We start from the raw sequence: 56,071 nt of genomic DNA, 5'->3' as shown, positions 1-56,071 counted from the left end.
CAAACCCGGCGCGTTCTTCTACGAGTACTGCCCGTTCTGTGGCCGGGCCACGGACGACGGCGACGGCCACGAAATCTCGGTTTCGGTGCCGGGCTGAATCGGCCCGGGCGCTGGACGGGACCGGTCGACGTCAGCCGCCGCTCGGCTCCGGCCACGCCGGCCGCGCGACTGCCGGTCGCTCGACAGCGGTACAGCCGGCGTCGCTCCCCCAGCAGTCTGACCGCTGGGTTGCGGCGTCGTCCAGCGCCCCCGGTGCCAGCGCCCTCGTCTCGGCGTCCGACGACACCTGCGCCTCGATGAAGCCGACGCGGACGACGACGTCGCGGCCCAGTTCCTCCGTCAGGCCGTCGTCGAACCGCTGTGCGAGGTCGGGGGGGACGTCGAGGTCGCGTGGCACGCCGACGAGGACGTCCACCCGTGGCTGGTTGCCCAACAGCACGTCGAGCGGCGCGTAGTCGACCGTCACCGAGACGAGTTCGACGCCCTCGACGTCTGCCTCGTCGAACACCTGCTGGAACTCGGCCTGCGTCTTCCGCTCGAACGACTGGGTCTGGAAGGTGAGCCACGTGACGCCGGCGAGCACGACCGCGAGGACGGCGATGGCGATGGCGATGACGACGACCCGCGAGACGAACGACGCCCGGACCGTCTCGTAAGCGCCGGTGTCGAGCGGTTTGAAGCCGGCCCAGTAGAGCAGGATGAGCGCCGAGAGGTTGATGGCGAGCAGGTTCACCACGACGAGGACGGCGCCGGCGATGGCGACCGCTGGGAGGCCGAAGGCGATGCCGAGCCCCGAGGTGGCCGCCGGCGGGACGAGCGCGACCGCGATGGCCACGCCGACGAGCGTCGACCCCGCTCCCCTGATGATGCTGATGGCACCGGCGAACCCGGAGCCGAGCGCCAGGAACAGCGACAGCAGATTGGGGCTCGTCCGCTCGGCGATCTGCGGAATCTCCTGTAATGCGAGCCCCGGGGCGATGAGGATGCTCTGTTTGAGCAGCCAACCCAGGACGGCGCCGGTCGCGATGGCGGCGAGGAGCCCGGTCACCTGTAGTCTGACGCCGCGGGCGGCCATCTCACGGTCGTCGAGGATGGTGCCGACGCTCGCCGAGATGGCGGGGCCCATCAGGGGGGCGACGACCATCGCGCCGATGATGGTCGCCGCGGAGTCGAGCAGCAGTCCGGTGGTGGCGATGACCGTACTCAAAAGCAGCAGCGCGAAGAACGTGGAGTTCGCGGGCGCGAGGTCCTGGGCCCGAGCGTGGAGTTCCTCGCGAGAGATTCGGAGCCCCGGGAACCGCTCAACGAGGGCGGCGAGTCGCTGTGAGACGACGGTCTCGGTCGGCATGACGATGGTGTACGCGTCCTCGCGGAGGCCGGCGTCGGTCAGTTCCTCCAACACCGGTTCCACGCCGCTCGGGGGGACGGGAAACTGGACCATCGCCTCGAAGTCGCCGCGTCCGACCTCCTCGAACACGGCGTAGTCGATGCCCTGCTCGTCGAGCGACTCGAGGACGCTCGACCGCTTTCCCTCCGGAATCAGAACCTGGACGAGGCGCATGGTGGGTGGCAACGGGGGCAGTGGGTCGGGGTCGGACCGCGGATTGTCGGTCGGCCGCCAGTCGACCGACGGCGAGCGGCGGGGAGCACACGCCGGCCGAACGGAGCGGGCCGAGCGGTCACGTCGAACCCATCGATGCCGCTCATGTCGGGTCCATCGATGCCGCGTACGTCACCGGCCAGTCTGAAAAGTACTCAGTCGGTATTCGCCAACAGTCCGGGCAGAGACCGTCCGTCCTGCCGGTAAGGTCGGTACAACGTCGGCCACCCATCGAGCACGAACGGGCGCGCAGTCGGGCGTAATCCCTATCATTCGGGGCGGTTCGGCGCCGGCCACCGACAGCCAGCGTGGGACATCCCGACTACCGCGCCACGCCGTCCGCCAGCCGGGCCACGACCCCGCGGAGCGAGCCGCCGGAGCGGTCCGGCGCCAGCACTCGGCGAACGACGCCGGGACGAACCAGCGTCTCGGGCGGCCGTTCCAGCCGCGTGACGCGGGCGAACGCCTCGCTGACGACCGGGTCCGTGTGGGCACGCCGGAGGAGCCGCCGGACGTACCAGTTCGCGAGGTCGGTGCCGGCGGGTTTCGGCCCCGTCGTCGCCGGGAACGCGAAGTCGCCACCGACGACGAGCCGCCAGACCGTGTCGACCAATTCGGCCGCACGGTCGAAGAAGCGGGGGCCGAGGCGCTCGCGGCCACCGTCGGCCAGCGCGTGATGCAGGTGGACGGCCTCCAGAGCCGCGACCGACATCCCCTGGCCGTAGACGGGGTTGAAACTGGTGAGCGCGTCGCCGGTGACGACCAGCCCCTCCGGGAACACGTCGAGCGTCTCGTAGCGGCGGCGCCGGCTGGCCGGATACGGGTACTGCTGGACGTCGGAGCACCACCGCTGTGACTCCACGAGGTCGCCAATCTCGGGCAGGGGCAACGACTCCGCGAACGTGGTGAACGCCTCGCGGTCGGCCGGGGCCTGTTCGTCGTGGACGGCCTGCACGACGAGTTCCCACCGGCCGCCCTCGACCGGGATGAGCGCCGCCCCCCGGTTCTCCGGCGGCGACGGCGAGACGAGCCGCAACCGCCGGTCGTCGGCCGGCCGCTCGAGGTGGACGGTGCCGTACCCGACGTCGACCTGGACCTCGTCGGTCGGCGGCGCCGCGTAGCCGTTGTGTTCGAGCCACCGACCCGTCCGGCTCGTCCGGCCGGTCGCGTCCACGACGAGGTCCGCGTCGATGTGGCGCTCGGTCCCGTCGGCGGCGCGGACGGCGACCCCTGTCACCGTGGCCCCGGTGGCGTTCGTCAGGTAGTCGGTGAACCGGGTTTCGTCCTGGAACCGAACGTGCTCGACGTCGCGTACCCGCTCGCGTATCTCGTGTTCCAGCAGGGCGCGGCTCGCACAGTAGGTGGGGAGCCGCGACGGCGGCCGGGCCAGCACGCCCCCCTCGTTGTACTCCTTCATGTCCGTGCCGGCGTCGACGACGAGGCCGCCGGCCGCGAGCACGCCCTCGGTGAACCCGGGGAACAGGTCCTCGAGCGTCGCGCGGCCGGCCTCCAGCAGGACGTGCGGGTGGCTCGTCTGCGGCGCGCCGTCTCGGGGGGCCGGCTCCGCAGGCACCGCGTCGCGCTCGACTATCACCACCTCCTCGAACCCGTCGGCCAGCACCCGGGCCGCACAGAGGCCGGCCACGCTCCCGCCGAGCACGACGGCACGGCCACCGACCGCGCTCACCCGGCCGGAGTCGTACCGCGGGGTCTCCGCGAGCGTCATCGGCTCACCTCCCGGCCGCCGGGGGAACCCGTGCCGGCCGCTGTCGGCCGTTCGCTCGGTTGCTCGCTACGATTCGACTCGACCGGTCGCCGTCGCCGGCGGACGTCGTCGCGTTGCACACCGACGCGTAGGGGTGCGACGAGGGTGCGTTGCCCGTCGTGTATCCACGATTCTTTAAGTGCTCGCCGGGCGAGGAGCGTTCGATGCGGTATCTCACCGTTCGGCTCGACGCTGGCGAACGCGGGGGGTTCCACCCCGTGGGGAAGCGCCTCGCGGACGCCGAGTCGATAACGCGCGAGCGCATCCACCACGTCGAACTGCTCGCCGACGGGACGGTGCTGACGCTGGCCGAGGGGAGCGGCGACCGGTCCCGCTACGAGCGGCTCATGGCCGACTCCCCGCACGTCGAGCGGTTCCTCGTCTCCGGCGACGAGCGCTGGCTGGCGACCAGCCAGTTCGCGGCCCGCGGGCCGGCGCGCCGCCTGCTCGAACGCCACCGCGAGTCCGACCTCGTGCTGGAGACGCCCATCGACGTCACCGAGGACGGGGCGCTCGAACTCACGTTCCTCGGAACTGACGCGGAGTTCCGGTCGTACTACGACGACGTGGTCACGGCGTCGGACCTCGACGTCGAGGTGGTCGGAACCGGCCCGTACCACCCCGATTCCGCTTCGGTCCTGCGGCCGCTGACCACCCGCCAGCAGGAGGTGCTCCGGGTGGCCGTCGAACTGGGCTACTACGCGAACCCACGGGAGGCGACCCACGACGACATCGCGGCCGAACTCGACGTCGCGGCCACCACCGTCGGCGACCACCTCCGGAACGTCGAAGCGCGGGTGTTCGAGACGCTCGCCCGGTGACCGGCCGGGCCGGCACGCATGTTTATGGAACTGTGGGGGAATGGACCGCGTGGACGGTCGCTCACCCGATGATATCATTCGCCGCGCTGGCGCTCGGACTGCTCGCTTCGCTGTGGTTCGCCGGCATCCCGCTTCATGTCGGCGGCCTGAGCGGCAGTATCGAGGGCGGCACCGTACCCTCGTGGCTCTCCATCGGCACCGGCGGCCTGCTGGTGGGCGTCTCCTTCCTGTTCACCAGCTTCATGACCGACCACGAGCGCATCCGGCGCATCAACGACGTCGGGACACGGCTCCCGTCGCTCCCCGCGGTCCGCGACGCCAGCGTCCGGGCGGGCCGTCTCGCCGGCGTCGTCGTCCTCCTGCTCGTCGTCGCCACGGGCTACGTCGGCCCCCAGGAGCCGCTGTCGAACCTCGCCATCCTCGTCGTCTGGAGCGGCTGGTGGGCCGGCTACACGATGTCGGTGTATCTGGTCGGCAACAGCTGGCCGGTCGTGAACCCGTGGCGGACGCTCGCCGCCCTGGTGCCGACGCCCGGGACGCGGGCGTACCCCGAGCGGCTGGGCGCCTGGCCCGCCGTCGTCGGCCTGCTCGGTCTCGTGCTGGTCGAGGTGGTCACGCCGCTGGCGGAGGACCCGCAACTGCTGGCGACGCTGATCGTCGCGTACACGCTGGTCACGGTCGTCGGCGCGGCCACCTTCGGCGTCGACGCGTGGTTCGAGCAGGTCGACCCCGTCGCCCGCGTGTTCCACCTGTACGGTCAACTGGCTCCGGTCCAGCGGACCGACGACGGGCTGGCGCTCCGGCTCCCGGTGGCGGCGCTGAGCGACGTGCGGCTCCCGGACCGCCCCGGCGAGGTGCCGTTCGTCGTCGCCCTGCTGTGGGCGACGACGTTCGACGGGCTCGTCACCACGACGGCGTGGGCCGACGCCGTCCGCGTCGTCGTCGGCGTCGGCGTGCCGCCGCTCGCGGCGTACGTCACCGCGATGGCCGGCGGGTTCGGGCTGTTCCTCGGCGGCTACCGGCTCGCCGCCGGCAAGGCACGCGACACCGCCGACACGTACGTCACCGGCGGGTTCATCGGCCGCTGGTTCGCGCCATCGCTTCTGCCCATCGCCGCCGGCTACCACCTCGCCCACTATCTGGACTACCTGCTCACGCTGTTGCCGGTGCTCGGGGCGGCGCTGGCGAGTCCGTTCACGCCGACGGCGAACCCCGTCGTGCTCGTCCTGCCCGGCTGGTTCGGCCTGCTCGCGCTGGCGTTCGTCCTGCTGGGCCACCTGCTGGCGCTGTGGGTCGCCCACTCGTTCGGGTTCCGGCTGTTCCCCGGCGTGCTCGCACCCATCCGGAGCCAGTACCCGTTCGTCGTCGTGATGATGGCCTACACGACGGTCAGCCTCTGGGTCGTCGCCCAGCCGTTCACCCAACCCCCCTACACATGAGTATCCAGCCCGACACCCACGTCCCGACCGACGAGACGCCACACGTCTGTCCGTACTGCGAGCGCCCGTTCCGCGGCGAGCGGGCCCACGCGCTCCACGTCGGCGAACGGCACGGCGACCGCATGACCGACGCCGAACGGGACGCCTACGAGGCGGCGAAAGACGACGAGGAACACGACCTGTTCGGGTTCCACATCGCCGTGTTCGTCGTCATCGCCATCACGCAGGGGCTCGTCGTGTTGCTGTACATGATAGCGTTCGGCGGCGGCATCTGAGCGCGACGACTGGACGGGCCGCGCCGGAGAGTCCGCGGAGGCTCCGACGACTGGCAAAGCCACCCTCGCTCCAGAGACGTGAGCGTGGCCGCCGGCGCTCGGCGTCAGTCGGCGGTCGACCAGCGGCGGGCGAACGCGTCCATCTCGGCGGCGACCCGTTCGGGCGCCTCGCCCGGGCCGCTGTGGCTCACGCCGTCGAACTCGACGAGGCGGCTGTGGGGCAGTGCCGCGTGCACGTCGCGGGCGCTCTCGCGGAGGAACCACGGACCGTCGGTGCCGGTCATCACGAGCGCGGGAACGTCGACGTCCAAACGGTCGGGCAGTCGGTACGCTTCGACCGCGCGGTTCATGCGGACGACCTCCTCCGCGAGGTCGACGCAGTCGGGCCAGACCGGCCACTCGGCCAGCCACGCGTCGAGGTCCTCGATGCCGTCGGGGTGGAGCACCTGCTCGACGTAGCGTTTCACCGCCGTCTCGCGGTCGCCCGCCTCGACGAGCCGCGCCATCCGGTCGGCGAGGTCCGCCTCCTCTCGGTAGGGCTCCGGCAGGACTGCCGGCTCGTAGGCGACGACGGCCGCGACGTCGGCGTCGGTCGCGGCCTCGATGGCGGTCAACCCGCCGAACGAGTGGCCGAACAGCACCGGGTCGCCGTCGACGGCGTCGGAAAGCGCCGCGACGTACGCACACTCGCGGGCCAGTATCTCCTCGTGGCTCGTCTCAGCCGGGTCGTCGAGACAGGTGCCGAACCCCGGCCGCTGGGGGACGACCGCCGCGTACTCGTCGAGGTGCGGGACGACCGGCGTCCAGTACGCCCGGGGGGCCATCCCGCCGTGGAGCAACACGAGCGGCTGACCCTCCCCGTGGCGTTCGTACGTGACGTCGATACCGTCGGTCGACTGTGTCGTCTGCATGCACCTACGGTTCGGGCCGGAGACGGCAAAGCCACACTCTCAGTCGTGGGGCCGTTTAAGTGAATCTCGTCCGATGACGGCGGTCACCGGGCCCACGGTTTCTCGGACCCGGTCGTCGCTCACTCCACGGGAAGCCGCGCGACCCGCCCGCCGTCGCGGGCGGTCGCGAACAGCGCGTCGCCGGCCGCCCGGACGTGGAGGCGGCCCTCGGGGTCGTAGCGCCAGCGGCGCTCCCCACTGGCGGAGTCGAGCGCCGTCACGGCGCGGTCGCTTGCGGCGAACACGACGTCGCCCACCCGGCCGAACGACGCGACCGTCCCGCCAATCTGGAGGTCGGTCGTCGTCCGCCACCGGCGGTCGCCGTCCGGGCCGAACGCGTCGACGCGGACGAGGATACCGCCGTCGGGGTCGTTGACCGAACTCGCGACGTAGACGGCCTCGTCGGTCGCGGCCACGTCTTCGAGTTCGTAGCCGGCCGACCGCGACCACCGGACGGTGCCGTCCGCGCGGTCGAGCGCGACCAGTTCGTCCGGCTCGTCGTCGCGGTCGGTCTGGAGATAGACGTCACGCCCGAACCAGATGGGGCGACCGAAGTACGAGTAGACGTCTCTGTCGAGCGTCGTCTCCCAGCGGACCGAGCCGTCGTCGAGGTGTCGGGCACGCACGCCCGCCTCGGAGACCGTCACGACGAGCTCGCCGGTGACCGCGTAGTACGGCGGCGTCGAATCCGGGTCGGTCGCCCACCGGACCGTGCCGTCGGCCGCGTCGAACGCCGTCAGCCGGTACCGTTCGTCGCCGGTCGAGACGGGGAACAGCGCCGTCGACTCGGTCAGCGCCGGGAACGGGTACACCCGGGCGGTCCGCTCGAACCGCGTCGCGCCCGAGGCGGCGTCCAGCCCGCGGACCGTCTCCGTGTGCCAGTCCACGTCGACCAGAAGCGAGCCGGTCCGGCCGATGCTCGCCCGGCGGTGTGTCCCCTCCTCGTGCCAGAGGCGCTCGCCGGCCGCCGACACCGCATAGAGGTCGCCGTCGGTGCTGTGGACGTGGTACGGGCCGCCCGACTCCGGCACCGCGGGCCGGGTCTCTATCGGCCCGCCGGTCGTCACGTCGAACGCGCGCTCACCGCTCTCGACGTCCAGGGCGTACGCCGAGCGGTCCTGCGTGCCGACGAGGACGTGGCTGTCGGTCGCCGCCGGCGGCGCCGTCCCGCTGGCGTCCGACAGCGTCTGCTCCCACAGGGGGTCGACGCCACCGCCCAGCGGCCCGACGTTACAGCCCGCGACGGCGACGGTGCCGGCCGACGCCAGCGCCCCGAGCGCCTGCCGGCGCGTGAGTCCGCCGTCGGTCGCGTTCGAACGCCGGTCACGCATCCGCGACCACCTCCGAGGCGAGGCGGACGACCTCGAACGTCCCCCCGAGATACAGGCCCCCGTTCGCGGTGCTCGCCCAGCGGACGTTCACGTCCTCCAGGCTCTCTCGGAGCGAAATCGACCGCAGGCGCGTCCCGTCGAGCGCGTGGACGTACAGTTCCGTCGGGCTGAACGGGACGGTGCCGCTCGCCCCGCGGACGCGGACGTCGCCGCCCACGAGCGTCACCAGCCGGTCGCCGACGCGCATCGGCCCGTGGGTGACGGCGTTGTCGAGGCCGTCCTGCCACATCTGCTCGCCGCTCGCGCGGTCGAACGCCCGGAGGACGTAGTCGGCGCCGCCGACGTACACCCGGTCGTCGGTCACCAGCGGCGGCGCGAACCCGGTGTTGCGGAGCCGACCGCGCCACACCACCTCGCCGGTCGCGGCGTCGACCGCGAGCAGGCGCTCGGTGCCGCTGGTCGCGTACGCCGTCCCCGACCGGCCGGCGACGGCGGGCATCGCCGCGCCCACTTCGCGGCTCCAGTCGGCGGTCGCCTCGCGGTCGACCCCGTGCAGGCGGCCGTCGAGCGTCGGCGTGACGAGTCGGTCGCCGGCCACGGCGGGCGCTCCGGCGAGCGACGCATCGAGTTCGTGAGTCGCGAGCCGCTCGCCGCCCTCGCGGCCGAGGAACTCCAGGCGGTCGGGCACGTCGTCCTCGGTCCCCGAAATCGGCAGGACGACCCGGTCGCCGAAGGGGACGGGCGCGAACTGGACGACGCCCGGGTCCGCGGCGTCGATACGGTCGAGCGACCGCTCCCAGACGGTCTCGCCCGTCTCGGCGTCGACTGCGAGAGCCGTCTCCGCTTTCGAGAAGGCGTACGCGCGCCCGTCGCCGACGCCGATGGGGGATTTCCGTCCCTTCGAGACGCTGATAGACCACGTCACGTCGCCGGTCGCGGCGTCGAGGCCGGCGACGAGCGGCCGGTCGTCGAACGGGCTCCGGGAGCCGACCAGCGGGCCGGCCGCCGTCCCGACGACCGGCGTCGACTCCGAGATTCCCGTCTGCCAGCGGTACTCGAGCGAGTTCGAGCGGTCGCCGAGGGCCGAACAGCCGGCCAGGCTGGCGGCTGTCCCGGCCAGCGCCCCGAGGGCGCCACGTCGCGTGAAGGAGGGCATCACCCGTCGGTTGTCAGCACCGCCCCAAGAACCTTCTTGCTCGCCGGCAGGCGCGGTTTGACGGCCTCAGACAACGAGACCATGGCGACGACGGGGGGAGCCGTGAGTACGTGCTCGGCCCATCGGACATGGGTACCAGGGGTACCGAGGAGCGGCGACCCGCTGGTCGACCCGGATGCACCCCACGGCCTGAGGACACCACGTCGTCTCCACCTGCTCCAGCCTCGGACGGAGTACACACGGCCGCGTCAGGCGGCCACGTTGATAGAATTCATTGTAAATAGACAGATAGTGAAAATTGCACTATTGGCCGCGGTAAGCCGACGAGTGGTATGGTAGAGCGAGAGCTCACAAGCAGGGCATTCTTGGCTTTTTACGGACTGTATGGCTAATTTCGTCCGAATATTCACGATAGCTCGCGGACGAATCGGTGGCGGTGGACCGGAGCGGCTGTTACAAGATGTGTGTTTTACCGGCGTTGCGGGTGTGCGACGTGTCGAGTGGCTGGAAGCCCGTGACCGACACCGGGGTCGAAGGCCGAATTGACCGAATAAACGTGATTTATGGACTCTCTATCGATTGGTTTGCGTAACGCCGATACTCGGATGCACGCACGACTGGCGGACGCAGTCGGCCATCAGTCGCGAGTTCCACCGGGAACGTTATTTTACAACTATATCTATCCCTCAGACACGTCAGCCGGGGCGCGGGGCCCAGTTACGTCTCGGGGGAGATGTTCGCACAGACGTTCTTGACCTGTGTGTAGGCGTCGACGGCGGCGAGTCCCTTCTCGCGACCGAAGCCGGACTGCTTGTAGCCGCCGAACGGCGTCTCCTCGCCGCCGGCGAACCACTCGTTGATGTACACCTGGCCCGCCTGCACGTCGCGAGCGAAGCGGTGAGCGCGGCCCATGTTCTGGGTGTGGATACCCGCGACCAGCCCGTAGTCGGTGTCGTTGGCTATCTCGATGGCCTCCTGCTCGTCGCTGAACTCGATGACCGAGAGGACGGGGCCGAATATCTCCTCTCGAGCGATGCGCATGTCGTTGTCGACGCCGGTGAAGACGGTCGGCTCGACGAAGTAGCCGTCCCGGTCGAGGACGTCCCCACCGATGAACGGTTCGCCGGCCTCCGCACGGCCGACGTCGAGGTAGTTCGTCACCTTCTCGAACTGCTCCTCGGAGACGAGCGGGCCCATGTCCGCGTCCCCCTCGCCGGGGCCGACGCTCATCGCCTCGACCTGCGTAGCGAGTTCGTCGAGGAACTCGTCGCTGATCGCCTCGTGCAACAGGAGCCGCGACCCGGCCGAGCAGACCTGGCCCGCGTTGGCGAAGATGCCGGTCATCGTGCTCTCGACCGCGGATTCGATGTCGGCGTCGGGGTAGACGACGTTGGGGCTCTTGCCCCCGAGTTCGAGGTGGACGTTGGTGACGTTCTCGACGGCCGTCTTGCCGACCTCGATACCGGTCGGCACCGACCCGGTGAAGCTCACGCCGTCGACGTCCGGGTGAGCAGAGAGGCGAGCGCCGGCCTCGCCGCCGAACCCCGGCACGACGTTGAGCACGCCGTCGGGAATGCCGACCTCCGAGGCAATCCGGGCGATTTCGACGGCAGTCAACGGCGTCTGCTCGGCGGGTTTGACGACCGCGACGTTGCCCGTCGCCAGCGCCGGCGCGACGCTCCGCCCGAAGATGTTGGTCGGGAGGTTCCAGGGGATGATCTGGGCGGTGACGCCCAGCGGTTCCCGCACCGTGTAGTCGACGTACTCGTCGGTCAGCGGGATGCTGTCGCCGTGGACCTTGTCCGCGACGCCGGCGTAGTACTCGAAGTAGCGGGCACAGGTCTCCACGTCCGCCTCTGCGTGCGAAATCGGCTTCCCGTTGTCCGCCGTTTCGAGGTGTGCAAGCAGGTCCGACTGGTCGCGAATCGCCTCCGCGAGCGCGTTCAGGCGACGCCCGCGCTCCTGGGGCGCCATCGACCGCCAGTCGTCGAGCGCGGCGTCGGCCGCGGCAACCGCGCTGTCGACGTCGGGGGCGTCCCCCCTGGCGACGGTAGCGATGGGCCGCTCGGTCGCTGGGTCGACGGTCTCGAACCGCTCGCCCGACTCGGCCGGAACCGTCTCGCCGTCGATGAAGAGGTCGTAGGTCGACGCTATCGAGGGTGCCATGGGAGAACAGCAGGCCCAAAACCCCCATCGGGGTTGTGGTGAACATGGTGAGCCATTTATATATTGCGCGCCGCCGCTCGGCGGGCACCAGGATGCCATCGCAGGGAGTTGACGCCGACGGAGCTGAGCCGACGAGCGGGTCAGTCCGAGGCGGCGACGCCGTGGCGGACGTAGGTGACCGGACACGGCGCGTTCATCAGGACGTCCTGGCTGGTGCTTCCGAACAGCGCTTTCCCGGCCGGCGACCGCTCGCGGCCGCCGATGTACACCCGGTCGACGTCGAGGTCGGTCGCCATCGAGACGACCTTCTCGGCGTAGTCGCCGACGACGCCGTGGGTGTCGTACGCGACCTCGGCCCCGTCGAGCACGTCGACGGCGTCGCGCAACCCGCGGTGCCGGTCGGCCAGGTCGTCGGGCGAGGGCGGCGTCTCGGTGTCGTAGTTCAGTTCCTCGGTCACCGTCTCGTACTCCTCGCGGGAGTAGACGTGGACCAACTCGACCGCCGCGTCCGCCGGGGCGGCGACGGCGACCGCCGCCTCCGCCAGCGCCGCTTGTCGTGAAACGTCTGTGCCAACTGCGATCAGGATGGATTCGACTGGCATGGTCGTGTCGTGTGGGGGTGTTCGGTGTGTGGGTGGGGTCGACAGGGAGTTCTGGAGCCGCGTCAGGCGGTCGCCGCGTCCGCCTGCACGCCCATGTTCTCGCTGAGTCGTTTCTCGATGGCGCCGAACAGCCGGTCGGCCGTGATGGCGAGCAGGGCGCCCGGAATCGCCCCCGCCAGTATCTTCGGGTTGTCGAACTGCGTGATGCCGCTCACCACCCAGACGCCGAGGCCGCCGCCCCCGATGAAGAACGCGAGGTAGGCGGTGCCGACGTTGAGCACCGAACTGGTCCGGATGCCGCCGAAGATGACCGGCAGGGCAAGCGGGAGTTCGACCTTCTGTAGCTGTTCGCGCTTCGTCATCCCCATCCCCTTGGCGGCCTCGAGGATGTCGTCGTCGACGTCCTCGATGCCGGTGATGGTGTTCGTGATGATGGGGAACAGCGCGTACAGCCAGATGCCGAACACCGAGGGTGCAAAGCCGATGCCCAGAAGCGGGAACACGATGGCGATGACGCCCAGCGTCGGAATCGTCTGGGCGAGGTTCCCGAACCCCATCACGAGCCGTTTCGCCTGTGGGTGCTGGGTCGCAGCTATCGCCAGCGGGATGGCGACCAGGATGGCCGCCAGTTCGGCGACGACCACCATGACCAGATGTTCACGCAGGAGCGTGATGAAGTCTCCCTGGTGGGAAAGCAGGTAGTTGATGGACTCGGCGAACAGTCCCATCAGTTCGTCACCCCGTCGTCCATCTGGGTCGCGCGGTGGATGCCCTCGCGGGTGATCCAGCCGTCGACCTGGCCGGCGTCACCGACCGGCAACACGTCGACGTCGTGCTGTATCATCTGCGAGAGCGCGACCTGGGTCGACACCGACGCCGATATCGGCTCGATGCCCTGCCCGTTCGTCGACGGCAGGTCGACGCGCCCGTCGTCGCGCACCGTGGCCTCCGCGGGCCCCGACTCCTCCATGACGTCCTCGACGTGGAGCACCTGGAGTTGTTTGAGTGCGCGGTCGGCGCCGATGAAGTCCTCGACGAACTCGTTTGCGGGCGACTGCAGTATCTCCTCGGGCGTGCCGTACTGGACGATCTCGCCGACGTTGTAGATGGCGATCTTGTCGCCCATCTTCAGCGCCTCGTTGATGTCGTGGGTGACGAAGATTATCGTCGTGTTGATGTGCTCCTGAATCTCCAGGAACTCGTCTTGCAGGCTCTCGCGTGTGATGGGGTCGAGCGCACCGAACGGCTCGTCCATCAGCATCACGTCCGGTTCGGCCGCCAGCGCCCGGGCGATACCGACGCGCTGGCGCTGGCCGCCCGACAGCTCGCTGGGGTACTGCGACCGGTACGTCTCCGGGGGGAGGTCCATCAGTTCGAGCAGTTCGTCGACGCGCTCGTCGATCCGGTCGTCGTCCCAGCCCCGCAGGTCGGGGACGGTGGCGACGTTGTCGCGGACCGTCATGTGGTTGAACAGGCCGATCTCCTGGATGACGTAGCCGATGTCGCGTCGGAGTTCGATCTCGTCCTGCTGTTCGATGTCGGTGCCGTCGTAGTAGACGGTCCCCTCGGTCGGGTCTTCCAGTCGGTTGACGAGCTTCATCGTCGTCGTCTTCCCGCAACCGGAGGGACCGACCAACACGGTCGTCGTCCCGGCCTCGACCTCGAAGGAGATGCCTTCGATTGCGACCGTTCCGTCGGGATACTGTTTCGTGACGTTGTCGAATTCTATCATGCTAACACCTTCTGAAGGAACTTGGTCGGTCGTCCGGGTTCTATCTCCTCACCGTTCCGGATGCGGAGCAACTGCTCGCTCACGGCGAACCCGTAGTCGATGGCGAGGGCCAGAGCCGAGAGCACAGCCGTCGTCACGACGATCATCTCCACGTCGCGCTTCCGGATTCCCTGGAAGAGGAAGTCACCGAGGCCGCCGGCACCGATGAACGCACCGATAGCCGCGATGCCGATGAGCATGACGACGGCGTTGCGGACCCCGGCCATGATGACCGGCATCGCCATCGGAAGCTGGATGCGTCGCATCCGCTGGACGGTCGACATCCCGAGTCCCTCGCCGGCCTCGACCGCCGAGGGGTCGATTTCGGTGATGCCGATGTACGTGTTCCGGATGATGGGCAACTGCGAGTAGAGGACGAGCGCCACGACCACGGGGGGCGTCCCGATCCCCAGGAAGGGGATGAGAATGCCGAACAGCGCGATGCTCGGCACCGTCTGCATGATGCTTGCCACCCAGAGCACCGGCGGGGCCAGTCGCTCGAAGAACGTGATGAACACGCCGACCAGTACGCCCAGCGGGACGGCGATTGCTATCGTGTACGCGGTGATCTGCAGGTGTTCGACCGTCAGCTTGACCAGGTCGCTCCCGTACCTGTTCAGGAACTGCAGATAGCCGTCGATGACCATCGGTGACAGGTCGGCCGTCGCTTGGAGAGCGGTGCTCGGGGGCATCGGTTCAGATGATTCCCTGCTCTTTCAGGTAGTCACGCGCGACCTGCTGGGGTGCGCCGTCGTTGATGGACACCTCCCGGTTCAGCCCGCGAATGGTCTCGGTGTCGAGCGTCGGGCCGATCTCGTTGAGCGGCTCGGCGATGGTCTCGCCGTGCGACTCGAACGTGTTCTGGTTCACCAGCGGCGCGGGGTTGTAGATGGGGAAGAACTGCTCGTCGTCGTCCAGCACCCGGAGGTCCCACTTGAGGATCTGCGGGTTGGTGTTGTAGCCGAGTCCGACGTCGGCCTCGCCCTTCCCGAGGATCTGGTAGGTGAGCCCGATGCCCGTCTGCTTGATGTTGTCCTCGAGGTCGCCGAGTTTGTCCTTGAACCCGTAATGTTTGGCCGTCCCCTCCCAGCCGTCGGGCCGGTCGAGGTACTCCGTGGTGAGGACGATCTGGAAGTCCGTGTTCCCGGAGTTGATGTACTCCGCGAGCCCCGAGAGCGTCTTCACGCCCGTCTCCTTTGCCCACTCCGGGTTCGCCATCAGAACGAACGTGTTGTTGAACGGCGCCCGGTTGAGGTAGTTCATGCCGTACTCGCTGTCGAACTCGGATTTCACCTCCTGATACAGCTCCTTCGGGTTGCCGACCGGCTCATCGTGTTGCGGGGGGATGGTGTACCAGGCCGTCCCCGTATACTCCCAGTACATGTCGACCTCGTCGGCCTTGAGCGCCTGGAAGTTCTGCTGGGAGCCACCCAGCCCCGTCTCGTCGACGATAGTGAGGTCGGTGTTCTCCCGGAGCGCCTCGATGGCCATGTAGCCGAGGATCTTCTGTTCCGTGTACCGCTTCGAACTGACCTTGACCTTCCCACCGCCGCCGCCGGTGAGACCTGTGCATCCTGCGACCGACGCGAGTGCTCCCCCTCCGAGGAGGGTGCCGCCCTTCTTGAGCAGGTCGCGTCGCGTGCCATTATCTACCATGACGAACCACAAGTAGCCTCATACTGACGTAATAAAAAGGTGTCGAGAAACATGGTCGTCGGTTGAAGTAGGGGTGGTGACGAAACGACAAATAGGGAACGTATCGGGCCGAAAAAACCACGAGTTCCGCGGGGACGACGGTGACCCGGTGTGACAACTGTGCGGTTGGCCGGTGAGGGCGAAGCGCCCGCCCCGCGTCCGGGAGACCGGGCACCACTCGGGGGCTTCGGCGGGACGCCAGCTATTAGGGCCGGTGCACGGTCGACTCCGTATGGCCTCCGAAACGATGGCGGCGGTCCTGCTCACCGAGCACGGCGACGTCGACGCGCTCGACTACCGGACGGACGTCCCGGTTCCGGAGCCGGCTCCGAACGAACTGCTCGTGGACGTAGCCGCGTGTGGACTGAACAACACCGACGTCTGGACGCGAGAGGCCGCCTACGACGGCGGGGACGGCGGCTGGAGCGGCGACGTCCAGTTCCCGCTCGTGCAGGGGGCGGACGTCTGTGGAACCGTCGTCGAGGTCGGCGACCGCGTCGACGCGGAGCGTCTCGGCGACCGCGTCGTGGTCGACCCCGCGCTCCCCGGCGACGGCGACGACGAGTTCCGGGCGCTGTCCGACGCCGCGTTCCTGGGGAGCGAACGCGACGGCGGGTTCGCGGAGTACGTGACGGTCCCCGCCGCGAACGCCCACCGGGTCGAGAGCGACCGCACGGACGCCGAACTCGCCGCCGTCCCGACCGCGTACGCGACCGCCGAGCGGATGTTGAACCGCGGCGGCGTCGCAACCGGCGACACGCTACTCGTCACCGGCGCGTCCGGCGGCGTCGGGACCGGCCTCGTCCAACTGGCCCGGCGGCGGGACGCGACGGTCGTCGCCGTCACGAGCAGTCCCCACGCCGACGGCGTCCGCGAGTTGGGCGCCGACCACGTCGTTCGCCGCGACGAGGAGCCGGTCGTCGACGGTGTCGAGTCGCGAGTCGGCGCCGTCGACGCCGTGGCCGACGTCGTCGGCGGCGACCTGTTCCGGCCGCTACTGGAACGTCTCCGACCGGGCGGCCGCCACGTCGTCGCGGGTGCCGTCGCCGGGCCCGTCGTGGACATCGACCTCAGGCCGCTGTATCTGGAGCACCGCTCCGTCGTCGGGTCGTCGATGTGGACCCGAAGCGAGTTCCGGGACGTACTCGGATACGTCGAAACCGGAGCGCTCGACCCCGTGCTGGCCGAGACGTTCGACCTCGCCGAACTGCCCGCCGCCCAGCGGCGGTTCACGGACGGCGAGTTCCTCGGCAAACTCGTGGTCGAACCGTGAGCGTGCCCGCGGAGGGGGTCGCGCGGCCCGGACCGCCGGGCTACGAGTGGCCGGCGACCGGGAGCGGTTCGTACGGCTCCTCCAGCCACGCCACGTCGCTGTCCGAGAGGTCGATGTCGAGCGCGGCGACGGCCTGTTCGAGGTGTTCGATGGAGTCGACGCCGATGATGGGGACGGTCACGACCTCCTGGGAGAGTAACCACGCCAGCGAAATCTGTGCCATCGTCGCGTCCTTCTCGTCGGCCAGTTCCTCGACGCGGCGGACGATGGTCTCGCCGCCGCCCTCCCGATACGGGTACTGGTGGGCCCAGTCGTCGGTCGCGCCCCGCTGTGTGGTCTCGTACTCGTCGAACGGCACCGCGAGGTTCCCGCGGGCGAGCGGACTGTACGTCATCACCGCCACGTCCTTGCGGTCACACAGCGGGAGCATCTCGCGTTCCTCCTCCCGGTACAGGAGGTTGTAGTGGTTCTGCATCACCTCGAACCGGTCGTAGCCGTTCCGCTCGCTGGTGTGGAGCGCCTCGGCGAACTGGTGGGCCCACATCGAGGAGGCGCCGAGATACCGGGCCTTCCCGCGCCGGACGGCGTCGTCCATCGCGTTGAGTGCCACCTCGATGGGCGTGTCGTCGTCCCACCGATGGGCGAAAAAGAGGTCGACCGTGTCCATCCCCAGGCGGTCGAGCGAGGCGTCGAGTTCCTGCTCGATGGTCTTCCGTGAGAGCCCCTGCGAGTGGGGGTTCTCCGGGTCCATCTCGTAGTAACATTTCGTCGACACCACGCTCCGGTCGCGGTACCCCTCGAGCGCGTTCCCGAGCACGCGCTCGCTCTCGCCGAGCGAGTACATGTTCGCGTTGTCGAAGAAGTTGATGCCCAGGTCGATGGCCCGCTCGATGATCTCGATGCTCTCGGCCTCGTCGAGCACCCACTCGCGCCAGTCGCTCGACCCGAAACTCATACAGCCGAGACAGAGGCGGCTGACCTCCATCCCCGTCTCGCCCAGCGTCGTATACTCCATGCCAGTGAACCTCTGACGAGACGAAGCTATCAAGCTACGGTTGAATATGTGCAACCATATATAAGACGCGGCGAACCGTCGGTTACCCCGGCGGCGTCGACTCGAAAGCGGGGGCCGCGGGACTCGGGGCGTGCCGAGAGGCTCCTCCCTGTCGTCGAGTCTCGAACCCATCTCGCACGTCCACGTGTGTCGACGCTGGCGGCACGTTCCGTGAGACCCGTACGCCAGCCGTCCGCGCTGGCGCGTCTGCGGTCCGTTCGGAATCGGGCACGGTCGGCTACGGACGCCGAGAGAAACCGCGAACGCCGTACAGTAGCCACCGGCCGACGACACCGGGTACCGACCGGCCTCAGCAACGCGCTGGTCGGTCGAAGGAACGCCACGGGCGTGGTGTCATCCGCGACCAGCGTACGGATTCTCGAACAGTTCCGGAACGTCTCAGGTCCGCCAGATATCGCCACGGGGTCGCCGAACGGGCGACCGGTGGAGACGCCGGCGGAACCGACGTTCGTACCGTGCGGTGTCGCGCCCGGTTACGGGTTCGGCACGAGCGAGGCCCGCGTGACGTCGCGGCTCGCGGAGTGTTCCAGCGCCGACTCGGCGTCCGTGAGGTCGTACTCCGCGTCGAGCAGGTCGGTGTACGGGTACGTGTCGATGGTCTCCGCGAGGAAGCCGAGCGCCTTCTCCAGATAGTGGGGGTCGTACTGGACGAGCGCGTGCACCTCGATGGAGTTGCGGGTGATGATACCGGGGTCGAACTCGATGTCGCTCCCCGGGTTGATGTTGCCCATCTCCACGTAGCGGCCGCCGTCACGGAGCAGTTGGACGCCCTCGCTGAACGCCTCCGGCACGCCCGCGACTTCGACGCCGACGTCGGCGCCGCGGCCGTCGGTCAACGCCTCGACGCGGTCGATACGCTCCGCGACGCTCGTGTGCTCGGTCATGTCGACGAGGTGGTCGGCACCGAACTGTTCGGCGCGAGCGAGGCGGCTCTCGGCCCCCTCGATGGCGATGGTCTCGGCACCCCGTTCGTTGGCGTACGCGAGCGCGTTCAGCCCCAGGCCGCCCGCCCCCTGCACGACCACCGTGTCGCCGTACTCGATTCCCGCCTTGTCGAGTCCAAACATCACCTGTGAGAGCGCGCAGTTCGCGGCCGCCGCCACCTCCGGGACGGACTCGAGTTCCTCGGGCACCGTGTAGAAGTGCTGGTCCGGGTGGATGTAGTAGTGGGTGCCGTACGTGCCGTGGAAGTGGGGGAACTCCTCGAGCGCCTTCGTCTTGTGCGAGTAGGAGTTCAGGCAGTTGTAGTGTTCCCCCTGCGCGCAGGTGTAGCAACTGTTGCAGGTGCGGTAGTAGACGGGCGCCACCAGGTCCCCGGGTTCGACCGGGTTGCCGGCGTTGTCGGTCGTGACCCCCTCGCCGAGGTCGGTGATGCGGCAGACGGCCTCGTGGCCGAGCACCATGTCGAGGAACGGGTCGCCGAGCCGCCCCTCCGCGATGTGGATGTCGGAGCCACAGACGTTCGTCGTCTCTATCTCGGCGACGACGGCACCCGGTTCCGGCTCCGGAACCGGATGTTCGCGGAGTTCGAGGTCGTCGGGGCCGTGGAGATACACGACCTGTCCGGTCTCGTCGCTCGTCCCCTCCGCCACCCCGACCTCGTTCGTCGGGTCCATCGCTACTCGCCTCTGTAGGCGGGTGCTTCGTCGTACACGTCGGTCAGGATTGCGGCGTAATCGAGGTACGCGCGGAACTCCTCGATGTTCCCCTCGTCGTCGAACTGCATGATGTCGACGAGACCGACGTCCTCGAACGACTTGCCCGCCGCCGTTCCACCCCACAGCGTCCCCTCACAGACGACGGTGTCGCCGTCCTCGTGGAACTCGCGCATCTCGTGGGCGCCGCCCTCGAAGAACTCGCCGTTCGCCTCGTAGAACGCCTCGAGGTCGTCCTTCCCGCGGATGATGCCCTTCCGGGGGGACCGGAACACGGCGTCGTCGGCGAACAACTCGAGCACCTCGTCGGTGCCGGCGTCCGGGTCATCCATCAGTTCGAAGTACCGTTGTGCTACGTCCACGCTCATGCTGACGGCCGCCAGTTGGCGGAGGTAGGGAAATACGGTTCGCCCGAATATGGTACAGCATTTATGACAAATCGTGCGGCGGACCCGCACGGCGTCGGCGCGGGACGGCGTCAGTCGGCGAACTCCTGGAGGCGCCGCACCGTCTCTTCTTCCTCGTAGAGGGCAATCTGGTAGTGGACGCTCTGCTCCATCGCGCGGTCGAGGTTCGGCGGTCTGACCGAGTGGACCTGCCGTTTGGCGAGCCCCACGGCGTACGTCGGCCGGTCAGCGAGGTCCGCCTCGATGCCGGCGACCAGCTCCTCGAACGGCTCGCCGGGCTCCGCGAGTTCGTGGACGAGCCCCAGTTCGTGGGCCCGCTCGCCGTCGATGAACCGCCCGGTCATCACGAGATACTTCGTCATCCCCTCGCCGATGATGCCCGGGAGCTTCAGCGGCCCCCCGATGTCCGGAATCAGCCCGTGGTCGGTCTCGGGGTGGCCCAGTTGCGCCTCCCTCGTGGCGACGATGACGTCACACGCCAGCGCGAGTTCCAGCCCGCCGCCGAGACAGTACCCCTCGAGTGCGGCGACTATCGGCGCGTCCAGCGACTCCAGCGCCTCGAGACACGCGTGGTACGCCTCGTACAGCTCCACGATTTCGAGCGGCTTCGACTCGACCAACTCGGACACCTCGCCCATCGCCCCGCCGGCCGAGAAGTGGCCTCCTTCACCCCGTATCGTGACCACCGAGGGCGGGTCGTCCGCGAGCCCCTCGATGGTCCGGGTTATCGTCTCGTATCCTGCAAGCGGAATCGCGTTGTACGTCTCAGGGTCGTCGAACGTGATGCGAACGCGGTCGTCATCGACGCTGACGCTGACTACGTCGTCGCCCATGCGTTCGCCTGCACGCACTGTCGCTTAAACCTACTGCCGGGGGTTACGGCTCGTCGGCGAGCGTGACGCTCGCGTCGACGGCGCTGACGCCCGACTCGGTGGCGACCACGGGGTTCAAATCGAGTTCGTCGATTCCCGGCGTCGCCGCCACGAGATCGGAGACGCCACACAGCAGGTCGACGACGGCGTCGCGGTCGACCGCCGGGCGGCCGCGCATCCCGTCGAGCACGTCGCTGGCCGCGAGGTCGTCGAGCATCTCGCGAGCCTCGAACTCGGTCACCGGGAGCGACCGGAAGCTCACGTCCTCCAGCGCCTCGACGAAGATGCCGCCGAGTCCGACCATGATAGCCGGCCCCGTCTCCTCGTCGTCGACGACGCCGACGATGAGTTCCACCCCGTCGTCGAGCATCGGCGAGACGAGCACGCCCGGAATCTCCGCGTCGGGCCGGTGGCTCGCCGCCGTCTCGACTAGCTCCTCGTACGTCGCGCGGGCGTCCACGGGGTCGACGTCGAGCGCGACGCCGCCGACGTCCGTCTTGTGGACGATCTCCGGCGACGCGACCTTCATCGCCACGCGGTCGTCGAACGAGTCGGCGGCGGCGGCGGCCTCGTCCGGCGACGCCGCCAGTTCGGTCGGGACGACCGGCAGGTCATGGGACTCCAGCAGGCGCTTTGACTCCCACTCCGAAAGCTGGGTGCGGCCCGCCTCGCGTGCCGCCGCGACCACCTCGTGGCGCTGGTCGCCACCGCGGTCGAACGTGAAGTCGGTCTTCTCGTCGGCAGTCCGGAGATGCCGCCCGTAGGCGGCAAGCGAGGCGAGACACTCCACGGCCGTGTCGACCGACCCGAGCGCCGGCACGCCCTCCTCCTCGACGGCATCCAGCGCCGCGGAGCCCTGCTTCCCGTACATGCTCTGGACGACCAGCGGCGTGTCGTACTCCTCGTCGAGGCGGGCGACCCGTCGGGCGACATCGACCTCGTTGTTGTCGCCGAGTTCCGGCCCGTACTCGTCGTAGCCGCCGAGCGTCCCGGCAACGAGCAACAGGTCGACGTTCGGGTCCTCGACGAGGATTTCGGCGGTGGTGTGGTAGATAGAGAGGTCGCCGCTGTCGCCCTGGATACCGACGATGTCGACCGGGTTGGCGACGTTCGGCGCGACCGGCACCGCCTCCTGCAGGCGGGTCTCCGTCTCGGACGAGAGGTCCGCAAGCTCGAGTTCGTCGGTCCGGGCGATGGCGTCGGCAGCAAGCGTCGCGTGGCCGCCGCTGTCGGACAGCACCGCGACGCGGTTGCCGTCCGGCGGCGAGAGGTTCGCCAGCGTCGTCGCCACGGGCACCACGTGCTCGGTGCTGTCGACGCTCACGACGCCCGCCTGCCGGTAGGCCGCCTCCACGACGTCGGCGTTGCCCGCTATCGACCCCGTGTGGGAGGCGGCCGACTGCTTGCCGGCGTCCGTCCGGCCGCCCTTGAGCAACACGACCGGCGTCTCGGGAACGATGTCGCGGGCCGTCCGGAGGAACTGCCGGCCGTCGGCCATCCCCTCGGCGTACAGCGCGATGGCGTCGGTCCCCTCGTGAGCGTCGAGCATCGGGAGATACTGGTGGAACTGGAGGTTCGCCTCGTTACCGATGTCGACGTTGAAACTGAACCCGTTCGACCCGGTGGCCGCCGCCTCCGAGGAGAGCATCAGCGCCACGTCGCCGCTCTGGGTGACGTGGGCGACGGTCCCGTCGGGGACGTGGTAGCCGCCCATGAGGTTGAGGTCGGCGCCGTTGGCGAACCCCTGCGAGTTCGGCCCCAGCACGTACACGTCGTTGTCGACGGCCGTCTCGACCACCTCCCGTTCGAGGTCGGCCTCGTCGGCCTCGCTGAACCCCGACGCGAGGACGACCGCGCCCGGCACGTCGGCGTCGCCACACTCCTCCAAGATGGGCGGAATCGTCGACGCGGGCGTGACGATGAACGCGAGGTCGAGGTCCGCCGGAACGTCGGTCACGGACGGGTAGACGTCGAGCCCCAGTATCTGCTCGTCGTACTTCGGGTTCACCGGGTAGACGTCGCCCTCGAACTCGCCGTGCTCGAGGTCGCGGACGGTGTCGTACCCCCGTTTTCCTTCGGTGTTCGATGCGCCGATGACGGCAATCGACTCCGGTTCGAGTACGCGTGCGATCTTCTCTGTCATGTGTTCGTGAACTGCTCCGCCGACATCGCTCGTTCGTTCCGTGCTGTGTGGCATAAATCTTCACTCCGTCCGGTAATCGGTGCTGGGGTGGGAATCATCTGTCGTGGACGTTCTCGCGGACGAACTCGATGGTCTCGCCCATCGACGCGCCGGGGCCGAATATCTCCGCGACGCCCAGCTCGCGGAGCTCCTCGCGGTCCTCCTCGGGGACGATACCGCCGACGATGACCAGCGTGTCGTCAAGGGCGTCGTACTCCTCGAGGCCGTCGATGACCTTCGGGACGAGGGTGTTGTGTGCCCCCGAGAGGATGGAGACGCCGACGACGTCGACGTCTTCCTGGACGGCCGCGGTGACGATTTCGTCGGGCGACTTGTGGAGCCCCGAGTAGACGACCTCGAAGCCGGCGTCGCGGAACGCGCGGGCGATGACGTGTGCGCCGCGGTCGTGGCCGTCGAGTCCCACCTTGGCGACGAGACAGCGGACGGTCGAACCCCCGCTCATCAGTTCGCCAGCGCGGCGGCGTTGCGGTACCGCCCGTGCTGGTCCTCGAACACGTTCATTATCTCGCCCATCGTCGCGTAGGCTTTCACCGCGTCGACGACGGCCGGCATCACGTTCTCGCCGGCCTCGATGGTCGCCTCCAGGTCGTCGAGCGCGGCCTCGACGGCGTCGTCGTCGCGCTCCGCTTTGACCTGCTGGAGACGCTCGCGCTGGCGCTGTTCGACCTCCTCGTCGACCTCGAGGATGTCGACGGAGGTGTCCTCGTCCATCGCGTACTCGTTGACGCCGACGACGGTCTCCTCGCCCGCGTCGACGCGTTGCTGGTACTCGTAGGCGGCGTCCTGAATCTCGCGGTGGAAGTAGCCCTGGTCGATGCCTTCGAGGACGCCGTCGCGGACCGAGCCGTCACCGAGTTCCCGTATCTCCTCGATGTACTCCATTATCTCGGCTTCCATCTCGTCGGTGAGCGTCTCGACGGCGAAGGAGCCGCCGAGCGGGTCGACGATGTCGGCGGCACCCGACTCCTCGGCGATGATCTGCTGGGTTCGAAGCGCGACACGCACCGCCTCCTTGCTGGGGAGCGCCAGCGCCTCGTCGTAGCTGTTCGTGTGCAGGCTCTGCGTGCCGCCCAGCACGCCCGCAAGCGCCTGAATCGTCACGCGGACGACGTTGTTGAGCGGCTGCTGTGCGGTCAGCGACTGGCCCGCCGTCTGCGTGTGGAACTTCAGCCGCTTTGCCGCGTCCGAGTCGGCGTCGTACCACTCGTCCATGATGCGCGAGTAGACGCGCCGGGAGGCGCGGAACTTCGCCACCTCCTCGAACAGCGAGTTGTGGGAGTTGAAGAAGAACGACAACAGGGGACCGAACTCGTCGATATCGAGCCCGCGGTCGAGACAGTCCTCGACGTAGGCGAACCCGTCGGCGAGCGTGAACGCCGCCTCCTGGGCGGCCGTCGACCCGGCCTCGCGGATGTGGTACCCCGAGATGGAGACGGGATACACCTGTGGCGTCTCCTCGACGGCGAACTCGATGGTGTCCGTGACGATATCGAGCGACGGCTCCGGCGGGACGACCCACTCCTTCTGTGCGATGAACTCCTTGAGCATGTCGTTCTGGAGGGTTCCCTTTATCTCGTCGCGTGGAACGCCCTGCCTGTCCGCGAGCGCGACGTACATCGCGTAGACGACTGGCGCCGAGGGGTTGATTGTGAAACTCGTCGACACGTCGGCGAGGTCGATGCCGTCGAACAGTATCTCCATGTCGCGTAAGGTGTCGACGGCCACGCCCTCCTTGCCGACCTCGCCTTCCGCCATCGGGTGGTCCGAGTCGATGCCCATCAGCGACGGCATGTCGAACGCCGTCGACAGCCCCGTCTGGCCCTCGTCGATGAGATAGTGGAACCGCTCGTTCGTCTCCTCGGCGGTGCCGAACCCCGCGAACTGCCGCATCGTCCACGTCCGCCCGCGGTGCATCGTCGGGTACGGACCGCGGGTGTAGGGCGGTTCGCCCGGCAGACCGAGGTCCTCCTCGTAGTCGAGGTCGGCGACGTCTTCCGGCGTGTACAGCCGGTCGACCTCGTGGTTCGAGACGGTGGCGAATCGCTCCTTCCGCTCGCCGTGCGACTCCAACACCGGGTCGAGCGTCTCCGAGGCCCACTCCTCGCGGGACTCGCGTATCTCCTCGAGTTCGTCCGCATCGTACATCAGGCCAGCAATCGACACCGATTGCCAAAATCCTTGCCCCTAACCGACCCGGCGTCGACGCGCGGCCAGTCGACCGTCCACAACGACTATGCCAGTCGCTGGCAATCTCGGCGTATGGTCGAAGCGAACTCGATACTGCTGGCGCTGTTCGCGATGGTGCTGTACGGGCTCTGGTCCGTCTTCTCGAAACTGGCGACCCAGTCGCTCGCGCCCGAGGTGACGCTGATTCTCTCGTACGGCTCCGCGGGTGCGCTGGTGCTCGGCTACGTGGTCGCATTCGGCGACTCGCCGGATCTCGCGGCCAACGGGGTCGGCTACGCGCTACTGTCGGGGGTCGTCGTCAGCGTCGGGACGCTCGCGTACTACCACGGTCTCCGTGTGGGCAACACCGCGGTCGTCACCACCATCACGGCCCTCTTTTTCGTCGTCGCATCGCTCATCGGCATCGCCTTCCTCGGGGAGTCGCTCGGGCTCTACGACGCCATCGGGTTCGGCCTCGCCTCGCTCGCAATCGTCTTCATCGCGGTGTAGCCGAGCCTGGGGGCTATCCCCGATCGGCTGGTCTCACAGTTCGCTGTCCGGCCGGGTGACGACCTTGCCGAACCCCTCCCGGTTCTCTATCATCTCGTGGGCGCGTGCCGTCTCGCTCATCGGCAGTTCCGCCCGGATGCGGGGTTCGAGGTCGCCCGACCACACCAGTTCGAGGACGTCGTCCACCTCGCCGGGGTCGCCCATCGACGAGCCGATGACCGAAAGCTGGTTCCAGAAGATGCGGTCGAGGTCGGTCTTCGGTCGCCCGCCGGTCGTCGCCCCGCAGGTGACGACCCGGCCGCCGTTCGCGAGGCTCTTGATGGAGTCGTGCCACGTCGCCGCGCCGATGTGGTCGACGACCATGTCGACGCCCCGCTTCCCGGTCTGCTCGCGGATGGCCGACGCGAAGTTCTCCGCCTCGTAGTTGATGACGTGGTCGGCGCCGACCTCCTCGGCGTACGCGAGTTTCTCGTCGGTGCTGGCGGTCGCGTACACCTCCGCGCCGACGTAGTCGGCTATCTGGACGGCGGCGTGGCCGACGCCGCCGCTCGCGCCCAACACCAGCACCGACTCGGTCGGCTGGAGGTCGCCGCGCCCGAGCAACATCCGCCAGGCCGTCTGGAACACCAGCGGCGCCGCCGCGGCCGTCGCCCAGTCGACGTGGTCGGGCACCGGCACCAGCCCCTGCTCGGGGACGGCCGCACGCTCGGAGTGGACGCCGGGGACGTGCTCGCCAAGCAGGTGGTAGTCGACGCACATCGTCGGCTCGCCGTCCCGGCAGAACTCGCAGTCACCACACGAGATGCCCGCGGAGACGGCGACGTGGTCGCCCGGCTCGAACCGGGTGACGTCTTCGCCCACCTCGCGGACGACGCCCGCGCCGTCACAGCCGGGGACGTGTGGGAACGCCAGGTCGATGATGGGCATCCCCTTCCGGGTCCAGATGTCGACGTGGTTCAGCGACCCCGCCTTGATGTCGACGAGCACCTCGTTTCTGTCGGGGTCCGGCTCCGGGTGCTCGCCGTACTCGATGACGTCTCTACCGCCGTGCTCGCGGTACTGAACGGCCTGCATCGACCGGAACGATACGCGACGCCTACAAAAAAGTTAGGCGAACAGTCGGTCGAACCGACGCGAACTATCCGTGGAGACGGTCTCAGTCCCGGCTCCGGTCGACCGGTGTCAAGTTCATATACTTCACGAGAAACTCCATGAGGTGGCGCTCGGCCTTCCGGAGATGCTGTGACGCGGTGGGTTTGGCGATGCCCGCCTCGTCAGCGAGTTCCTGAAGGGTGGCCTCCCGGGGAAGTTCGTAGTAGCCCATCTCGAGTGCGAGATTGAGCAGTTGCCGCTGTCGCTCGGGGATGTTCTCGAAGAGGTCGTGCCACTCGGTGATGCTCGGGACGATCTGCTGGCTGAAGTTCTGGGAGATGCGCTCGATCTCGACGTGGCCGAACTCCTCGAGAAGCGAGACCATGTTCCGGATGTCCTCGCGCGACTCGATAAGCAGGTCGTAGCTCACCTCGCCGTGTCGGAGTTCGCCGAACCCGCCGTACGGGATGTACCCCTCGTACAGGAGAAGCTGTAGCGGCGTGTACTCGAGATACTGGGCCCGAATCAGCACGGTCGCCGAGGTGCGGTCCGGCTGTGACCCCTCGTACCGCTCGATCAGCGTGACCTCGTCGGTGTTCTCGTGGCTCTCTATCACCTCCAGGACCGCCTCGTAGTCGTCGTCGCTACAGTCCAGCGTGACCATCCCGATGTAGCGGCGGTTCCGGAACGTGGTCGCGACGAACTTGCCGAACACGTCGAAGTCCCCGAGTTCGTGCGTCCAGTCGCCCTCGTACCGCACCCGGACTTTGACGTTCAGCATACCACCACCTCCAGCCACCGGCACTTAGTTCATTCCCCGCGAGCACTTAACTCCCGAACCACGTTTGCACCTGAAACTATCCCGGCGGGGCCTGTCAGCGGGGCTCGACCCTCACCGGTCGGGCCACCGCTCGATGTAGACGGCCTTGTCGGAGTAGAACTGGATCATGTCCTCGCCCTGCGCGTGCAGGTCACCGAAGAACGAGTCGTCCCAGCCGCCGAAGTGGAAGAACGCCATCGGCGCGGCGGTGCCGGCGTTCACCGCGAGGTTGCCGGCTTCGACGTCGTGGCGGAACCGGCGTGCGTCGCCGCCGCGGTCGGTGAACAGGCTGGCGGCGTTGCCGTAGTCGCTCCGGTTGACGAGGTCGATGGCGTGGTCGAAATCGTCCGCACGAAGCAGTGCCAGCACGGGACCGAATATCTCCTCGCGGGCCACCGTCGCGTCCGGGTCGACGTCGCCGAACACCGTCGGGCCGAGGAACGTCCCCTCGTCGGGCACGTCGATTTCGCGGCCGTCGACGAGGAGGTCGCCTCCCTCCGCGACGCCGGTTTCGATGTACTCGAGGACGCGCTCGCGGTGGTCGGGCGTGATGAGCGGCCCCATGTCGACGCCGCCGGTCAGCCCTTCAGCGACCGTCAGCCCCTCGGCCCGGTCGGCGACCCGCTCGGCGAACTCGTCGTAGACGGCGTCCTCGACGACGGCGACGGGGTTGGCAAGACAGCGCTGGCCGGCGTTGGCGAACGCCGAACTGATGGTCTGGTCGGCGGCAAACGCCAGGTCGGCCGACTCGGCGACGACGATGTGGTTCTTCGCACCACCCTGCGCCTGCACGCGCTTGCCGTGCTCGGCGGCCGTCTCGTAGATATGCTGGGCGACGGGCGTGCTCCCGACGAAGGAGATACCCTCGATGCCGTCGTGGGTGAGGAGCGCGTTCACCGTGTCGGCGCCGCCGTGGACCATCTGGACGACGCCGTCCGGGAACCCAGCCTCGTCGACGAGTTCCATGATGTACTGGGCAGTGTGGGGCGTCTTCTCGCTGGGCTTGAGTACGAACGCGTTGCCGGTGGCGACGGCAAAGGGGAGGAACCACAGCGTGATCATCCCGGGGAAGTTGAACGGGGTGACGGCGGCGAACACGCCGAGCGGCTTGCGGACGGCCGTCTCGTCGATCTCCGGGGCGGCGTTCGGGAGATGGCCGGCCTGCATCATCGAGGGGATGCCACACGCCACCTCGACGTTCTCGATGCCGCGGCGGAGTTCGCCCATCGCCTCGTCGAACGTCTTCCCGTGCTCGCGCACGAGCGTCTCCGCTATCTCCTCCTGATGCTCCTCGAGGAGCTGTTTCAGTTCGAACAGCGGCTGGATGCGCTGTTCGACCGGCGTCTCGCGCCACGTCTCGAACGCCGACTGGCCGGTCTGGACGGCCGCGTCGACATCCTCGGTGGTGCTGAACGTGACCTCCGCAAGCGTCTCGTTCGTCGCCGTGTTCACGACGCGCTGGCCCTCCTCTCCGGAGGGAGCACGCCAGTCGCCGTCGACGTAGTTGTGCAGGTCCACGAGCCGGGTGGTGTCTGCTGACATGGGTATCTCGAACTCACCCTCGCGTACAATAAGTCTTCCCGAGACCGACGGACGAGAACCGCGAAATCGGCCGAGAACCGGGGGTAGACGGCCGACAGGAGTCACTCACGGAGGGGCGACTCGGCGGCATCGTGGTCGTCGCGCCGCGCTTACCGCTCCGGGCGCGTGGGCGCGGTCACAGCAGGTCCTCCTGCAGTTGACGGAGGTGATACAGCGCGGAGTCGGTGTCGAGTTCCACGTCCGAGCGAGCGATGCGCTCGTCCTGCGCGACCGGCTGGGTGACGGTCGCGCCGGCGAGCAACTCGAAGGGGACGAGGAACTCCTGGTCGGCGGTCTCGGCCGACTCGAGTTCGCCGTAGACGGTGTCGCCGCCGCCGCCGCGGATGGTCTCGCCGGGCTCGAGGTCCCGCTTTGCCGCGCCGACCACCTCGCACGTCTGCTCGCGGACGACGCCGGTGGGCCGGTCGTACAGCGCGGCCGTCGCCACGCTGTATATCGTCTCCTGCGGGAGGTGGAACGGCCGGTGGAACACCTGGTACTTCCCGCCGTTGACGGTGTTGATGTTGTACCGCTGGGCGAGATACTCCTGGGTCACCTCGTTGTCGGCCTTCGTGACGACGAAGGCGCTGGGGTTGTCGCCGGTGGGCGTGACGGCGTCGATGACGCCCGTCTGCTCGAGCACGCCGCCGTCCTCGGCGGGACGGAGCGTCTCGAGCAGGCCGTCGCGGTCCGTCTCGGGGACGTGGGGGCCGTCCGTGTCGGGTTCGAACCCCAGCGCGTTCGCCGCCGCACAGAGTTCGACGGCCACCTTCGTCCCGTCGAGGAACGTGTTGTACATGCGCGGGTCGGGCTCGTTCTCCTCGATCCACTGCTCGGGCAGGTCGTAGCGGTCGAGCGCCGTCTCGGGGGGTGCGTGTGGCTTGAACGTGAGTTCCGTCCCCTGGCCGGCGGCGACGACCTCCAGCCCCTGGGCCCGCGCCCACTCGTAGAGATGGACGACCTGGGCGGGTTCGTCGCCGTACGCCATCGAGTAGGTCACGCCCTGTCGCTCGGCCATCCGGGCCAGAAGCGGCCCGGCCGTCACGTCCGTCTCGACGCTGACCATCACGACGTCGTTGCCGGCGTCGATGGCCGCCCACGCGTGTTCAGCGCCGGCGGCCGCGTCACCCGTCCCCTCGATGATCACGTCGAGCGGTGCTTCGGCCGCGAGCACGCCGTCCGCGGTGGCGACCCGGTCGCCCGCCGACAGGGCGGCCGCGATCTCCTCGGCGTCGTCGGTGGCGACGACGGCCGCTTCGTCGACGCCGGCTTCGCGGAACGTTCGCCGCGCCTTCGGACGGTCGATGTCGGCGAGTACCGACAGCCGGAGCCCGGGCGTCTCCTCGATCTGGTACGCGAGATGGGAGCCGTAGACGCCCGTCCCGATGAGTGCGACCGAGATGGGGTCGTCTACCCGCTCCTCTAGATCTGCGATTACGGTCATCAGCGATGAGTGGTGGACCGGGAGCCGTCTTAGTTCTTGGGTGCAAGCGGAGCCACCCCGACCTCGCGAGCGCCAGCGGACCCACGGCCGCCGCGCCGTCGTGACGGACGGCCGTGCCACGCCATCACACGACTAATTCGTGAGAGGAGAATTCAAGATAGCGTCGGCAGAACGGAGAACCGAAAGACGTGGCGCCGCCGGCCTAGTGTATTTAACTGATTTTGGACAATGCGGTTCGCCAACAGAGAACGACTGTCGACCCACTGGAGTGGCCACAGGAGCCTTCGAATGGGCCCTAACGCGCGCTCTGCCTGCGATTTTGTATAAGGAAATCGTTGGAGTCCCGCATCGGGACTCGACGCGACCCGGACGAGGCGTCGACGGGCCCCGCGTGGGCCCCGTCGGAATTTTCATTGTGACCGAGTCGCAACCCGTCTGCATGGGAAGCACGAACCGGAACGAGGGAACGGGGCGGACGATTCAGTCGGTGGACGCGTCCCTCGAAATCCTCACCACGCTGGTCGAGGCGGGGCCGATGACCATCACGGAGGTGGCGGACGACCTCGACCGCTCGCCGAGCAACGTGTTGGCCCACCTGACGACGCTCGAACGGCGGGAGTTCGTCGTCGAAGAAGACAACGAGTACCGGCCGGGGCTCCGCTACTACGACATCGGCGAGAAGGCGAAACACGGCTACGGCATCTTCCAGCACGGCCGCGAGCCCGCCGACCAGCTCGCGGACGACATCGGCGAGTACGTCTGGCTGATGGTCGAGGAGCACGGGAAGGCCTACTACCTCTACAAGACGGGCGGCGAGCAGGCCGTCGAGAGCGGCGCGTACACGCTCGGGAGCCGCTGGCATCTGAACACCACCGCCGGCGGGAAGGTCGTGCTCGCACACATGGACGACGAGGCGGTCGACACGGTGATCGACCGCCACGGCCTGGGGTCGATGACGCCCAACAGCATCACCGACCGGGAGGAGCTGATGGCGGAACTCGACACCATCCGCGAGGAGGGTATCGCGTTCGACGACGAGGAGGCCGCCGTCGGCATCCGGTCGGTCGCCGCTCCGGTGCGCGGGGTCGACGGTCTCATCGGTACCATCACCGTCTCGGGGCCCGTGAGCCGACTCGACGGCGACCGGCTCACGGAGACGTTGCCACGGAAGCTCCGGGAACAGGCCGACATCATCCGCATCAAGTACAACGGCGCGTCCGCGACCGACTACTGACCGTGGTTCGCCGTCGGGCACCGCTTGGACAGTCCGGAACGACCTCCCGTGGGGGCGCGTGCTGACCACCGACAAAATAACACTGTTACTGTTGTTATTTCATTCCTATCCGCGGACCATCTGGCTCGGACCCTCCGGGCGGCGCATAACACACCTACTACCGTTAGTTGCCCCATAGTGGAGTTCGCCAGGGAGCACTGCGCCCGGCGGCCGACGAGAACCGCGGCACGGGACGGCGAGATGGTGATGTCCGTAGAAAGACCGGACGAGTCGACCGGGGAGGGGCGAATTGTATTTACATATCGTACACGCTCGGGCGCGAGCGCCCGGGGCGTACGTCCACCAGACGTACCCACCCGGTGTCACGGTGCCGCTCGGCCGACTCATTGTCCGTTTCAGACCGTTTTCCGGACAATACGCGACTTCGGCACCTACCGCAGAACCGGGTGAAGAACGACGCTGAAACCGCCCTGTCCAGTATATGTGAACGCGTCGCGTACGCAGTCTCCGGTGCGAGCAGTATATGGTTACTCTATGCGAAAATGCTAAGTGTTACCATAGATACTAGGGTGTAATGCTCGCGAACGCACCTGCCCGCCAGGTCAAATCTGTCCAGACAGCGTTCGAGTTGATCAACACCGTTCAGACGCTCGGCGGCGCGACGCCGACACAGCTGACGGAGGAGCTCGACCTCTCGAAGAGTTCGGTTCACAACTATCTGGCGACCCTCGAGATGGACGGCTACGTCGTCAACGACGGCGGGACGTACCGCCTCGGACTCCGGTTTCTGACACACGGGATGGCGGCCAAGACCGCGGCAGGTATCAAGCGCCCCATCGTGGTGACGGTCCGGTCGGTCGCCGAGGAACTGTCACAGCCGACGTGGTGGGTCACCGAGGAGTTCGGCCGTGGCTACTTCATGCACGAGGCGGCCCCGGACGAGCGCACTCACACCTACGGGAGCGTCGGGAAGCGGTCGTATCTCCACGTCCACGCGCCGGGGAAGGCGATTCTGGCGCTGTCGACCGACGAGTACGTGCGACGAATCGTCGACCACCACGGCCTGCCCGAACACACTCGCCGGACGACGACGGATCTCGAGACGCTCACCGAGGAGATAGCGACCGTCCGCGAACAGGGGTTCGCTATCAGCGAAGGCGAGGCGGTGCTGGGCATCCTCTCGGTCGGGGTCGCGTTCCGGGACCCGAACGGCAGGCGACACGCCATCGGCGTGTTCGGACAGTCCCGGAACTTCGCGGGCAACCGCGCCGAGAACGTCGGCAGGGACCTCGTCGAGTCCGTGGCCGACCTGCAACAGCGCCTCGAGGAGGGTGGTGAGTGAGATGGCGACCGAAGGGGACGCGGTCCGGACGCTCGGCGGCCTCCTCGAGCGCCGGAGCCGGGAGTTCGGCGACGAGACGTTCTTCCGCTGTCGCGGAGAGTCCTACTCGTTCACCGAACTCGACGCGACGGCCACCGCCATCGCGAACGAACTCTACGCGAACGGCGTGGCGAAAGGCGACAGGGTCTGCATCTACATGTACAACCGCCCGGAGTATCTGTACACGCTGTTCGCGCTCGCGAAGATCGGTGCCGTCGCCGTACCGATAGACACCCGGTTCACGGACGGGCCGCTGGTACACGTCCTCGCGGAGACGAACGCCGAAATCGTCATCCTGGACGGCGACACCGTCGAGGCGTACGAAGCGGTCAAAAGCGACGCCGCCACCATAAGCACCGAGTTTTTCGTCGGTGACGACGTCGCGGGGAGCCCGTATCGCGACTTCGAGCTGTTGCTCGAGGGCGACCGGACGACGGCACCCGACGTCGGCGTCTCGGGCACCGACACCTGCTCGGCCATCTACGTCCAGCGATACCGCCGGTCGAACCCGCAGGGCGTCGCGCTCCCCCACTACTCGTACGTCAACACCGGCATCGAGTCGTGTCGCGACATGCTGGGCCTCTCGCGGGACGACTGCATCTTCACGACGCTCCCGTTCTACAGTAGCTACCCCATCCAGATGGGCGTCGCCGGCGCGCTGGCGGCGGGCGCGGAGTTCGCCTTCGAGAAGAAGTTCGAGGGAGACCAGTTCTGGGAGTGGGTGCGCCGCTACGACGCGACCGTCTTCCTCTATCTCGGGCGGATGCTGTCAGTGCTGTACAACCAGCCCGAGAACGCGGAGAGCGACCGGAACCCCGCCTCGTACGCCGTCGGCCACGGGTTCGGGTTCGAGACCGACGAGACGATGATAGCGAACTTCGAACGCCGGTTCGACGTGAAGGTGCTGGAGGCGTACGGCATCACGCCGACCGCGACGCTCGCGACGTCGAACCGGCCCGACGACAGGCGACTCGGAAGCGTCGGCAAACCCGTCAGCCACGCCGACGTGAAGATCGTCGACGAGAACGACTGGGAGGTCCCGACCGGCGAGACGGGTGAGATAGTCGTCCGGCCCCGGGAGCCGAACACGATGCTACAGGGGTTCGTCAACGACGACGAACTGACCGCCGAGGTCTGCCAGAACCAGTGGATCCACACGAACGACGTCGGCTATCTCGACGAGGACGGCTACCTCTACTTCGTCGCGAGCAAGACGAACACCATCCATCTGGGGCGCGTGGCCGGCCGCATCTCGTCGCTGGAGATCGAGAGTGTCATCGAATCCCACCCCGCAGTTCGGGAGTCGGCGGTGCTGGGTGTCCACAGCGACGCCGGCGACGAGGCGATCAAGGCCGTCGCCGTCCCGGTCGAGGGGACGGACGTGAGCGCCATCGACGTCAGCAAGCACTGCGAGAAACAGCTGACCTACCACAAGCTTCCACGCTACATCGAGTTGCGCGACGACCTCCCGCGGACGGCCGCGGGGAAGGTGCGCCACGACCGGCTCCGCGACACGTCGGCGGCGACCGTCTGGGACCGCCAGAGCGGCTACGACCTCAACCGGTGACCGGGCTATATCGGCGCGTCGCCGTCGACGATACGAAGCGCCCAGTCGGCCATCGCCGGCACCCGTTCGCGCATCTTGGGGTACATCGGGTTGTCCGCGTTCCCCTCCAGATGCCGCCGGAAGAACATCTCGCACAGCGCCGTGAGCTTGTACACCGACAGCACCCGGTAGAACCGCCCGTGCTCGAACGCGATTCCGACGGCGTCCTCGTATCGCGCCACCAGCTCGCCCTTCGTCAGATAGCCCTCGCGTGTGGTGAACTCCGGGACGAGTTCGGGAATCGGCGAGTCCGGGTCGCTCGGGTCGCGCCAGTAGGTGAGGAGCCACGCGAGGTCGAACCGCGGGTCGCCCTGCGTGCTGAGTTCCCAGTCCACGATGCCGGCGATTTCGGGGACGTCGCCGGGGCCGACTATCACGTTGTCGAGTTTGTAGTCGCCGTGGACGAGCGTGTGAGGATGCGAGTCGGGGACGTTGTCGTCGAGCCAGTCGCCGACGTCGGCGATGGCCGGAACCGGCCGTTCGTCGGCCGTGACCTCGAACGCCCAGTCGAACTGCTTGTGCCAGCGGTCGACCTGGCGGTCGATGTACCCCTCTGGTCGCCCGAACTCGCCGAGGCCGACCGCCTCGGCGTCCACGGCGTGAATCTCCGCGAGCCGGTCGACAAGTTCCTCGCCGATGCAACGGCGGCTCGGCGGGTCCGCGAACCGGTCGGGCTCCTCGGTCCGGATGACGTCGCCAGCCACCCGCTCCATGAGGTAGAATTCGCTCCCGATGACCGCGTCGTCCTCGCACGCGAGCACCGTCGTCGGGACGCGCACGTCGGTTCCCTGGAGTGCCGCCATGACGTGGTGCTCCCGGAGCACGTCGTGGGCGGTGTCCGCTTTCGCCCCCGGCGGCGGCCGGCGGAGCACGAACTCGCGGTCGCCCCACGTGACGAACAGCGTCTCGTTGGAGTGGCCGCCGTGGTGGCGCTCGACCGCGTAGTCGGAGACCGGGCCGAGTTCCGCGGTCAGATGCTCGCGGAGCGCCGCCTCGTCGACCAGCTGGTCGAGATAGTCGTCGTCGCTCATCGACACCTCCGTCGGCCTCGGACAGCGATATGGCTGCCCGAACGTTGTCTGCGTGGCATTGTCGGGTGGCCTCTACCTGTCTGTCACCGCGAGCCCACAAAACTATATGGGTAGAGCCGATGTGTGAGCCATGGAGTTCGACGACTCACAGGCGGCCCGAGAGCTTGCCGAGCGCGCACGGACGTTCATGGATGAGATAGTGCTCCCGGTCGAACGCGAGCATCCGGGCGGGGAGCCGGTCGGCGACGACGTCATCGAGGAGCTTCGGGCCGAGGCCCGGAGCCGTGACGTCTACTGCCCGCAGATACCCGAGGAGCACGGCGGACTGGGGTACGACCTCAGGGAGGTCCTCCCGCTGTTCGAGCAGGCCGGCCGGAGCCTGCTGGGTGAACGGGCGATGCGTGTCGCCGCCCCCGACGAGGGGAACATGCACACCATCGAACTGGTCGGGACGGAGAGACAGAAGGAGCAGTGGCTCGAGCCGCTGGTCGCGGGCGACATCGCGTCGGCGTTCTCGATGACCGAGCCGAAAGACGGCGCGGGCTCGGATCCGAAGATGCTCAGAACCACCGCCGAGAAGGACGGCGACGAGTGGGTCATCGACGGCCACAAGTGGTGGACCACCCAGGGGACGGAGGCTGACGTGCTCATCGTGATGGCCATCACCGACCCCGACGCCCACCCGTACGAGGGGGCGAGCCTGTTTCTGGTGCCGGCCGACGCCGACGGCGTCGAGGTGGTCCGGGACATTCCCCATCTCGGGCCGTCCGTCGTCCACTCGAGCCACGCCGAGATTCGCTACGACGGCGTGCGGGTGCCCGAGGAGAACCTGCTGGGCGAGGAGGGCGAGGGGTTCATCCACGCCCAACAGCGGCTCGGCCCCGCCCGGCTGACCCACTGCATGCGCTACTCCGGGATGGCACAGCGAGCCCTCGACGTGGCGAAGGCGTACCTCACCGAGCGAGAGGCGTTCGGCGGGCGACTCGCCGACAAACAGGGCCCGCAGTTCGACATCGCCGACGCGGAGGTTCGGCTGTACGCCGCGGGGGCAATGGTCCGGGACGCGGCGACGAAACTCGCACGGGGGGAGGACGCCCGCCACGAGGTCTCCGCGAGCAAGGTGTTCACGGCGAACGCCACGCAGGACGCCATCGACACCGCGCTCCAGCTGTGTGGCGGGAGCGGCATCTCGAAGGACCTCCCAATCGCCGACTTCTACGAGTCGGTCCGCGCGTTCCGCATCGTCGACGGCGCCGACGAAGTCCACAAGCGGACGCTCGCGCGGGCGGCGTTCGAGGACGTCGACACGGAGGAACTGGCGGCACTGCCGGAGTTCGGCGCCTGACCGGGCCGGCCGTCGCGAGCCGTCTCAGGCGTCGCCGGAGACGTCGGCGGTGACCTCGCCCACGAGAACGGACTCGCCGGTCTGTCTGGTCGCGGTGACGTCGGCCGTGACCTCGCCGCCGTCGACGTCGGTCACCTCCCCGTCGACTGTCAGCGTGTCGCCCGGCCAGACGCGGGCGGTGAACCGGGTGCTGAACCGGCTGATCGCGCCGACGCCGAACCAGTCGGCCGCCAGATGGCCGGTGTGGGCCGCCGTGAGCATCCCTTGCCCGAACACCCCCGGGTTCCCGAGGGCGGTCGCATACTGCTCGTCGTAGTGGATGGGATTGAAGTCGCCGCTCGCCCCGGCGTAGCGGACGAAGTCCTGCGGGGCGATGTCCTCGACGATGACGGTCGGGGGCTGGTCGCCGACCGAAACCTCGTCCGGGGCGTCGACGGGGTAGCCGGCGCTGGAGGGCTGGCTGACCGACCCCCGTTTGGGGTTGGCGTCCCGCTCCGGGCGCTCGGGCTCCTGTTGACCGTCCGAGACGGTACCGTCCGTCTCGATGACGGTCTGTCGCTCCGTGACGACGGGCCCACCCGTCTCGTCGACGAACTCCGTCTCGAGGACGGCGAATGTCATGCGGCCGCCCTGTCGCCCCTCGCGCTCGTAGGCGTCGGTCAGCGTCGTCGTCGCGGAGAGGGTGTCCCCGACGAACACCGGGCGGGCGAACTCGTAGACCTGTTCGCCGTGTAGTTCGTACCGGATGTCGAACCCGATGTCGATGCCGAGTCGGCCGACCCCCTCCGGGCGGTACCGGGGGAACATCGACGTCCGGGTGAACGTCGGCGGCGCCGGCCGCCTGTCGAACCCGCGGTCGGCGGCGGCCGCCTCGTCGACGAACACCGGGTTGTCGTCGCCGACGGCGGCCGCGAACTCCGCCACCTTCCCCGCCTCGACGGTGAACCCCTCGACCGAGTCGACGGTGTCACCGACCCGCGGCTCCAGTTTCTCCAGCGTTCGGTCCGACATCGTCACGGGCTCACGATTATCTTCCCGAAGCTGTCGCCCGCCGACAGCCGTTCGTGTGCCGACGGTATCTCCTCAAGCGGGATGACCGAGTCGATGATGGGTTCGATGGCGCCGTCGAACAGCGCGTCGAGCATGTCCCCGAACTCGCCCATCGTCGCGCCGGTCGCCCCGATGACCTCGAGTTGCTTCCAGAACACGTGCTGGAGCATCGCCTCGTCGGCGTCGCCGGTCGTCGCCCCGATGGTGACGAGTCGGCCGCCACGTGTGAGACAGCGAATCGCCTGCTTGTAGGTGTCGCCGCCGATGGACTCGAACACGACGTCGACGCCCCGGCGGTCCGTCAGCTCCGCGATGGCGTCGTCGACGTCCCGGTCGCCGTAGTCGATGACGTGGTCCGCGCCGAGCTCCCGGAGGCGGGCCGCCTTCTCCGCCGAGGAACTCGCGGCGTACACCGTCGCGCCCGCGTGGGCGGCGATCTGGACGGCGCCGTGGCCGACGCCGCCGCTGGCCCCGAGCACGAGCACGTCGTCGCTGGGGTCGACGTCGGCGCGGCTCACCAGCCCCCGCCAGGCCGTCCCGAAGTTCGAGGGGACCGCCGCGGCGTGCTCGAACGGGACGTCCTCGGGGAGCCGTACCGCGTGCTCCGCGGCGACGGCGACGTACTCGGCGTGGCCGCCGTCGCGCGTGACCCCGAGGCCGCCGTAGTCGCGACACAGCGTCGTCTCGCCGTCGTTGCAGAACTCGCAGGTGCCACAGTGCTCCGTGTTCCAGTAGAGGACGACCCGGTCGCCGACGTCGAACCGGTCGACGCTCGCGCCGACGTCGGCCACCTCGCCGGCGACGTCGATGCCGGTGACGACCGGCGGGTCGCCCTCGTAGCCGCGACGTATCCAGACGTCGGTGTGGTTGACGGCGCTCGCCTTCACGTCGACGAGGACGTCGCCGGCACCCGCCTCGGGCGTCGGAACCTCCTCGACCGTCACTACGTCCAACCCTCCGGTCTCGGGGATGACAGATGCTCGCATGGAGCTATGGAGCACAATGCATAGAGAGCTACTTATACTTACGCCGGTCCCGTCCCGGCGGGCCGCAATCGGCGGAGCCGACGCTCTCCCGCGTGGCCCCGTCGGTGTCACTCGTCGAGAACGGCGATGGCTCGCATCGGGCCGCCAGAGCCCTCCCGGAGTTTGAGCGGGAGCCCCGAGAAGGTGAACGTCTCGCCGACGACCTGGTCGATGTTCTTGAGGTTCTCCATGTGTGGGAGCCCCGCATCGCGGCACACCTGATGGACGGGATAGGTGTTGTCGTTCGAGTTGTCGGGGCCGGGCGCGTCCACGCCGAAGTTCACGACGCCCTTGTCGACCATCCACTCCGTGGCGCCAGCCGAGAGGCCGACGTAGTCCTCGACGTACTCGGGGTCGGGGTACGTCTCCTCGTAGTGGCCGGTGTCGATGAGGAGGATGTCGCCCTCCTCGATGTCGACGCCCGCCTCCGCACACGCCTGCTCCATGTCCTCGACGGTGATGACGGCGTCGGAGGCGCCGTCGTACTTCGTGATGGAGATGGCCTTCCCCGGCCCGTAGAAGTAGTCGAACGACATCTCGTCGATGGTGGCGCCGCCGCGGCCGAGATGCGAGAGCGCGTCGACGTGTGTCGAGGCGTGGTCGTTCATCTGAATCATCTTCGACGTGTAGATGAACGGCGGGTCGTCCGTCCCGAGCGCGTTCCCCAGGATGCGTTCCGCCTCGTCGTAGGTGACGTGGGTCCACATCACCGTCGGCGGGTGCGCGTGGTGTAACGGGTGTTTGTGGTATATCTCCTGGCTGAGGTCGACGATGTCGGCCATGGACGAGACATGTTGTCATCCTACATATTTCTATGGGACGAGTGACAGGACCGCAGTCAGGCGCCGTCTCCGGGGCTCTGTCTCGGGATGCACCCCCGACGGGCACCAGCAAAAGGCTTGAGTCGGGTGCTACGGAAGGGCAGTTCGTGAACTACATCGTCTGGGTTGTCATCGCGCTCGTCGGCTACACGTTCGTCCCGCCGCTGATGAACCTCGCCACCCAGGAGATACCGAGCGACGTCGCCACGTTCGGCGTCGCGGCCATGCTCGCCACGACGGCGTTCGGGCTCTCGGCGCTGGCCCGCGAACCCGTCGTCGACCATCTCACGGGCCCGTCGGCCGTCTACGTGCTCGGCGCGGGCGTCTGCATCACCGTGAGCATCCTGGCGTTCTTCCGTGCGCTGTCGCTGGGCCCGGTGAGCGTCGTCGTCCCGGTGTTCGGGCTGTTTCTCGTCACGAGTTCCCTCGTCGGCGTCGCCCTGCTCGGGGAGCCGCTCACGGTGAACCGGGCGGTCGGCATCGGCCTCGCGATGCTCGCCATCGTCGTCATCTCGCTGGATTGAGCCGTCGGCCGGGCCGCGGTGGGGGTATCACGCGGTGTGTCACTCACCATCATATTTAAATACACCGTCAGAGATTATGTGAACGCATCATGAGGATTGTTGACCTTTCGGGAGCGATAGAGGAAGGCCAGCCCGTGTATCCCGGGTGGCCGAAGACGCGTATCTGGGTGAGCGACACGCACGAGGAGGTGGGACTCCAGTGGGCCGATTCGGTCGAAGAGGAGACCGAGATAATCGAGCGGAGCCTCCAGTTTTACCGTGCGGGCGACGACGAGGAACATCCCATCAACCGGACCATCCAGATGTCCGAACACGGGCCGACCCACGTCGACTCGTTCAACCATCTGGACCCCGCGAACGACACCTCCGTCGACGAAATTCCGCTCGAGCGGTTCTATACTGACGGCATCGCGCTCGATTTGAGCCACAAGAGCTCCGACGAGTTCATCGAGGTCGAGGATATCGAAGCCCAACTCGAGGAACACGACCTCGAGATTCGGGAGGGCGACACGGTGCTGTTCCACACCGGCCACCGCCAGGAAAACTACGGCATCGACGACGTGGACAAGCGCCGCGCGTACATGTTCGACCACACCGGCCTCTCCGGCGAGGCGGGCTGGTTCCTCCACGACCACGGCGTCGGCAACTTCGGCATCGACGCGCCGACGGTCGAGCACGCGAGTGCGGCCAGCACCAAGGAGTATCCCGTCCACGACATGTGTGCCGAACACGAGATACTCCACATGGAGAACCTGGAGAACATCGACGAGGTCGTCGGCGAGCGGTTCCAGTTCGCCGCGTTCCCCCTCCGCATCAAGGACGGCACCGGCTCGCCGCTCCGGCCGGTCGCCATCTTCGAGGACTGAGACGGACCGTCGCGGGCGGAGACGCGCAGTCGGCGCGGACACGGACGACCCAATACCGTGTCGGCACATCCGGTCCCGTCGGAGGACCTGGGAAAGCGTGGCAAGATATATATCCTCCTAGTTAGTGGGTATCATGGAACACTAATATGACAGACGACAGTGACCGGAACTGGAACCGGCGACACTACATCGGCGCATCGGGTGCAGTCTCGACCGGCCTGCTGGCTGGTTGCATGAGATTCATCAGCGGCGATGGTGAGGGCAACAGCGGCGGTGGCGGTGGCGGCGGTGGCGGCGGCGGTAGCACCGACACCGACGACGGGTCCGGGGGCGGCGGTTCCAGCTCCCAGCCGCTCAAAATCGGCACCGCCATCTCGCTGAGCGGCCCGCTGGGTGCGACCGGCCAGTACATCCGCGACGGCTACGTGCAACGGGTGAACGAGATCAACGAGAACGGGGGTCTGCTGGGTCGCGAGGTGGAACTCGTCGTCCGCGACGACGAGAGCGACGCCTCGAACTCCCGGAACCTGCTCGTGAACCTCATCGAACAGGAGAACGTCGACCTCATCATCGGGGGCTACGCCGGCGGGCCGGTCGCCGCCCAGATGCAGGTCGCCGAGCGCTACGAGATGGTGTACATCTCGATGGGGGCCCACGGCCGCTCGTGGGAACAGGGGTACGAGTACTCCTTTGGCGCGCCGCCGCTCGTGGCGGAGTGGTGGTACGACGCCGCGTTCAGCTGGATAGCGAACGAACTGCCGGAGAGCGAACGGCCCGAGACGGCGGCGATGATGGGGTTCTCGGGCGTCGGGACGCTCGGTCGCGCCATCAACGAGGGGACGAAGACGAACCTCGAGCGGGCGGGCATCGAACTCGTGATGGACGAGCAGTACGAACTGCCGCTCGAATCGGCCTCGTCGCTGGTCAATCAGGCCGCCTCGACCGAGGCGGACGTGTTCATCTCCAACAGCCTGTTCGCTGACGGCGTCCAGACGATTCGGGCGGTGAACGACGTCGACTGGACCCCGCAGTACTACCTGCAGGGCGTCGGCTCACAGACCCCCTCGTGGTCGAACGAACTCGGCGAGTTGGGCAACGGCGTCGTCAGCGGGACGATGATGCACTCCAGTCTCCCGTTCGACGGCGTCGACGCGCTCAATCAGGCGTCCCAGGAGCGGTACGACACCGACAGCGCCCCGACGTACTTCATGTTCGGCTACTCGTGGATGGAGGCGCTCCAGCAGGCCGTCGAGGGCGTCGGCGGCACGAACCAGGACGACCTGAAGAACTGGCTCCGGCAGAACCAGGTCACGACCGTCGCCGGCCCGATGGAGTTCGACGAGCGCGGCCTTCCGGAGCGGTACTCGCTGGCGACCCAGATGATCGACGGCACCCCCGAGCTCGTCTACCCCCGCGAGTTCAAGGGGAAACAGGTCGACAGCGAGGCGACGATGATCTACCCCTACTCCGACGCCTGACCGATGGCGGTCCTCGACGCCATCATCGCTGGCTTGCTGGTGGGGTTAGCGTTCGCCGTACTGGCGGTCGGTTTCACCCTCATCTGGGGCACCATCGACGTCATCAACGTCGCTCACGCGGCGTTCGGTGTGCTCGGTGCGTATCTCGGCTACTTCGCGAACACGCGGTTCGGCGTCGACCCCCTGCTCGCGCTGGTGGTCATCGTCCCGCTGTTCTTCGCCATCGGCTACGCGTTCTACGCGACGCTCGTGAAGAAACTGCTCTCCCAGACCGAAGACGTGGCGTTCGCGTCGCTCGTCCTCTCGCTGGGGCTCATGTTCGCCGTCGAGAACTCGATGATAAGCGTGTTCTCGGCCGACCCGCGACTGACGAAGACGCCGTACACGGCGGTTACCTACAACTTCGCCGGGACGGCGATTCCCGGTGGCCGACTCGTCGGCGGCGCAGTCGCGGTCGTGACGCTCGCAACCGTTTATCTGTTCCTGACGCGGACCTACACGGGCCGGGCCGTCCGTGCCGTCTCCGAAGATCCCGAGGGGGCGGCGCTGTGTGGCATCGACCGGCACCGCGTCAGCGGCATCACCTCCGGCATCGGCTTCGCGACTGCGGGCGTCGCCGGGGTCGCGCTGTCGCTGTTCTACGCGTTCGACCCCGCGACCCAGCTGTCGTGGCTGGTCAACGTGTTCCTCGTGACCGTGTTCGGCGGCATCGGGAGCGTCGTCGGGAGCGGCCTCGCGGGCGTGTTCACCGGACTCGTCACCGAGTTCACCGCGCTCGCGCTCCCGTTCGAGTACGTCGACCTCGTGCTGTTCGGCATCCTGTTCGTCGTTCTGCTGGTCCGACCGGAGGGGTTGATCCAATGAACTGGCCTATCTCGACCCGTGACCCGCGCGTGTGGGTCGGCGGACTGATACTGGCGATGGCGCTCGTACCGGTGTTTACGGTCAACAACTACCTGCTGTCGTTCGGCTTCCTGACGCTGATGTACGCGTCGCTGAGCGTCGGCTGGAACATCATCGGCGGCTACGCCGAGTACCAGAGCTTCGGCCACGCCGCGTTCGTCGGACTGGGTGGCTACACCACTGCCGTCCTGCTGTCGTGGCAGGGCTGGTCGCCGCTTATCACCGCCGTGCTCGGGGCGGTCATCGCGGGCGTCGTCGCCATCATCATCGGCGTGCTCGTCTTGCGGCTCCAGGGGGCGTACTTCTCGGTGGTGACGCTACTTGCCGCGCTCATCCTGCTTCTGGTCATCAAACTGCTCCCGGTGCTGGAGGCGACGGCGGGCATCTTCCTGTCGGCGCCCGCCGAATCGGTGACGCTGAGCAGCGTCATCCTCTACTACGCGATGCTGGGGGTGGTGACGGTCACCATCCTCGTCGCCCGCTGGATCGAGCGGTCCCGGTACGGCATCGGGCTGTTCGCCATCCGCGAGGACGAGGAGGTCGCCAGCGTCCAGGGCATCGACACGACCTACCTCAAGATATTCGCGTTCACTATCTCCGCGGGGCTGGCCGGACTCGCAGGGGGGTTCTACTCGTGGTACATCGGCTACGTCGTCCCGGAGCCGATGTTCAGCCTGAACATCTCCATCCTGGTGGTGCTGATGTCGCTCGTCGGCGGCACCGACACGTGGGTCGGCCCGTTCGTCGGGGCACTTCTCATCCGGACGCTCCAGGAGGTGCTGACGCTGCTGATCAGCGGCCCGGTCGCCAACACCATCCTCGGGCTGGTGCTCATCGGCGTCATCCTGTATCTGCCGTCCGGTATCGTGCCGCTCATCCGGAGTCGGCTCAAGCAGTCGTCGTTCGACCCGTTCAGCGAACCCGAACCCAAGGAGGCGAACTGAGATGCTCGAAGCAACCCACGTCGAGAAGCACTTCGGCGGGCTGGAGGTCCTCACGGACCTCTCGCTCGAGGTACAGGACGGCGAGATATGCGGCCTCATCGGTCCCAACGGGGCCGGCAAGACCACGTTCTTCAACATCGTCTCGGGGCTGTTGCGGGCCAACGGCGGCACGATAACGTTCAACGGCGAGGACATCACCGACACGCCCCCGAAGGACATCGCGCGGATGGGCATCGGCCGGACGTTCCAGATAACGCGCCCGTATCCGACGTTCACCACGACCGACAACCTGCTTCCCGGCCTCCTCTACTCGGGGGGGTACCGGAAAGTCAGCGAGGCCCGCACCCGGGCCCGTGAGCTCATCGAGTTCGTCGGCCTCGAACACAAGGCCGACATGATCGGTCGTGACCTGACGATGTCCGAGAAGAAGCGGCTTGAGATCGCCAAGGGGCTGGCGACCGACCCGGAGCTTCTCCTGCTCGACGAGGTGTTCGCCGGCCTCAGCAGTTCGGACGTAACGGAGCTGATCGAGTTGGTCGAGGAGATACGCGACGACATGGGCGTGACGGTACTGCTCATCGAGCACGTCATGGAGGCGGCGATGAACGTCTGTGACCGGATCATGGTGCTCGCCAACGGCGAGATCATCGCCAACGACCGGCCGGAGGCGATCGCCCAGAACCAGCAGGTCATCGACGTCTACCTCGGAACGGGGGAGGAGAGCTATGCTTGACGTCGAGCACCTCGGCTACTCGTACGGGACCGCCCACGCGCTCGAAGACGTCTCGCTCTCGGTCGACCGCGAGGAACTCGTCGTCGTCCTCGGCTCGAACGGCGCCGGAAAGACGACCCTGCTGAACACCATCACCGGCACGCTCACCCCCCAGACGGGGACGGTGACGTTCGAGGGCGACGACATCACCGGCGTCCCGCCCCACGAGGTGTGGCGGCGCGGGCTGGTGCAGGTCCCCGAGGACCGGAAACTGTTCACCGAACTCACCGTCGCGGAGAACCTCGAACTCGGCGCGCCGCGGGACCTCTCCGACGCCGACCGCGAGGCACGACTCGCGGAGGTCCACGAGCTGTTTCCGGTGCTTGCCGAGCGGCCGAACCAGAAAGCCGGCACCATGTCCGGCGGCCAACAGCAACAGCTCGCCATCGGTCGGGGGCTGATGAGCGACCCCGAACTGGTGATGCTCGACGAGCCGACGCTGGGGCTCGCGCCGGACCTCGCACAGAACACGCTCGACTCCATCGCGGAGATAAACGACGGCGGTACGACCGTCCTGCTGGTGTCCCAGAAGGCCCAGCAGTCGCTCCGCATCGCCGACCGCGGCTACGTGCTCGAGAACGGAACGGTCGCGCTGAGCGGCGCGAGCGAGGAGCTCATCGACGAGGACCGCGTCCGAGAAGCGTACCTGGGGCTGTAGCCGGCCCCACCCGACCGGGAGAAAGGCTTTTGCGACGGAGCCGAGATGTGCGACCGAATGACGGACACCATGCAGAGCCTCCAGCTCGACGAGTGGGGCGGCGGTCTGACCGCGCGAGACGTGCCGGTGCCGGAGCCGACCCCCGGCGAGGTGCTCATCGAGGTGGAGGCGACGAGCGTCGGCCTGACCGTCCGGAACGCAATCAACGGCGACCTCGGCGACGACCCCGCGGCCCTGCCCCGGATTCCCGGCCACGAAATCGTCGGCCGGGTCACCGAACTGGGGTCCGAGGCCCTGCCGTTCGACGCGGGCGACCGCGTCGCGGCGTACTTCTATCTCGTCTGTGGCCGGTGTGACGCGTGTCTCTCGGGCCACGAGTCGCTGTGTGCGAACTTCGAGGGGTTCGTCGGCGTCGCCACGGACGGCGGCTACGCCGAGTACGTCAGCCTCCCCGCCGAGAGCGTCGTCCGGCTCCCCGACGACATCGACCCCGTCGCCGCGACCGCGGTGCCGGACGCCATCGCCACCCCCTACCACATCGTGAGCGAGCGGGCGGGCATCGACCCTGGCGACGACGTGCTCGTGCTCGGGGCCGGCGGCGGCGTCGGCATCCACCTCGTTCAGTTGGCCGACCACTTCGGCGGCGAGGTGACGGCCGTCGACCGCGTCGACGCGAAGCTCGACCGGTGCCGGGAACTCGGGGCGGCCCACACGCTCAACACCGACGAGCAGTCGCTGGCCGCGTTCGCCGACAGCGAGGGCATCGAGTACGACGTGGCCGTCGACTTCACCGGCTCGATGGACCTGCTGGAGGAGAGCGTGTCGGCGCTCGCCACCCGGGGCCGGCTGGTAAACCTCACCGGGTTCCCCGGCCGCTCGTTCGACGTGTCGCCCCGGGAACTCGTCATGGACGAACTCGAGGTGGTCGGGAGCCGCTACTGCTCCCGGTACGAACTCGCGCGGTCGGCCGAACTCGTCGCCGAGGGCGTCGTCGAGCCGGTCGTCTCCGAGGTGGTCGAGCTGGACGGCGTCGAGGAGATGCTCGCAACCATCGCCGCGGGCGAGCTCGTCGGCCGCGGCGCGACGACCCCGTAGCCGCCGGAGCGATACTGTCATATATCCAATATATTCCGAAAGGTAGTTGTCGCTGGTCACACGTGGTATCGACATGCAGTTATCAGACGGCGACGGGAGTCGCGTGTTCGACTTCGGGGCCCATCTCCACCCAGAGAACGTGCTCCCGGAGTCTTTCGAGCAGTTCGAGCCGTATCTCGGCGCGCACCACACCGACATCGAGGAGTACGTCCGGTGGTGTGAGGAAGCCGGCATCGACGGGGCGGCGCTGTCACAGCCGTACTACATGGGCCACGGCGACGGCGAGGCGACGGCGACCGCGAACGACGCGCTCCTCGCCGAAATCGACGACTACGACCAGTTCCACGGGCTGGCGGCGATTCCCACCGCCGCCGGCGGCGAGACGGCGGCCGCGGAGTTCGAGCGCTGTCTCGACGCCGGCTACAGCGGCGGCGCGCTGGCGACCAAAAGCGACGGCATCGAACTCAACGACCCCGAGGTCGAGCCGGTGCTTGCGGTGGCCGCCGACCGGGGCGTGCCGCTTCTGGTCCACCCGAAACTGAACGAGTCGCTCCACCCCGAGGCGCTGGACGACACCTACCGGCTCAACGCGATATTCGGGCGCGAGGCGGCGCTCTCGGAGAGCATCTTCAAGGTCATCCACGACGGCGTGCTCGACCGCTACCCGGACCTCGACCTCGTCTTCCACCATCTCGGCGGCAACATCGCGGCGATGCTCGGCCGGATTCACCTCCAGTTGGACCCGGGACGCTGGCCGGGCCAGGAGCACGTGAAGGGGTACGAGGCGTTCAAGACGCAACTGGAACAGCGGGTGTACGTCGACACCTCGGGGTTCTTCGGCTACTCCGCGCCGGTCCGGGTCGCACTCGAAGCGTTCCCCTCGACGCAACTGCTGTTCGGAACGGACGCCCCCTACGAGCCGCGACCGCCCGAGGAGGGCCGGGCGTTCGCCGACGCCATCGCCGAGGTGACTTCGAGGGCCGACGCCGACCGCATCCTCGGGGGGAACGCCCGCGACCTCCTGGAGTGACCGGTCAGTACCAGGTCGCGCCGGAGTCGACGCTGATGTCCTGGCCGGTGATGTGCTGGCCGTGGTCGCTGGCGAGGTACGCGACCATGTCGGCGACGTCCTCGGGGTCGACGATGTCGTCGAGCGCCATGTCCTTCGTGATGACCTGCCGTTTCGCCTCCTCGAAGGTGACGCCCAGCTGCTCGGCCTGGTTCTCGATGACGTTGTTGATGCGTTCGCCCCGCACCGCGCCGGGGCAGATGGCGTTGGCCGTCACGTCGTCGTCGCCCAACTCGAACGCGAGCGTCCGCGTCAGCCCGATGACGCCCATCTTCGAGGCCGTGTACGGCGTCCGGCTCTCGAGGGGCCGCTTCCCGCTTATCGACGAGATGTTGACGACGCTCCCGCGGTCGCTCGCGCGGAGATGCGGGGAGGCGTGTTTCACCGTGAGGAACATCCCCATCAGGTTCACGTCGAGCGTCTGCTGCCACTCCTCGACGGTCACCTCCTCGATGGGCGCCGTCGGCCCCGCGATGCCGGCGTTGTTCACAACGACGTCGAGGCCGCCGAACTCGTCGACGGTCGCCTCGATGGACGACTCGACCGACGCCTCGTCGGTCACGTCCGTCTCGACGGCCAGCGTCGCGTCGCTGTCGATCATCTCCTCGGTCTCGTAGATGCCGTCGCTTCGCGCGGCCAGCGCCACGTTGGCGCCCTCCGCCGCGAGCGTGATGGCGATCTGTCGGCCGATACCCTGGCTCGCTCCGGTGACGAATGCTGTCTGTCCGGTCAGCATGGTAGCTACGTTTACCCTTCTGGTAATTATTCGTTTGGGGTGGCGTGATACCCTCGGCGAGGGATAACTAATAGTACCCATCGTGTGAAACGCCATCTATGGACGAACGGAGTCGTCTCAACGCCTATCACTTCTACGAGCAGGAGTGGGACAGCTACGACCAGTTGTGCGAGTCGTTCGAGTGGGAGGTGCCCGAGCGGTTCAACGCCGCCGAGTACGTCTGCGACCGGTGGTCCTCGGACAAGTCCCGGGTCGCGCTGTTCGGCCTCGACCACGAGGGGAACGAGCGGACGTACACGTTCTGGCAACTCCGGAACGTCACCAACCGACTGGCGAACTACCTCCGCGAGCAGGGCGTCGAGCGGGGCGACCGCGTCGGCGTGAACGCGCCACAGAAGCCGGAAACCGTGATGGCTCACGTCGCCATCTGGAAACTCGGCGCGGTGTCGGTGCCGCTGAGTACGCTGTTCGGGACGGAGGCCGTCAGGTACCGCCTCGACGATGCCGACGCGAAAGCCTGTATCGTCGACGCCTCGAACGCGGGGGCGCTCCGGGCGGTCCGCGACGACGTGGACAGTCTCGAGGAGGTGCTCGTCGTCGACGGGACGGCGACGGGCGAGGAGGTGGGTTTCTGGGACGCCATCGACGCCTCGTCGCGGCGCCTCGACCCCGTCGACACCGCCGAAGACGACGACGCCATCATCATCTACACCTCGGGGACGACGGGCGACCCGAAGGGCGTCCGCCACGCCCACCGCGTCCTGCTGGGGAACCTCCCGATGTTCGTCACGACCGTCTGCAACATGGAGATGTCGCCGGGCGACGTGTTCTGGACGCCCTCGGAGTGGGCGTGGGTGGCGACGCTGTACGACGTCGTCTTCCCCGGCCTGTTCTTCGGGAAACCCGTCGTCGCCTACGAGAACGAGGCGGGGTTCGACCCCGAAACCGCCTTCGACGTCATCGAACGCTACGGTGTGACGAACTACTTCGCGCCGCCGACCGCGCTCCGGATGATGATGCAGGTCGACCGGACGGCGGCCGGCGATGTCGGCGACGTCCGGGCAGTCTCCAGCGGCGGGGAGTCGCTCGGCGAGAGCATCGTCGAGTGGGCCGCCGACACCTTCGACGGCGCCGTCGTCCACGAGGGGTACGGCCAGACGGAGGCGAACATGATAGTCGGCGACTGCACCGCCCTCACCGAGTCCCGCGAGGGGAAGATCGGCCCGGCGGCACCCGGCCACGAGGTCGCCATCGTCGACCCCGAGACGGCGGAACCGACCGTCGACCCCGGCGAGGTGGGCGAGATAGCCGTCCGCTACGAGGGCGACCCCATCTGCTTCAAGGAGTACTGGAACAAACCCGACAAGACGGCTGAGAAGGTACAGAACGGCTGGCTCCTCACCGAGGACCTCGGGGCGATGGACGCGGACGGCTACCTCTCCTTCCACAGTCGGAAGGACAACGTCATCATCTCGGCGGGCTACCGCATCGGCCCCGTCGAAATCGAGGAGGCGCTGGCCACCCACGACGCGGTCGCCGACGCCGGCGTCGTCGGCATCCCCGACGACGAACGCGGCGAGGTGCCCAAGGCGTTCGTCGTCCTCGCGGCCGGCCACGAGGCGAGCGACGACCTGAAACGGCAACTCGCACAGCACGTCCGCGACCGCCTCGCCAAGTACGAGTACCCCCGCGAGATAGAGTTCATCGACGTCCTCCCGACGACGTCGACGGGGAAGGTCCGGCGGGTCGACCTCGAACAGAGGGAGGAGCAGTCGGAGTAAGCCGTCAGTCGTCGGCCCGAATCGGCCCCTCCACGACGTCGAGTGCCGTCAACGGCGTGTAGTCGATGCCGCCCGCGAGGCTCTGTCCGACGATACAGCCCTCGTCGTAGGTGGTGAGACAGCGGTCGGCGGCGTCGGCGTACTCGGGGGTCGTCGTCAGCGCCATCGTGACGGTGATATGCTCGACCCGCAGGGCCGTGTGCGGGGGCATCTCCTCGGGGTGGTCCTCGTCGCGGTCGTACTCGTCGAGGACGGCCTCACAGTCGATGCGGTACTCCTCGACGCCGTTGCGCTCCAGACACTGGTTCAGCACCGACGCCTGACACGCCGCCAGACTCATCACGAGGAAGTCGACCGGTGCCGGATGGTCGTCGTTCCCGCCGTGGACGCCCGGGAGCCACGCCGGCTCGTCGGAGACGAGCGTGTGTTTCTCCCGGAGGGTAGCGGTCTTGTACTCGTCGTCCGGGTGAATCGTCAGCGCCGCCGTGAACTGCTCCTGCTCTGCCATGTGAACTAACCGCAGACTGCACCGCAGATATAGTTTCGGGGGTTGCCCGCGCCGCCTGCGGCCGCTACCCCTCGTATCGGTCGCGCAGGCCGTTAGCGACCCGCTGTGTGTGGACCTCCTGGGTGCCGTCGGAGTGAAGGAACGAGACGGCGTCACGGAAGTATTTCTGGATGGGTGCCCGGAGCATGATGCCCTCGCCGCCGAACTTCTCGAGCGAGCGCCGACTGATGTCGACGGCCGTCTCGGCGGCGAACACCTTCGCCATCGAGGAGAACATCGGGTCGTACGCCTCGCCCTGCTGTTCGACGGCACGGGCGGTCGTCCACAGCAGGGCCCGCGCCGCCTGGTACTCGGTCACCATGCGGGCGAAGTCGTGTTCGGTGACCTGATGGTCGATGACCGGCTTGCCACCCTGCGTCCGCTCGTTGGCGTACTCGAAGGCGAGTTCCAGCGCCCCGCGTGCGGAGCCCAGCGCGGTCGCGCCCGCCTCGATGTTCCCCTCCTTGAGCACCTGACTGACGCTGGACATCCCCTCGTTGACCTCCCCGAGGACGTACGCCTCGGGAACGCGGACCTCGTCGTACTCGATGGTGGCGTTGTTGACGAGCCGCTGGCTCATCTTCTCCCAGACGTTCGTGACGTCCAGCCCGTCGGTGTCACCGGGGACGTAGAACGCCGTCGCACCGCCGTCGTGGTGGGGCGAGTCGGGGTCGGTCTGGGCGAGGACGACGTACGTCTTCGCGTCCGCCCCGTTCGAGATGTACCGCTTCTTTCCGTTGATGACCCACTCGTCGCCCTCCTTCCGTGCGGTGGTGTCGTACTGCCCCTTCTCGTAGGGGAGCAGTGCGTCCGACCCGCCGCTGGGCTCCGTCGAGGTGATGGCGAGCAGATGCCGGGGGTCGTCGACGTACGCCGAGAAGAACTCCTCGCGCACGTCGTCGTCCGCGAGGTGGTCGATGACCCGCGCGATCTTCCAGTTCTGGTCGAAGATGACGGCCAGCCCCATGTCGCCGGCCGACAGTTCCTCCGCGCCCATCACGAGCGCGAGCGGCGAGGCGCCGTAGCCGCCGTACTCCTCGGGGACCGTGAGGTCCATCAGCCCCCGCTGTGCGCCCGCCTCGACGGCGTCCCAGGGGATGCGGTCGTGGGGGTCGTCTTGCCACTCCAGCGTGGCGAAATCCAGCGGGTCGACCGACTCCTCGACGAACGCCCGTAACTCCTGCCGGAGGTCTCGTTCTGATGCCGATAGCTCGTACTCGTTGTCCGGGATTACACTCATGGCTCCACGTCAACTCGTGATTGGGAGACAGTTACAAGCATACTTTAATCATTCGCCGCGAGCGCCGCGTTCCCACCCGTTCCGGGCCGGGGGACCGATTTATTAGCCAGCGCGCTGTCCCTGCGGGGTATGGTCGACCGCTGGCCAACCCTGTACGTAGACGGTGACTGGACCCCACCCGAGTCGGACGAGTATCGGACGGTGCTCGACCCCGCGACCGGCGAGGCGTTCGCCGAGGCGCCAAACGGCGGCGCGGCGGACGTCGAGGCCGCCGTCGAGGCGGCACGTCGAAGCTTCGAGACGACGTGGTCGGACCGGAGCGCACACGAGCGGGTCGACGTGCTTCACGAGTTGGCCGACGCCGTCGAGGCGAACGCCGACGAACTGGCCGCCCTGGAGACGAGGGAGAACGGCAAACCGCTCCACGAGTCCGAGCGCGACGTCGAGGCGGCCATCGAGGACTTCCGCTACTACGCCGGCGCCGCGGACAAACACTACGGCGAGACGCTCCCGAACCACGACGACCTCATGGACATGACGGTCCGCGAGCCGTACGGCGTCGTCGGGACCGTCATCCCGTGGAACTGGCCGCCGATGCACGTCGCCGACTTCCTCGCGCCCGCGCTGGCGGCGGGGAACACGATGGTGCTCAAACCGGCCCCGGAGACGCCGCTGTGTGCGCTCCGGATGGCCGAACTGTTCGACGACCTGCTCCCGGACGGCGTGTTCAACGTCGTTCCCGGCGGCGTCGAGGCCGGTGCGGCGCTCACGAGCCACCCCGACGTCGGCAAGCTCGCGTTCACGGGCAACTCGAACACGGGGACGGAAGTGCTGAAGTCGGCGGCCGAACACATCACGCCCGTGATGCTCGAACTCGGGGGGAAGAACGCGAGCGTCTACTTCCCGGACGCCGACCTCGAGGACGCCGTCCCGGGGACCGTCGACTCCGCGTTCTACAACAGCGGGGAGGCGTGTTCGTCGTCGGAGCGACTGCTCGTCCACGAGGAGATCCACGACGAGTTCCTCGAGCGGTTCGTCGAGCGGACCCGCGAACTGGTGGTCGGCCCCGGCGACGACCCCGACACCGACATCGGGCCGCTCGCCTCCCAGCAACAGTACGACAAGGTGACCGACTACATCGAGGTCGGGAAACGCGAGGGCGCCGACCTCGTCTACGAGGGGGGCGTCCCCGACGGCGACGGCTACTTCGTCGCCCCGCACGTCTTCGACGGGGTCGAGCCGGACATGCGCATCTTCAACGAGGAGATCTTCGGGCCGGTCATCTCCGTGACGACGTTCGAGACCGAACGGGAGGCAATCGAGCTGTCGAACCAGGTGGAGTACGGCCTCACGGGCGCCGTCTGGTCGGGCGACGCCAAGCGGGCGATGCGCGTCGCCGAGAACCTCGAGGTGGGGTTCGTGCTCGTCAACACCTACTTCCGCGGGGGTATCGGCACGCCGTTCGGCGGCTACAAGCGGAGCGGCATCGGCCGCAAACACGCCTTCGAGGAGACGATGCGCGAGTTCACGCGGACCAAGACCATCCGCTACAACACCGGCTCGACACTCCAGTGGTGAGACGCGTCGTGGCTCACTCGACGACGTCGAGCGTCGCGGTCGGGGTGTAGTCGATGCCGTTCCGGTAGCTCTGCCCGACCACACAGCCGGTGTCGTACACGTCGAGACAGCGCTGTGCCCGCGACTCGAACTCCGGGGGCACCTCCAGCGTCAAATCGACGCTGACGTGCGAGATGCGGCCCGCGTGGTGGGCGAGCATCTCCTCTGCGGGTTCGTCCTCGCCGACCCGGTCGACCACGGCGGACGCCCGGATGTTGTACTCCTCGATGCGGGCCTTCCGGAGCGCCTGGTCGAGCACCTCGACCTGACACGACACCAGCCCGAACACGAGATAGTCGGCCGGCGCCGGGTGGGCATCGTTGCCGGCGCCCGGCTCCTCGAGCCACTCCGGTTCGTCCGCGTGCAGTTCGTGTTTGCCACGGACGAGCCCGTGGGCCACGTCGTCGTCCGAACTCCGCTCGACGACGCTCCGGAACTTCCGGTTCTCCTCGGTGTACTCCTCCTGGACGTCGAACTCCGAATCTCGACCCATGGTCACGATTCACACGCTCCCCCGGGTTAAGCGTTGGTACACCGGTGGCGCCACCGAACCACCGGCCTCGTGGGTCGTCCGAACAGGGGCAATTATCATGGTGTCTCGGGTTCATGGTCTCGAAGTACGCCATGTCAGTCTGGAACACAGTCGCGAGCGGGGACGCGGAGTTCATCGACCTGAGCATCGGCCTCGAACCGGACGCCAGCGAGCCGTTCCCACCCGAAATCGAGTACTGGGACCACGAGACGGGCGCGGAGCTTCTGGCGTCGAACCTCAACGAACTCGGCTACGAGGACATCGAGGGGAGCGACTTCCCCGACGGGATGGGGCTCGCGTGGGAGGAGCTGACGCTCATCCCGCACGCCGGCACGCATCTCGACGCGCCGTGGCACTACGGCCCCGAGGTGGACGGCGAGCCCTCACGGACCATCGACGAGATACCCCTGGAGTGGTGTGCGGGCAACGCGGTCGTCCTCGATTTCACCTGGAAGGAGCCACGCACCGAAATCAGCGCCGAGGAACTGGAGGCGCAACTCGAGGAACTCGACCACGAACTCTCGGAGGGCGAAATCGTCCTCATCGAGACCGGCGCGGACGAACTGTGGGGGACCGAGGAGTACACCCTGGAGTTCCCGGGGATGGGCGCCGAGGGGACGAAGTATCTCGTCGAGCAGGGCGTGAAGGTGATCGGCACCGACGCCTACGGGTTCGACAAGCCGTTCGCCGAGATGGGTCGCCGGTACGCGGAGTCGGGCGACGACGCGGAACTGTGGCCCGCCCACTTCGCCGGCCGTGAGGTGGAGTACTGCCAGATAGAGAGCATGGCCAACCTCGACGAACTGCCGCGGCGGACCGACGTGCCGCTGGTGACGTTCCCCATCTCCATCGAGCGAGCCAGCGCCGGCTGGGTCCGCCCGGTCGCCATTCTGGAGGGCGAGGAATGAAGCTCGCCAGCTTCGAGGTCGACACGCCGGTCGGCGCGGTCCGACGCGTCGGCGCCCACGACGGGGACGGACTGGTCGACCTCACGGCGGCGTACGCCGCCCGCCTCGCGGACCGCGGCGAGCAGGACCCGACGGCGGTCGCTGAGACCGTCGTCCCGCCGGAGATGCTGGAGTTTCTTCGACGGGGCGACCGGGCGCTGGAGGCGGCCGGCGAGGCCGTCGAGTTCGTCGCCGGGTCG

The 56,071-nt window shown here is 67.9% G+C and carries 53 protein-coding genes (2 of these 53 only partly in view); 23 read left to right on the top strand and 30 right to left on the bottom strand.

Features of this window, described 5'->3' with window-relative positions; translation table 11 throughout:
* Positions 1-97 carry the 3' portion of a hypothetical protein gene (locus tag NL112_RS08840; RefSeq protein WP_255152349.1) on the top strand. Its footprint begins 74 nt before the window's first position, so 97 of the gene's 171 nt are visible here — the last part of the coding sequence; its start codon lies beyond the left edge, outside the window; the stop codon is at positions 95-97.
* A gap of 33 nt (positions 98-130) precedes the next feature.
* Here NL112_RS08840 and NL112_RS08835 read toward each other — a convergent pair whose 3' ends face one another.
* Both NL112_RS08835 and NL112_RS08830 read right to left on the bottom strand, forming a co-directional pair.
* Entirely contained in the window at positions 131-1,561 is a 1,431-nt protein-coding gene (locus NL112_RS08835) for a TIGR00341 family protein (protein ID WP_255152348.1), read from the bottom strand.
* A gap of 361 nt (positions 1,562-1,922) precedes the next feature.
* Entirely contained in the window at positions 1,923-3,326 is a 1,404-nt protein-coding gene (locus NL112_RS08830) for an FAD-dependent oxidoreductase (RefSeq protein ID WP_255152347.1), read from the bottom strand.
* Between the two features lie 203 nt (positions 3,327-3,529).
* Here NL112_RS08830 and NL112_RS08825 point away from each other — a divergent pair, with 203 nt between their 5' ends.
* The 3 genes from NL112_RS08825 (at position 3,530) to NL112_RS08815 (ending at position 5,900) form a co-directional block, all read left to right on the top strand.
* A complete protein-coding gene (locus tag NL112_RS08825; RefSeq protein ID WP_255152346.1) occupies positions 3,530-4,186 on the top strand; it encodes a helix-turn-helix domain-containing protein in 657 nt (218 codons plus the stop codon).
* A gap of 68 nt (positions 4,187-4,254) precedes the next feature.
* Positions 4,255-5,625, top strand: coding sequence for a hypothetical protein (locus NL112_RS08820; RefSeq protein ID WP_255152345.1), 1,371 nt, complete (start codon positions 4,255-4,257; stop codon positions 5,623-5,625).
* Entirely contained in the window at positions 5,622-5,900 is a 279-nt protein-coding gene (locus NL112_RS08815; protein WP_255152343.1) for a DUF7410 domain-containing protein, read from the top strand. Before NL112_RS08820 ends, NL112_RS08815 begins: the two co-directional genes overlap by 4 nt.
* A gap of 104 nt (positions 5,901-6,004) precedes the next feature.
* On the opposite strand, the gene NL112_RS08810 is transcribed toward NL112_RS08815, so the two are convergent.
* From NL112_RS08810 to NL112_RS08770, 9 genes are all read right to left on the bottom strand, one after another.
* The gene (locus NL112_RS08810) at positions 6,005-6,811 is read right to left on the bottom strand and encodes an alpha/beta fold hydrolase (RefSeq protein WP_255152342.1); all 807 of its coding nucleotides are present in this window, start codon (positions 6,809-6,811) and stop codon (positions 6,005-6,007) included.
* Between the two features lie 119 nt (positions 6,812-6,930).
* Positions 6,931-8,181 carry an outer membrane protein assembly factor BamB family protein gene (locus tag NL112_RS08805; protein WP_255152340.1) on the bottom strand — a complete coding sequence of 417 codons (1,251 nt, stop codon included), beginning with the start codon at positions 8,179-8,181 and terminating at the stop codon, positions 6,931-6,933.
* Positions 8,174-9,337 (bottom strand): outer membrane protein assembly factor BamB family protein, encoded by a 1,164-nt coding sequence (locus tag NL112_RS08800; protein WP_255152339.1) that lies wholly within the window; start codon positions 9,335-9,337, stop codon positions 8,174-8,176. Before NL112_RS08800 ends, NL112_RS08805 begins: the two co-directional genes overlap by 8 nt.
* A 717-nt stretch (positions 9,338-10,054) precedes the next feature.
* On the bottom strand, positions 10,055-11,503 hold the full coding sequence (locus NL112_RS08795) for an aldehyde dehydrogenase family protein (RefSeq protein ID WP_255152338.1): 1,449 nt from the start codon (positions 11,501-11,503) through the stop codon (positions 10,055-10,057).
* 140 nt (positions 11,504-11,643) lie between these two features.
* Positions 11,644-12,105: a universal stress protein gene (locus NL112_RS08790; RefSeq protein WP_255152337.1), complete on the bottom strand. Its 462-nt coding sequence runs from the start codon at positions 12,103-12,105 to the stop codon at positions 11,644-11,646.
* A gap of 62 nt (positions 12,106-12,167) precedes the next feature.
* On the bottom strand, positions 12,168-12,833 hold the full coding sequence (locus tag NL112_RS08785) for an ABC transporter permease (RefSeq protein ID WP_255152335.1): 666 nt from the start codon (positions 12,831-12,833) through the stop codon (positions 12,168-12,170).
* Positions 12,833-13,837 carry an ABC transporter ATP-binding protein gene (locus NL112_RS08780; protein ID WP_255152334.1) on the bottom strand — a complete coding sequence of 335 codons (1,005 nt, stop codon included), beginning with the start codon at positions 13,835-13,837 and terminating at the stop codon, positions 12,833-12,835. The genes NL112_RS08785 and NL112_RS08780 overlap by 1 nt, the downstream gene beginning before the upstream one ends.
* The gene (locus NL112_RS08775; protein WP_255152333.1) at positions 13,834-14,568 is read right to left on the bottom strand and encodes an ABC transporter permease; all 735 of its coding nucleotides are present in this window, start codon (positions 14,566-14,568) and stop codon (positions 13,834-13,836) included. Before NL112_RS08775 ends, NL112_RS08780 begins: the two co-directional genes overlap by 4 nt.
* 4 nt (positions 14,569-14,572) lie before the next feature.
* Positions 14,573-15,532: a glycine betaine ABC transporter substrate-binding protein gene (locus NL112_RS08770; protein WP_255152332.1), complete on the bottom strand. Its 960-nt coding sequence runs from the start codon at positions 15,530-15,532 to the stop codon at positions 14,573-14,575.
* Between the two features lie 271 nt (positions 15,533-15,803).
* On the opposite strand from NL112_RS08770, the gene NL112_RS08765 reads away from it, so the two are divergent.
* Positions 15,804-16,844 carry a zinc-binding dehydrogenase gene (locus NL112_RS08765; protein ID WP_255152331.1) on the top strand — a complete coding sequence of 347 codons (1,041 nt, stop codon included), beginning with the start codon at positions 15,804-15,806 and terminating at the stop codon, positions 16,842-16,844.
* 40 nt (positions 16,845-16,884) lie between these two features.
* Here NL112_RS08765 and NL112_RS08760 read toward each other — a convergent pair whose 3' ends face one another.
* The 7 genes from NL112_RS08760 to NL112_RS08730 all read right to left on the bottom strand — a co-directional run bounded on the left by NL112_RS08760 (position 16,885) and on the right by NL112_RS08730 (position 25,201).
* Entirely contained in the window at positions 16,885-17,859 is a 975-nt protein-coding gene (locus NL112_RS08760; RefSeq protein ID WP_255152330.1) for an aldo/keto reductase, read from the bottom strand.
* 533 nt (positions 17,860-18,392) lie between these two features.
* Positions 18,393-19,535, bottom strand: coding sequence for a zinc-binding dehydrogenase (locus tag NL112_RS08755; RefSeq protein ID WP_255152329.1), 1,143 nt, complete (start codon positions 19,533-19,535; stop codon positions 18,393-18,395).
* Between the two features lie 2 nt (positions 19,536-19,537).
* Positions 19,538-19,942, bottom strand: a complete 405-nt coding sequence (locus tag NL112_RS08750) for a nuclear transport factor 2 family protein (RefSeq protein ID WP_255152328.1) — start codon at positions 19,940-19,942, stop codon at positions 19,538-19,540.
* Positions 19,943-20,052: 110 nt separating this feature from the next.
* Positions 20,053-20,814, bottom strand: coding sequence for an enoyl-CoA hydratase/isomerase family protein (locus NL112_RS08745; protein ID WP_255152327.1), 762 nt, complete (start codon positions 20,812-20,814; stop codon positions 20,053-20,055).
* 43 nt (positions 20,815-20,857) lie between these two features.
* The gene (locus tag NL112_RS08740) at positions 20,858-22,996 is read right to left on the bottom strand and encodes an acetate--CoA ligase family protein (RefSeq protein WP_255152326.1); all 2,139 of its coding nucleotides are present in this window, start codon (positions 22,994-22,996) and stop codon (positions 20,858-20,860) included.
* A gap of 94 nt (positions 22,997-23,090) precedes the next feature.
* Positions 23,091-23,498, bottom strand: coding sequence for a cobalamin B12-binding domain-containing protein (locus tag NL112_RS08735; RefSeq protein WP_255152325.1), 408 nt, complete (start codon positions 23,496-23,498; stop codon positions 23,091-23,093).
* Positions 23,498-25,201 carry an acyl-CoA mutase large subunit family protein gene (locus tag NL112_RS08730; RefSeq protein ID WP_255152324.1) on the bottom strand — a complete coding sequence of 568 codons (1,704 nt, stop codon included), beginning with the start codon at positions 25,199-25,201 and terminating at the stop codon, positions 23,498-23,500. Before NL112_RS08730 ends, NL112_RS08735 begins: the two co-directional genes overlap by 1 nt.
* Positions 25,202-25,315: 114 nt before the next feature.
* Here NL112_RS08730 and NL112_RS08725 point away from each other — a divergent pair, with 114 nt between their 5' ends.
* Positions 25,316-25,732 (top strand): EamA family transporter, encoded by a 417-nt coding sequence (locus NL112_RS08725; protein WP_255152323.1) that lies wholly within the window; start codon positions 25,316-25,318, stop codon positions 25,730-25,732.
* Between the two features lie 33 nt (positions 25,733-25,765).
* On the opposite strand, the gene NL112_RS08720 is transcribed toward NL112_RS08725, so the two are convergent.
* The 4 genes from NL112_RS08720 to NL112_RS08705 all read right to left on the bottom strand — a co-directional run bounded on the left by NL112_RS08720 (position 25,766) and on the right by NL112_RS08705 (position 30,669).
* Entirely contained in the window at positions 25,766-26,806 is a 1,041-nt protein-coding gene (locus tag NL112_RS08720; RefSeq protein ID WP_255152321.1) for a zinc-binding dehydrogenase, read from the bottom strand.
* Positions 26,807-26,888: 82 nt separating this feature from the next.
* Entirely contained in the window at positions 26,889-27,605 is a 717-nt protein-coding gene (locus tag NL112_RS08715) for a helix-turn-helix domain-containing protein (RefSeq protein WP_255152320.1), read from the bottom strand.
* Between the two features lie 111 nt (positions 27,606-27,716).
* Positions 27,717-29,186: a CoA-acylating methylmalonate-semialdehyde dehydrogenase gene (locus tag NL112_RS08710; RefSeq protein ID WP_255152319.1), complete on the bottom strand. Its 1,470-nt coding sequence runs from the start codon at positions 29,184-29,186 to the stop codon at positions 27,717-27,719.
* 175 nt (positions 29,187-29,361) lie between these two features.
* Positions 29,362-30,669: a hypothetical protein gene (locus NL112_RS08705; RefSeq protein WP_255152317.1), complete on the bottom strand. Its 1,308-nt coding sequence runs from the start codon at positions 30,667-30,669 to the stop codon at positions 29,362-29,364.
* 439 nt (positions 30,670-31,108) lie between these two features.
* Between NL112_RS08705 and NL112_RS08700 the strand changes: the two genes are divergently transcribed.
* The 3 genes from NL112_RS08700 (at position 31,109) to NL112_RS08690 (ending at position 34,851) form a co-directional block, all read left to right on the top strand.
* The gene (locus NL112_RS08700; RefSeq protein WP_255152316.1) at positions 31,109-31,903 is read left to right on the top strand and encodes an IclR family transcriptional regulator; all 795 of its coding nucleotides are present in this window, start codon (positions 31,109-31,111) and stop codon (positions 31,901-31,903) included.
* Between the two features lie 574 nt (positions 31,904-32,477).
* Complete coding sequence (locus NL112_RS08695) at positions 32,478-33,245, top strand: IclR family transcriptional regulator (RefSeq protein WP_255152314.1); 768 nt, start codon at positions 32,478-32,480, stop codon at positions 33,243-33,245.
* 1 nt (position 33,246) lies between these two features.
* Positions 33,247-34,851, top strand: a complete 1,605-nt coding sequence (locus NL112_RS08690; protein WP_255152313.1) for an AMP-binding protein — start codon at positions 33,247-33,249, stop codon at positions 34,849-34,851.
* Positions 34,852-34,856: 5 nt separating this feature from the next.
* Here NL112_RS08690 and NL112_RS08685 read toward each other — a convergent pair whose 3' ends face one another.
* Positions 34,857-35,921: a phosphotransferase family protein gene (locus tag NL112_RS08685; RefSeq protein ID WP_255152312.1), complete on the bottom strand. Its 1,065-nt coding sequence runs from the start codon at positions 35,919-35,921 to the stop codon at positions 34,857-34,859.
* 130 nt (positions 35,922-36,051) lie between these two features.
* Here NL112_RS08685 and NL112_RS08680 point away from each other — a divergent pair, with 130 nt between their 5' ends.
* Positions 36,052-37,266, top strand: coding sequence for an acyl-CoA dehydrogenase family protein (locus NL112_RS08680; protein ID WP_255152311.1), 1,215 nt, complete (start codon positions 36,052-36,054; stop codon positions 37,264-37,266).
* A gap of 24 nt (positions 37,267-37,290) precedes the next feature.
* Here NL112_RS08680 and NL112_RS08675 read toward each other — a convergent pair whose 3' ends face one another.
* From NL112_RS08675 to NL112_RS08665, 3 genes are all read right to left on the bottom strand, one after another.
* Complete coding sequence (locus tag NL112_RS08675) at positions 37,291-38,277, bottom strand: FAS1-like dehydratase domain-containing protein (protein ID WP_255152310.1); 987 nt, start codon at positions 38,275-38,277, stop codon at positions 37,291-37,293.
* Between the two features lie 2 nt (positions 38,278-38,279).
* Positions 38,280-39,260, bottom strand: a complete 981-nt coding sequence (locus NL112_RS08670; protein ID WP_255152309.1) for a zinc-binding dehydrogenase — start codon at positions 39,258-39,260, stop codon at positions 38,280-38,282.
* A gap of 149 nt (positions 39,261-39,409) precedes the next feature.
* Positions 39,410-40,123: a cyclase family protein gene (locus NL112_RS08665; RefSeq protein WP_255152308.1), complete on the bottom strand. Its 714-nt coding sequence runs from the start codon at positions 40,121-40,123 to the stop codon at positions 39,410-39,412.
* A 146-nt stretch (positions 40,124-40,269) separates the two neighbouring features.
* Here NL112_RS08665 and NL112_RS08660 point away from each other — a divergent pair, with 146 nt between their 5' ends.
* The 9 genes from NL112_RS08660 (at position 40,270) to NL112_RS08620 (ending at position 48,432) form a co-directional block, all read left to right on the top strand.
* Complete coding sequence (locus NL112_RS08660) at positions 40,270-40,686, top strand: EamA family transporter (protein WP_255152307.1); 417 nt, start codon at positions 40,270-40,272, stop codon at positions 40,684-40,686.
* A gap of 89 nt (positions 40,687-40,775) precedes the next feature.
* On the top strand, positions 40,776-41,552 hold the full coding sequence (locus NL112_RS08655) for a cyclase family protein (RefSeq protein WP_255152306.1): 777 nt from the start codon (positions 40,776-40,778) through the stop codon (positions 41,550-41,552).
* Between the two features lie 146 nt (positions 41,553-41,698).
* The gene (locus NL112_RS08650) at positions 41,699-43,030 is read left to right on the top strand and encodes an amino acid ABC transporter substrate-binding protein (protein WP_255152305.1); all 1,332 of its coding nucleotides are present in this window, start codon (positions 41,699-41,701) and stop codon (positions 43,028-43,030) included.
* Positions 43,031-43,033: 3 nt separating this feature from the next.
* Positions 43,034-43,894: a branched-chain amino acid ABC transporter permease gene (locus NL112_RS08645; protein WP_255152304.1), complete on the top strand. Its 861-nt coding sequence runs from the start codon at positions 43,034-43,036 to the stop codon at positions 43,892-43,894.
* Entirely contained in the window at positions 43,891-44,877 is a 987-nt protein-coding gene (locus tag NL112_RS08640) for a branched-chain amino acid ABC transporter permease (protein WP_255152303.1), read from the top strand. The genes NL112_RS08645 and NL112_RS08640 overlap by 4 nt, the downstream gene beginning before the upstream one ends.
* 1 nt (position 44,878) lies before the next feature.
* Positions 44,879-45,610: an ABC transporter ATP-binding protein gene (locus NL112_RS08635; RefSeq protein ID WP_255152302.1), complete on the top strand. Its 732-nt coding sequence runs from the start codon at positions 44,879-44,881 to the stop codon at positions 45,608-45,610.
* A complete protein-coding gene (locus NL112_RS08630) occupies positions 45,603-46,307 on the top strand; it encodes an ABC transporter ATP-binding protein (protein ID WP_255152301.1) in 705 nt (234 codons plus the stop codon). Before NL112_RS08635 ends, NL112_RS08630 begins: the two co-directional genes overlap by 8 nt.
* Positions 46,308-46,364: 57 nt before the next feature.
* Positions 46,365-47,402, top strand: coding sequence for an alcohol dehydrogenase catalytic domain-containing protein (locus tag NL112_RS08625; protein WP_255152300.1), 1,038 nt, complete (start codon positions 46,365-46,367; stop codon positions 47,400-47,402).
* Positions 47,403-47,475: 73 nt separating this feature from the next.
* On the top strand, positions 47,476-48,432 hold the full coding sequence (locus NL112_RS08620; RefSeq protein WP_255152299.1) for an amidohydrolase family protein: 957 nt from the start codon (positions 47,476-47,478) through the stop codon (positions 48,430-48,432).
* Between the two features lie 4 nt (positions 48,433-48,436).
* On the opposite strand, the gene NL112_RS08615 is transcribed toward NL112_RS08620, so the two are convergent.
* Positions 48,437-49,207, bottom strand: coding sequence for an SDR family NAD(P)-dependent oxidoreductase (locus tag NL112_RS08615; RefSeq protein ID WP_255152297.1), 771 nt, complete (start codon positions 49,205-49,207; stop codon positions 48,437-48,439).
* Between the two features lie 98 nt (positions 49,208-49,305).
* Between NL112_RS08615 and NL112_RS08610 the strand changes: the two genes are divergently transcribed.
* The gene (locus tag NL112_RS08610) at positions 49,306-50,988 is read left to right on the top strand and encodes an acetate--CoA ligase (protein WP_255152296.1); all 1,683 of its coding nucleotides are present in this window, start codon (positions 49,306-49,308) and stop codon (positions 50,986-50,988) included.
* A 4-nt stretch (positions 50,989-50,992) separates the two neighbouring features.
* On the opposite strand, the gene NL112_RS08605 is transcribed toward NL112_RS08610, so the two are convergent.
* Both NL112_RS08605 and NL112_RS08600 read right to left on the bottom strand, forming a co-directional pair.
* Positions 50,993-51,496 carry an OsmC family protein gene (locus tag NL112_RS08605; protein ID WP_255152295.1) on the bottom strand — a complete coding sequence of 168 codons (504 nt, stop codon included), beginning with the start codon at positions 51,494-51,496 and terminating at the stop codon, positions 50,993-50,995.
* 64 nt (positions 51,497-51,560) lie between these two features.
* A complete protein-coding gene (locus tag NL112_RS08600) occupies positions 51,561-52,775 on the bottom strand; it encodes an acyl-CoA dehydrogenase family protein (protein ID WP_255152293.1) in 1,215 nt (404 codons plus the stop codon).
* 129 nt (positions 52,776-52,904) lie between these two features.
* Between NL112_RS08600 and NL112_RS08595 the strand changes: the two genes are divergently transcribed.
* The gene (locus NL112_RS08595; protein ID WP_255152291.1) at positions 52,905-54,353 is read left to right on the top strand and encodes an aldehyde dehydrogenase family protein; all 1,449 of its coding nucleotides are present in this window, start codon (positions 52,905-52,907) and stop codon (positions 54,351-54,353) included.
* Between the two features lie 13 nt (positions 54,354-54,366).
* Here the strand turns inward: NL112_RS08595 and NL112_RS08590 are convergent, their stop codons facing one another.
* Positions 54,367-54,885, bottom strand: coding sequence for an OsmC family protein (locus NL112_RS08590; RefSeq protein WP_255152289.1), 519 nt, complete (start codon positions 54,883-54,885; stop codon positions 54,367-54,369).
* A 113-nt stretch (positions 54,886-54,998) separates the two neighbouring features.
* Here NL112_RS08590 and NL112_RS08585 point away from each other — a divergent pair, with 113 nt between their 5' ends.
* On the top strand, positions 54,999-55,832 hold the full coding sequence (locus NL112_RS08585) for a cyclase family protein (RefSeq protein WP_255152287.1): 834 nt from the start codon (positions 54,999-55,001) through the stop codon (positions 55,830-55,832).
* Positions 55,829-56,071, top strand: partial view of a fumarylacetoacetate hydrolase family protein gene (locus NL112_RS08580; RefSeq protein WP_255152285.1) — the 5' portion only. The gene runs 723 nt beyond the window's last position; only the first 243 of its 966 coding nucleotides appear in the window; the start codon lies at positions 55,829-55,831; its stop codon lies off the right edge, out of view. Before NL112_RS08585 ends, NL112_RS08580 begins: the two co-directional genes overlap by 4 nt.

Origin of the sequence: Halorarius halobius, assembly GCF_024298865.1 — an archaeon.
Classification (GTDB): Archaea; Halobacteriota; Halobacteria; order Halobacteriales; family Haloarculaceae; genus Halorarius; species Halorarius halobius.
The sequence above is the reverse complement of the archived record's forward strand: the minus strand, read 5'-3'. Positions and strand labels throughout refer to the sequence as shown.

Excerpts from the sequence above, each read along its gene's own strand:
- NL112_RS08835 (WP_255152348.1), bottom strand. The coding sequence starts at position 1,561 with ATGCGCCTCGTCCAGGTTCTGATTCCGGAGGGAAAGCGGTCGAGCGTC.
- NL112_RS08830 (WP_255152347.1), bottom strand. The coding sequence starts at position 3,326 with ATGACGCTCGCGGAGACCCCGCGGTACGACTCCGGCCGGGTGAGCGCG.
- NL112_RS08825 (WP_255152346.1), top strand. The coding sequence starts at position 3,530 with ATGCGGTATCTCACCGTTCGGCTCGACGCTGGCGAACGCGGGGGGTTC.
- NL112_RS08820 (WP_255152345.1), top strand. The coding sequence starts at position 4,255 with ATGATATCATTCGCCGCGCTGGCGCTCGGACTGCTCGCTTCGCTGTGG.
- NL112_RS08815 (WP_255152343.1), top strand. The coding sequence starts at position 5,622 with ATGAGTATCCAGCCCGACACCCACGTCCCGACCGACGAGACGCCACAC.
- NL112_RS08810 (WP_255152342.1), bottom strand. The coding sequence starts at position 6,811 with ATGCAGACGACACAGTCGACCGACGGTATCGACGTCACGTACGAACGC.
- NL112_RS08805 (WP_255152340.1), bottom strand. The coding sequence starts at position 8,181 with ATGCGTGACCGGCGTTCGAACGCGACCGACGGCGGACTCACGCGCCGG.
- NL112_RS08800 (WP_255152339.1), bottom strand. The coding sequence starts at position 9,337 with ATGCCCTCCTTCACGCGACGTGGCGCCCTCGGGGCGCTGGCCGGGACA.
- NL112_RS08795 (WP_255152338.1), bottom strand. The coding sequence starts at position 11,503 with ATGGCACCCTCGATAGCGTCGACCTACGACCTCTTCATCGACGGCGAG.
- NL112_RS08790 (WP_255152337.1), bottom strand. The coding sequence starts at position 12,105 with ATGCCAGTCGAATCCATCCTGATCGCAGTTGGCACAGACGTTTCACGA.
- NL112_RS08785 (WP_255152335.1), bottom strand. The coding sequence starts at position 12,833 with ATGGGACTGTTCGCCGAGTCCATCAACTACCTGCTTTCCCACCAGGGA.
- NL112_RS08780 (WP_255152334.1), bottom strand. The coding sequence starts at position 13,837 with ATGATAGAATTCGACAACGTCACGAAACAGTATCCCGACGGAACGGTC.
- NL112_RS08775 (WP_255152333.1), bottom strand. The coding sequence starts at position 14,568 with ATGCCCCCGAGCACCGCTCTCCAAGCGACGGCCGACCTGTCACCGATG.
- NL112_RS08770 (WP_255152332.1), bottom strand. The coding sequence starts at position 15,532 with ATGGTAGATAATGGCACGCGACGCGACCTGCTCAAGAAGGGCGGCACC.
- NL112_RS08765 (WP_255152331.1), top strand. The coding sequence starts at position 15,804 with ATGGCCTCCGAAACGATGGCGGCGGTCCTGCTCACCGAGCACGGCGAC.
- NL112_RS08760 (WP_255152330.1), bottom strand. The coding sequence starts at position 17,859 with ATGGAGTATACGACGCTGGGCGAGACGGGGATGGAGGTCAGCCGCCTC.
- NL112_RS08755 (WP_255152329.1), bottom strand. The coding sequence starts at position 19,535 with ATGGACCCGACGAACGAGGTCGGGGTGGCGGAGGGGACGAGCGACGAG.
- NL112_RS08750 (WP_255152328.1), bottom strand. The coding sequence starts at position 19,942 with ATGAGCGTGGACGTAGCACAACGGTACTTCGAACTGATGGATGACCCG.
- NL112_RS08745 (WP_255152327.1), bottom strand. The coding sequence starts at position 20,814 with ATGGGCGACGACGTAGTCAGCGTCAGCGTCGATGACGACCGCGTTCGC.
- NL112_RS08740 (WP_255152326.1), bottom strand. The coding sequence starts at position 22,996 with ATGACAGAGAAGATCGCACGCGTACTCGAACCGGAGTCGATTGCCGTC.
- NL112_RS08735 (WP_255152325.1), bottom strand. The coding sequence starts at position 23,498 with ATGAGCGGGGGTTCGACCGTCCGCTGTCTCGTCGCCAAGGTGGGACTC.
- NL112_RS08730 (WP_255152324.1), bottom strand. The coding sequence starts at position 25,201 with ATGTACGATGCGGACGAACTCGAGGAGATACGCGAGTCCCGCGAGGAG.
- NL112_RS08725 (WP_255152323.1), top strand. The coding sequence starts at position 25,316 with ATGGTCGAAGCGAACTCGATACTGCTGGCGCTGTTCGCGATGGTGCTG.
- NL112_RS08720 (WP_255152321.1), bottom strand. The coding sequence starts at position 26,806 with ATGCAGGCCGTTCAGTACCGCGAGCACGGCGGTAGAGACGTCATCGAG.
- NL112_RS08715 (WP_255152320.1), bottom strand. The coding sequence starts at position 27,605 with ATGCTGAACGTCAAAGTCCGGGTGCGGTACGAGGGCGACTGGACGCAC.
- NL112_RS08710 (WP_255152319.1), bottom strand. The coding sequence starts at position 29,186 with ATGTCAGCAGACACCACCCGGCTCGTGGACCTGCACAACTACGTCGAC.
- NL112_RS08705 (WP_255152317.1), bottom strand. The coding sequence starts at position 30,669 with ATGACCGTAATCGCAGATCTAGAGGAGCGGGTAGACGACCCCATCTCG.
- NL112_RS08700 (WP_255152316.1), top strand. The coding sequence starts at position 31,109 with ATGGGAAGCACGAACCGGAACGAGGGAACGGGGCGGACGATTCAGTCG.
- NL112_RS08695 (WP_255152314.1), top strand. The coding sequence starts at position 32,478 with ATGCTCGCGAACGCACCTGCCCGCCAGGTCAAATCTGTCCAGACAGCG.
- NL112_RS08690 (WP_255152313.1), top strand. The coding sequence starts at position 33,247 with ATGGCGACCGAAGGGGACGCGGTCCGGACGCTCGGCGGCCTCCTCGAG.
- NL112_RS08685 (WP_255152312.1), bottom strand. The coding sequence starts at position 35,921 with ATGAGCGACGACGACTATCTCGACCAGCTGGTCGACGAGGCGGCGCTC.
- NL112_RS08680 (WP_255152311.1), top strand. The coding sequence starts at position 36,052 with ATGGAGTTCGACGACTCACAGGCGGCCCGAGAGCTTGCCGAGCGCGCA.
- NL112_RS08675 (WP_255152310.1), bottom strand. The coding sequence starts at position 38,277 with ATGTCGGACCGAACGCTGGAGAAACTGGAGCCGCGGGTCGGTGACACC.
- NL112_RS08665 (WP_255152308.1), bottom strand. The coding sequence starts at position 40,123 with ATGGCCGACATCGTCGACCTCAGCCAGGAGATATACCACAAACACCCG.
- NL112_RS08655 (WP_255152306.1), top strand. The coding sequence starts at position 40,776 with ATGAGGATTGTTGACCTTTCGGGAGCGATAGAGGAAGGCCAGCCCGTG.
- NL112_RS08650 (WP_255152305.1), top strand. The coding sequence starts at position 41,699 with ATGACAGACGACAGTGACCGGAACTGGAACCGGCGACACTACATCGGC.
- NL112_RS08645 (WP_255152304.1), top strand. The coding sequence starts at position 43,034 with ATGGCGGTCCTCGACGCCATCATCGCTGGCTTGCTGGTGGGGTTAGCG.
- NL112_RS08640 (WP_255152303.1), top strand. The coding sequence starts at position 43,891 with ATGAACTGGCCTATCTCGACCCGTGACCCGCGCGTGTGGGTCGGCGGA.
- NL112_RS08635 (WP_255152302.1), top strand. The coding sequence starts at position 44,879 with ATGCTCGAAGCAACCCACGTCGAGAAGCACTTCGGCGGGCTGGAGGTC.
- NL112_RS08630 (WP_255152301.1), top strand. The coding sequence starts at position 45,603 with ATGCTTGACGTCGAGCACCTCGGCTACTCGTACGGGACCGCCCACGCG.
- NL112_RS08625 (WP_255152300.1), top strand. The coding sequence starts at position 46,365 with ATGACGGACACCATGCAGAGCCTCCAGCTCGACGAGTGGGGCGGCGGT.
- NL112_RS08620 (WP_255152299.1), top strand. The coding sequence starts at position 47,476 with ATGCAGTTATCAGACGGCGACGGGAGTCGCGTGTTCGACTTCGGGGCC.
- NL112_RS08615 (WP_255152297.1), bottom strand. The coding sequence starts at position 49,207 with ATGCTGACCGGACAGACAGCATTCGTCACCGGAGCGAGCCAGGGTATC.
- NL112_RS08610 (WP_255152296.1), top strand. The coding sequence starts at position 49,306 with ATGGACGAACGGAGTCGTCTCAACGCCTATCACTTCTACGAGCAGGAG.
- NL112_RS08605 (WP_255152295.1), bottom strand. The coding sequence starts at position 51,496 with ATGGCAGAGCAGGAGCAGTTCACGGCGGCGCTGACGATTCACCCGGAC.
- NL112_RS08600 (WP_255152293.1), bottom strand. The coding sequence starts at position 52,775 with ATGAGTGTAATCCCGGACAACGAGTACGAGCTATCGGCATCAGAACGA.
- NL112_RS08595 (WP_255152291.1), top strand. The coding sequence starts at position 52,905 with ATGGTCGACCGCTGGCCAACCCTGTACGTAGACGGTGACTGGACCCCA.
- NL112_RS08590 (WP_255152289.1), bottom strand. The coding sequence starts at position 54,885 with ATGGGTCGAGATTCGGAGTTCGACGTCCAGGAGGAGTACACCGAGGAG.
- NL112_RS08585 (WP_255152287.1), top strand. The coding sequence starts at position 54,999 with ATGGTCTCGAAGTACGCCATGTCAGTCTGGAACACAGTCGCGAGCGGG.